The organism is Burkholderia sp. MSMB1835 (assembly GCF_001526365.1).
Taxonomy (GTDB): Bacteria; Pseudomonadota; Gammaproteobacteria; order Burkholderiales; family Burkholderiaceae; genus Burkholderia.
This window is the reverse complement of the sequence record NZ_LOYP01000042.1, coordinates 230,687-288,357: the sequence shown is the minus strand read 5'-3', so window position 1 is coordinate 288,357 and position 57,671 is coordinate 230,687. Positions and strand designations below refer to the sequence as shown.

Sequence of the window (57,671 nt, the reverse complement as noted above, 5' to 3'; positions counted from 1 at the left end):
GCCCGAACAGCCGTCCGCCCTGCCCGAGATCGCCGCCGCGCACGTTGAAGCCGCTTTCGAGCGTGAACACCGCCTGGTAGCCGCCGCCGAGATCCTCGGTGCCGCGCAGCCCCCAGCGCGACGGCAACTCGCCCGTCACGCCCGGCATCCGCACCACGTGGTCGCCGGCCGCGTTCGCGTGCGACACGAATTCGACGCCCGTATCGATGATCCCGTACAGCGTCACGCTCGACTGCGCGTGTGCAGCCGGTGCGACGAGCGCGCAACACGCGCCCGCGGCCAGCAGGCCGTTCCTTGTCTTCGTTTTCATTTCGTTGCGTCTCCAGACCTTGTTGAATCGCGCGCTCTGACGGCGCGCATTGAAAAAACGAAACCTCAGTCGCCGGCTTGCGGGCGGCGAATCAGCACGAAGGCAGCGAAGGCCGCGACGAGCGTGACGGGGATGCTCGCGCCGATCACGACGGGCGCGCTGCGGCCGGCGGCCAGCAGCGTCGCGGCCGCGAGCGGCCCGACGACGGAGCCGAGCCGGCCGACGGCCACCGCCGCGCCGACGCCGGTGCCGCGCATCGCGGTCGGGTAGTAGATCGCCGCGAGCGCATACAGCACCGACTGCCCGCCGACCACGAACATCCCCGCCGCGAACGCGGCCGCCGCGAGCGACGCGAAACCGGGCGCGGCCGCGAGCGCGGCGAGCGACAGCACGATCCCGACATACATGCCGCCGACCACGCGCGACGCGCGCATCCGGTCGAGCGCCGCACCGATACCGAGCGCGCCGAGCCCCGCGCCGACGTTGAACGCGATCTGCACGAGGCCGACGTGCGCACGGTCGAGCCCGCGCGAGGCCATCAGCGACGGCAGCCAGTTCAGCAGGAAGTAGAGGACGATCAGCGTGCAGAAGTAGCTGACCCACAGCGCGACCGTCGACGTCGTGCGGCCGTCGCCGAACAGCGTGCGGGCGACGCTCGTGCGCGCGGCCGGCGTGCCCGCGACGTCGAGATACGCGCGCGATTCCGGCAGGAACCACACCAGCAGCGGCACGAGCAGCAGCGGGCCCACGCCGCCGACGTAGAAGATGTGCCGCCATTCGGTGTCGCCGGCGAGCAGCACGCCGATCAGCGACGCGATCACGCCGCCGAACGGGATCCCGCAGTACATCGTCGCGACCGCGCTGCTGCGCGAACGCGGCTCGACCGCTTCGGACGACAGCGCGATCAGGTTCGGCATCGCGCCGCCGAGGCCGATGCCGGTCAGCACGCGCACGACGACAAGCATCGCGAAGCTCGAGACCTGCGCGGTCGCGATCGACAGCAGCCCGAACAGCACGGTCGACGCGATCAGCACGCGCTTGCGGCCGATCCGGTCGGCGAGCCGCCCGCCGAGCATCGCGCCCGGCAACAGCCCGAAGGTGCCCGCGCTGAACGCGATGCCCATCTGCGACACGGACAGCCCGAATTCGCGCGCCATGCGCGGCGCGGCGACGCCGACCGACTGCAGATCGAGCCCTTCGAGAAGTGCGATCGCGAAACACAGCGCGAGCGTGGTCGCGACCGTGGGTTTTTCGGCAACGTAAGTGTTCATGCTGTCTCCAAATCCGATGTCTTGTAGTCGGTCGGCCTTGCAACGACCTTCGCGCGCCGCCGCCAGCCAATGGCGGTTCGGCGCGCGAGGTGTCGCATGAACGGCCGCCCTTATCAGGCAACCTGATTCACTGGCCGCAAAAATGCCTGCCGGTGTCGTGGCCGGCCGGTCGTTGTGCCTGCTTGTCGATGCTCGTTACTGCTTGCTGCTCGTTACCGCGCGTGCGTACTGCCTACGCGTAAATAACGTCGGGATCGCGCCGCGCCGGATCGTACAGCGAGTCGATCGTCGCCGCGCGATGCTTCTGCACGGCCGCCTGGTTCAGCGAACCCTTGTCGGTCACTTCGCCGAGATCGAGCGACGGCGGCGTGTCGATCAGCCGGATCCGCGCGACGAACGTCGAGCCGCCGCTCGCGTGCCGGTTCAGCTCGGCGAGCCACGCCGCGAACGCCGCCCGCACGGGCGGCGCGCGCAGCACGTCGGCCACCGACGCATCGGCGGCGAGCCCCGCGAGCGCACGGCACGCATCGACGCGCGGGAACACCAGCAAGCCGATGTCGTCGCGATCGATCCCGGTCACGACCACGTCCTGCACGTATGGCGCGCCCGTCGACACGGCATTCGCGCGCAGCGGCCCGACGCTGACGAACGTGCCGCTGCTCAGCTTGAAGTCCTCGGTGAGCCGCCCGTCGAACAGCAGCCCGAGTTCCGGTCGCGCCGGATCGGCAAAGACGCCCGCGTCGCCGCTGCGGTAATAGCCTTCTTCGTCGAACACGTCGCGCGGATCGACGTCCGCATGCCAGTAGCCGCGCATCACGTTCGGCCCCTTGAAACGCAGTTCGTGCTTGCCGCCGCACGGCACGAGCTTCGCGTCGCAGCCGGGCGCGGGCAGCCCGATATAGCCGGCGCGCATCAGCGGCCCCGTCGTGAACAGGCACGACGGCGACGCCTCCGTCATCCCGAGGCCGGCCATGATCCGGATGCGCTCGCCGCAATGCGCTTCGGTCACGCGGTCGAGCCGATCCCACGCGGCTTGCGACAGCCCCGCGCCGCCGAAGAAATACAGTTTCACGCGCGAGAAGAACGTGTCGCGCAACGCGGCATCGCGTTCGAGCGCGGCGGTCAGCTCCTCCCAGCCCTTCGGCACGTTGAAGTAGATCGTCGGCGCGATCTCGCGCAGGTTGCGCACGGTTTCGTCGAAACGGCCGGGCATCGGGCGGCCGTCGTCGATGTACAGCGTGCCGCCGTTGTACAGCGCGATGCCGAGGTTGTGGCTGCCGCCGAACGTGTGGTTCCACGGCAGCCAGTCGACCAGCACCGGCGGCTCGCGCGTGAGTTCGGGCATCGTCTGGCGCAGCATCTGCTGGTTGCTGCACAGCATCCGGTGCGTGGTCGGCACGGCCTTCGGCAGCTTCGTCGAACCGGACGTGAACAGGATCTTCGCGAGATGGTCGGGGCCGACCGCATCGTGGATCGCGTCGATCGTGCGCGGAGCGGTGGCGAGCAGGCGCGACAGCGGCACCGCGCGGCCCGTGCCGCGGGTGTCGGCATCCTCCTGTGCATCGGCATCGCGGGCGACGATCAGCGCCGCATCGGCCGGCAGCGTCGCGTCGAGCGCACGCGCGAACGGTGCGCGCTCCGCGACGAACACCGCACCCGGCCGCAGCACGCCGAGCGTGTGACGCAGCTTGCCGTAGTCGGTCGACACCAGCGAATACGCGGGCGAGATCGGCGAGTACGGCACGCCGGCCAGCATCGCCGCGAACATCAGCTGCAGATGCTCGAGATCGTTGCCGGACAGCACCGCGAGCGGACGTTCGGCCGACAGCCCGAGATCGACGAGGCCCTGGCCGAGCGCGCGCGCGCGTTCGAGCATCTGCGCGTACGTGATCTCGATCCAGCGCCCGTCGGCGCCGCGCCGCGCGGCCAGCACGCGGTCGGGGTGCGCTTGCGCGCCGCGCACGAGGCAGTCGGTGATGCGCGTCGGATAGTCGCCGAGCGGCTCGCGCGAGCGCAGGTACCAGGTGCCGTCGTCATCGCGGCGAATCTCGGCCGCGCCGACCGCGACGGCGGCCGCGCGATAGCGCACGCCGCCCGTGTCGGCCGCCGGCCCACCGGCGGGGTGCGAGACGTTCATCGTGACCTCGCTCATATCGGGTAGTGCCGCGGCGCGGTCTGCACGGTGATCCATCGCAGTTCGGTGAATTCGGCGATCGACGCGCGGCTGCCGAACCGGCCGTAGCCGCTCGCCTTCGTGCCGCCGAACGGCATCTGTGCTTCGTCGTGCACGGTCGGCCCGTTGATGTGGCAAATCCCCGATTCGATCCGCCGTGCGACCGCCATCGCACGTGCGACGTCGCGGCTGAACACGCTCGCCGACAGCCCGAACTCGCTGTCGTTCGCGAGCGCGACCGCGTCGTCGTCGCTATCCGCACGCAGGATGGCGACGACCGGCGCGAACGACTCCTCGCGATAGAGCCGCATATCGCGCGTGACGCCGTCGACGATCGCGGGCTGCATCGTCGCGCCTTCCACACGGCAGCCGAGCGGCAGTTGCGCGCCGTGCGCACGCGCATCCTCGACCAGCGACGCCGCGCGCGCGGCGGCTCGCGCATCGACCATCGTGCCGAGCGGATGGCCGGCCAGCGGATCGCCCGCGACCAGCGTGCGCGCCTTCGCGGCGAGCCGCTCGACGAGCGCATCGGCGATCGGCCGCGCGGCGATCACGCGCTCGGTCGACATGCAGATCTGCCCCTGGTTGAAGAATGCGCCGAATGCGATCGCGTCGACGGCCGCGTCGAGATCCGCGTCGTCGAGCACCAGCACCGGCGCCTTGCCGCCGAGTTCGAGCAGCACGGGCTTCAGGTGCGCGGCCGCATGGCGCGCGACGATGCGGCCGACGTGCGTCGACCCGGTGAAGTTGATCCGCTTCACGTGCGGATGCGCGATCATCCGCTCGACGAGTTCGGGTGCGTCGGCCGCCGCGTGCGTGATCACGTTCACCACGCCCGCACCGAGCCCCGCTTCGTCCAGCACCGCGCCGATCAGCGCATGCACGCCCGGGCACGCCTCGGACGCCTTCAGCACGACCGTGTTGCCGCACGCGAGCGGCATCGCCAGCGCGCGCGTGCCGAGGATCACCGGCGCGTTCCACGGCGCGATGCCGAGCACCACGCCGCACGGCACGCGCATCGCGAGCGCGAGATTGCCCGGTACGTCGGACGGGATCACGTCGCCGGCAATCTGCGTCGTCATCGACGCGGCCTCGCGCAGCATGTTTGCCGCGAGCGTCACGTTGAAGCCGAGCCAGCCGGGCGTCGCGCCCGTCTCGGCGACGCCGGTTTCGACGAACGCGTCGATGCGCGCATCCATCAGGTCGGCCGCCTTCAGCAGCCGGCGGCGCCGCTCGGTCGGCGCGAGCGCCGCCCACGCGGGGAATGCGCGGTGCGCGGCGTCGATCGCCGCGTCGGCGTCGGCGATGCCGGCCGCCGGCGCGCGCGACGCGAGCGCGCCCGTCGCGGGGTTGAGGCGGTCGAAGGTCCGCCCGTCGCGGGCGGCGCACCACTCGCCGCCGATCAGCATCCGTCTGTCGGTCATGTCGTCTCCTGCCTTGCCTGTCTCTTGCGATTACGCCGGCGCTCGCGCCGGCGGCTGCGTCGGCGCTTGTATCAGCGCTTGTATGCCTGCAGGCCCGGCTTGATCGTCTTGTCGTCGAGGAACTGCTTCAGCCCCTGCTCGCGGCCGCGCTCCGGGTCGCGCAGTTGCGCCTGGTCGAGCTTCGCATACAGGTAATCCTCGCACTGCTCCCACGTGAGCTCGCGCGAACGCTTGAAGCCGTGCTTCGCCGCGCGCAGCACGACCGGGTTCTTGTCCATCAGCCGCGCGGCGAGCGCGATCGTCGCGTCACGCAGCCCGGCGAGCGGCACGCTGCTGTTTACGAGGCCCATTTCCGCCGCTTCCGCGCCGGTGAACGTATCGCCGGTCATGATGAAGTGCAGCGCGCGACGATGCCCGACCGTGTCCGCCATCGCCTTGCTGACGAGGTTGCCCGGCGGGATGCCCCAGTTGATTTCCGACAGCCCGAACACCGCGTCGTCCGCTGCGATCGCGAGGTCGCACGCGACGAGCGGCGAGAACCCGCCGCCGAAACACCAGCCGTTCACCATCGCGATGGTCGGCTTGTTGTACATCCGCAGGCGGCGCCACTGCCATTCCGATGCATCGCGGCGCACCTTTTCCTGCAGCGCATCGGGGCCGCCGTCGATCTCGCGGAAATACTCCTTCAGATCCATGCCGGCCGTCCACGCGGCGCCCGCGCCGGTCAGCACCAGCACCTTCGCCTCGTCGTCGAACTCGATCGCGTCGAGGACTTCCAGCATCTCCCGGTTCAGCGTCGGGCTCATTGCGTTGCGCTTCTCGGGACGATTCAGCGTCACCCACGCGATGCCGGCTTCCACTTTCACTTCAACGGTCTGCCAGCGATTGTCGTACTTGCTCATGTCTGTTCCTGTCGTTCGTTCCTGTGCGATTCGGTGCGCAGCATCCCTGCTGCGGACGACTTCATTTAATATCAGGCTACCTGATATTGCAAGCGGCACGAGCGCCGGTGTAAACCCGGAGCGGAAGGCGGGGAAAGCGTCGGGGAAATCGGGGAGCGGTCGGGCGAGCGCCGCGGGCGCGGACGAAGCGAGCGGGCCCGGCGGGCCCGCGTCGCGGCAATCGGGGAAGCGGTCAGCCGCGCAGGTTGCGCGAGAACAGTTCGAGCGCGCGCTGCACGTGCGCGGCGTCGTCGGCCGAGATGTCGCCGAGCATGCGCGCCTCGAGCGGGCGCAGCACGGCTTCGCATTCGCGCAGCATCGCCGCGCCGGCGTCGGTCAGCGTCAGCAGGATGATGCGGCCGTGCGACGGGTCGGCTTCGCGCGTGACGAAACCGCGCGCGGCCATCACGCTCATCACCTCGTTCGCCGATTGCGGCGTGATCCACGAACGCTCGGCCAACTGCGCGTTCGACGATGCGCCGCGCGCCTCGAGCACCGACAGCGCCGTGTATTGCGCGAGCGTGATGCCGAGCGGCGCGAGCGCATCGGTCATGTGACGGCGCAGCAGCCGGTCGAGGCCGCCGATCACGTAGGTCAGGCGTTGTTGCACGCGCGCTTTCGGCTTGTCGCCCGTCGCGCGGGCGTTCTTCGCGGCGTTCTTCGGATGCGCGGGCTTGGTCGGTGCGGAACTCATGGTGCGGGCAGGATGGAATTGCGGGCCATCTTACCAGCAGGCGGGGAGAGGGACGGACGTTCGGAGATGACGGTCGGCCGCCGTGCGCTCGCGCATGTGCGGCGGATCGCAGGCCCGACCGCGCAGCCCGCCGCGTCGGCAGGATCCCGTGGCCGGGAACCCGTATGCGACGACGCGATCAACCGCGCGGCGTGCCCGCGAACCGCGCGGTCGGCAGCCCCGCATGCCGCGTCTGCGCGACGAACACGCCGCCCGCGTGCGCGTCGCCGGCCAGCGCGTCGTCGCTCAGCCCGACGCGCGCACTCGTCACGTACAACCTGCCTTCACCGTCGATCGCCACGCAGCTCGGCTGCGCGGTCGGCACCTCGACGCGATCCGTCTCGATCCCGTCCAGCCCATAACGCACCACCCTTCGGCCGCCCCACTGCGCGTTCCACAGCCCGCCGTCGCGATCGACGATCGAGCCGTCCGGATCGCCGTCCGCATCCGTCAGCCGCGCGAACGGCCGCACGTTCGCGACGTCGCCGCCTGCCCGGTAATCGCACACGAGAATCTCGCGCACCAGCGAATCGCAGAAATACATCTGCGTGCCGTCCGGCGAGAACCCGATGCTGTTCGCGATCGCGGCCGGCGGCAACGCGAGCCGTTCGAGCGTGAGATCGGGATTGAGCCGGTAGAACCCGCCGATCGCGCGCGGCGGCTCGGCGCCCTCGTCCTTCATCCCGAACACGAATGCGCCGAACGGATCGCAGCGCCCGTCGTTCAGCCGCGTGGGCAGATCGGGCTCGACGTCGACGATCCGCGTGAACGCGCCGCGGCGCAGGTCGAAGAACGCGAGATGGGTCGCGAGCCCGACGAGCAGCACGTCCGGGTCGTCGGTCAGCGCGAAGCACGCGAGCCGTTCGGGCATCGGCCATTGCGCGAGGTCCGAACCATCCGCGCGGCAGCGCCACAGCTGCGCGCCCTCGATGTCCACCCAGTACAGCGCGTGCGTCCTGTCGCACCACGTCGCGCCTTCGCCGAGCGTGTTGCGGCTGTCGACCAGCAGCGCCGCCGCCGTGCCCGGTTGAGTCTGTTGCATGCCGTCTCCCGATATTCGTCGTATGTGCAGGCGGCCGCGCGTGAGTCGAAGTCAGATCTTCATCGCGCGCCGCTGGTTGCGACGATACTGGTCGAACAGCACCGCGAGCAACAGAATTCCGCCGCGTATCAGATATTGGTAAAAGGTCGGCACGTTCAGCAGGCTCATCGCGTCCTGCACGGAGCCCATGATCAGCACGCCGACCAGCACGCCGGAGATCGTCGCGACGCCGCCCGTCAGCGACACGCCGCCGAGCACGCACGCGGAAATCACGCCGAGCTCGAGGCCGACCGACGTCTTCGGATCGCCGAGGCTCATCCGCGACGCGAGCATCACGCCGGCAAAGCCCGTCACGAGCCCCTGCAGCACGAACACGGCGATCTTGATGCGCATCACCGGCAGCCCCGCGAGCAGCGCGGCCTCGCCGTTGCCGCCGACGGCCAGCACGTTCTTGCCGAACACCGTCTTGCGCAGCAGGAAGCCGAACACGACGAAGCCGACGATGTTGCTCCAGATCGGATACGAGATGCCGAGGAACGACCCGCCGCCGAGATCGAAGAAGCGCTCCTCGGAGATCATCACCGCGTCGCCGTTCGACGTGATGAACGCGAGCCCGCGCACGACTTCCATCATCGCGAGCGTGACGATCAGCGAGTTGATCCGGTAGCGCGCGATCAGCACGCCGTTCACGAGCCCGACCGCGCCGCCCGCGAGCACGCCGGCCGCGATGCCGAGCACGACGCTGTGCGTCGCGGTGATCAGCGTCGACGCGACGACGCCCGCGAACGCGACGATCGACGCGACCGACAGGTCGACCTCGCCGAGCGCGAGCACGAACATCATCGTCACCGCGATCGAGCCGATCAGCGTGACCGACAGCAGCAGGCCCTGGATGTTGCGCGGCGTGAGGAAGTCCGGCACCGTCAGCGACAGCGTCGCGAACAGCACGAGAAACACCATCACGATGCCGGAGCGGTTGATCAGCTGCCATACGCCGCCGCGCGGGCGTGCGGGCGTGGCCGCGGCGGCGGCCGCATCCGGGGATGGGGAGGTACGTTGAGGTTGCATTGCCTGGCTCATATCAGTTGCTTTCCGGTTGACTGCTCGCCGCTAGCGCGGCAGCGCGAGCTTGATCAGCGCGTCGGGCGTCGCGTGCGCCTTCGCGACCTCGCCCGCGATCCGCCCTTCCTTCATCACGACGATGCGGTCCGACACGCCGATCACCTCGGCCAGATCGCTCGACACGAGGATCACCGTGCGGCCCGCTTCCGCGAGTTCGTAGAACAGGTTGTAGATTTCCGCGCGCGCGCCGACGTCGATGCCGCGCGTCGGCTCGTCCATCAGGAACACGTCGATGCGCTCGGCCAGCCAGCGCGCGAGCACGACCTTCTGCTGGTTGCCGCCCGACAGCGCGCCGATCGGCGTTTCGCCGTCGCGGGTCTTGATCGCGAGCCGCTCGATGTATTGTTGCGCGAGCTCGCGTTCGCGCCGCCCGTCGAGCAGCACGCGCGCCGGGCTGAAATGACGGCGCGCGCTGATGTTCAGGTTGTCGGCCACCGACGCGATCGCGACGATGCCTTCCTGCTTGCGGTCTTCCGGGCACAGCGCGATGCCGGCGCGCACCGCGTCGCGCGGGCTGCCGAACGCCACCCGCTTGCCGTTCAGCTCGACGTACCCGGCGCTCGGCCGCACCGCGCCGTACAGCAGCTTCATCAGCTCCGAGCGGCCCGCGCCGACGAGCCCGAAGAAGCCGACGATCTCGCCGCGCCGCGCGGTGAACGACACGGGCTCGGCCAACCCCGGCCCCGTCAGTCCCTTCGCTTCGATCAGCACGTCGCCGGCCGGGCGCGGCCGATAGCCGTACACGTCCTCGATCGAACGGCCGACCATGCAGCCGATCAGCCGGTCGCGGTCGAGATCGGCGACGGATTCGAACGTGTCGATGCGGCGGCCGTCGCGAAACACCGTGACGCGGTCGCACAGTTCGTAGACTTCCTCCATCCGGTGCGTGACGTAGATGATCGCGCGGCCTTCCGCGCGCAGCGCGCGGATGATCCGGAACAGTTGCGTGGTTTCGCGCGCGGACAGCGAACTCGTCGGTTCGTCGAACGCGATCACGCGCGCGTCGCGCATCAGCGCCTTGCCGATCTCGATCATCTGGCGCTGGCCGATCGACAGATACTTCACCGGGATGCCCGGATCGATGTGCTCGCCGAGCCGCTCCAGCGCATCGAGCGCGCGCGCGGCGAGCGCACGTTCGTCGACCACGCCGAGCCGGCTCGGCAATTGCCCGAGCATCAGGTTTTCCGCGACCGTCAGCTCGGGCACCAGATGCAGCTCCTGGTAGATGATCGCGATGCCGGCCTCGAGCGCCGCTCGCGTCGACGCGAAGCGCTGCACGGTGCCGTTCAGCGTCAGCGTGCCGGCCTGCGGCTGGTTCACGCCGGACAGCACCTTCAGCAGCGTCGATTTCCCGGCACCGTTTTCGCCCATCAGCCCGTGCACTTCGCCCGAGCGCACCGACAGCGACACCGCGTCGAGCGCACGCACGCCCGGAAACGTCACGGTGATGCCGTCGAGCGCGAGCAGCGGGCCATCCGGCGGCGTGGCCGCTTCGGCGTCGTGGCCGGACGCGGCCGTCATCGTCTGCATCGTCATCGCGTTCTCGCCTCGCCCCGCTCAGATACCGAGTTCGGCGCGCACGGCCTGCCAGTTCGCGCGCGTCATCAGCTTGCCGCTCGTCTGCGTGTCGGCCGGCGGCGTCTTGCCGGTGCGGATCCAGTCGACGAGGTTCTGCGTGCTGTCCTTGCCGTGGTTCGTCGAGCTGACCGCGATCGTCCCGTAGAAGCCGGTCGGCTCCTTCTTCTGGAACTCGGCGAACGCCTCGCCCGCGCCGTTGATGCCGACGCCGATCACGTCCGCCGCCGGGATGTGCAACTGCTCGGTCGCGCGTACCGCGCCGAGCACCGTTTCCTCGTTCAGCGCGTAGATCACCCATTTCTTCACGTTCGGATGGCGGGCCAGCACGGGCGCCGCCGCGCTGAAGCCGCCTTCGTCGTCGGTCGTCTTCTGCGGCGCGTCGAAGATGTTCTCCTTGCGGAAGCCGTTCGCGAGCAGCGCCTGCGTCGCGCCGTCGGTGCGCAGCTTCGCGGTCGGCAGCTCGTAGTTGGTGACGCGCAGCGCGCCGACTTCCTCGGGCTTCCAGCCGCGCCGCTTCATCTCGTCGGCGATCGCCTGACCGACCTGGTTGCCGATCTTGGTCGCCGACATCCCGAGGTGCGGCACGTTCGGCAGCGGCTTGCCGGTCGAATCGACGAGCTGGTCGTCGACCGTCACGAACTTCATGTTGTAGCGCTTCGCGCGCGACGCGATCGCCGGCCCGAGGCGCACGTCCGGCGCGCAGATCACGAAGCCCTGCGCGCCCTGCGAGCCGAGGTTGTCGATCGCGGCCAGCACCTTCTCGCCGTCCGGCGTGCCGATCTTCACGACCGAGAAGTTCTCCTTCTGGCCGAGCGCGGACGCCGCGTTCTGCTCGTTGATGAACCACGCCTGCTCCGGCATCTTCACGAGGAAGCCGATCTTCAGCGGCGCATCGGCGCGCGCGGCGCCCTGCATGCCGAGCGGTGCGATGCAGAGCGCGGCCAGCAGCGCGCGCAGGGTATGTCGACGAATCGTGCGGTTCATGGGTGTCTCCTTTGTATCGGCCAATGCCGTGGATGTGTGTCGTGATCGATCACGCGTCGCGCGCTTCGCGCCGAAACGCGCACGCAGGTTCAGCGGCCGAACGCGTCGGTCTGCACGCGCCGGCCGAACAGGAAGGCATCGGCGACGAGCCGCAGCGGCCTCGCGTCGACGTCGCTTTCGCCACGCGCGATCAGCGCATGGAAGTGCGCATACAGCGCCGGATACTCGCGTTCGGGCCCGACCTCGACCGGCTCGCCCGCGATCGACAGTTGCGCGCCGCCTCGGCTGATCGCGAGCACGCCGTCGGCCGTGTCGACCGCGATTTCCCATTGCTCGACCGGCCCGTGCCGCCAGTCGAATTCCGCGTGCACCGGCACGCCGGCGGTATCCGCGCAATCGAGTTCGGCCGCGATCGGCATCTGTGCGTCGCTCGGCACGAACAGCGTCGCCTCGCGCAGCACGAGCTCGCGCGGCAGGATTCGCGTGACGATCGACAGCGCGTTGATGCCCGGATCGAACACGCCGAGGCCGCCCGGTTCCCAGATCCACTGCTGCCCCGGATGCCAGCGCCGCACGTCTTCCTTCCAGCGCACCTGCACCGCCCGGATCGTGCGCTGCGCGAGCCACGCACGCGCCGGCTCGACCGCGCTCGCGCAGCGCGAATGCCAGGTCGCGAACAGCGTGAGGCCGCGCTCGCGCGCCAGCGCTTCCAGCGCGGCCACTTCGCCCAGCGTCGCGCCCGGCGGCTTCTCGAGCATCACGTGCTTGCCGGCTTCGAGCGCGGCGCGCGCCTGCGCGTAGCGCACTTGCGGCGGCGCGCACAGCGAGACCGCGTCGAGCTCGCGCTCGGCGGCCAGCAGCGCGGTCAGATCCGGATAATTGCGCACGCCGTTGACTTCCGCGTGACGGCTCGCACAGGCAGTCAACGCGAAGCCCGGTTCGGCGGCGATCGCCGGCAAATGCTGGTCGCGCGCGATCTTGCCGATCCCGACGACGCCCAACGAAATCACATCGCTCATCGTGCTTTCCTCCTTCGCCACTCGCTCAGTGCGCCCAGCGCAGCACGAGCGGATCGAGCCGGCGCGCGATCGCGAGCAATTCCGCGCGCGTGTCCGGGTGCAGTTCCGGCATCGGATGCCGCGGCCGCTCGCACGCGATCACGCCGCCTTCGCGCATCAGCGCCTTCGCGGTCAAGATCCCGGACTGGCGGTTCTCGTGATTGATCAGCGGCAGCCACGTCTGGTAATGCGCGAACGCATCGTCGTGCCGCCCTTCGCGGAACGCTTCGAGGATCGGCCGGATGCCGTCCGGAAAGCCGCCGCCCGTCATCGCGCCGGTCGCGCCCGCATGAAGATCGGCGAGCAGCGTGATCGCCTCCTCGCCGTCCCACGGCCCCTCGATCGCGTCGCCGCCGAGCCGGATCAGCTCGCGCAGCTTGTTCGCGGCGCCCGGCGTCTCGATCTTGAAGTACGCGACCTGCTCGATCTCGCGCGCCATCCGTGCGAGGAACGGCGCGGACAGCGCGGTGCCGCTCGCGGGCGCATCCTGGATCATGATCGGGATGTGGATCGCATCCGACACGCGCGCGAAGAAATCGAAGATCTGCGCTTCCGGCACGCGGAACGTCGCACCGTGATACGGCGGCATCGCCATCACCATCGCCGCGCCGAGCTGCTGCGCGCGCAGGCTGCGCGCCGCACACACCTGCGTGCTGTAGTGCGACGTCGTGACGATCACCGGCACGCGGCCTGCGACGTGCTCGAGGATCGTGCGCGTGAGCACGTCGCGCTCGTCGTCGGTCACCGCGAATTGCTCGGAGAAGTTCGCGAGGATGCACAGCCCGTCCGAGCCGGCATCGATCATGAAATCGACCGCGCGGTTCTGGCTCGCGAGGTCGAGCTCGCCGGTCTCGGCAAACGTCGTCGGGACGACGGGGAAAATGCCGCGATAGCGCGGCGTGCTGCTCGATGTCATGGTTGGTCCTGCATCAGTCGAATCGGCGTTCAGCCGGAAAACAAGGCGTTCAGGATTCGCCGGCGAACGCGCCGGCAGCCGGTTCGGGCACGCGCAGCGCGGCGCGGACCACGAACGTCATCAGCACCGCGAACAACAGCGTCGCCGCGAGGAAGTACAGGCCGGCCGCGAGGCTGCCGGTCGCTGCCTTGATCAGGCCGATCCCGTACGGCCCCAGGTAACCGCCGAGATTCGCGAGCGAATTGATCGCGGCGATGCCGACCGCGGCGCTCGTGCCGGTCAGGAATTCGCCGGGCAGCGCCCATACGACGGCCTGGATCGAATAGAGCGAAAACGCGGTCAGGCAGATGAACAGGAATTGCAGCGCGGGCTGCCGTACCCATGCGCTCGCGGCCATCGTCACGGCGGCGGCGGCCGACACGACGACGATGTGCCAGTAGCGCTCGCGCTTGCGGTCCGAATGGCGCGGCACGACGAGCAGGCCGACCACCGCGAACAGGTACGGCACGGCGGACAGCAGGCCGGTAGTCGCATCGCCGGTGCCGAACGCGTGAATGATCGTCGGCAGCCACAGCGACAATCCGTAGATGCACAGCGGGAACGGCAGGAACAGCGCGGCGAGCAGCAGCACGCGGCGGTCGCGCAACGCGGCGAGCGGATTGCCGTGCGAATCGGGGCGATAGGTGTCGCGGTCGGCGGCGAGTTGCCGGGCGATCCAGCGACGTTGGCCGTCGTTCAGCCACCGCGCATGCGCGGGCGACTCGGGCAACAGCCGCAGCGTCGGCCACGCGAGCAGCACGGCAGGCAAGCCGCTGACGACGAACAGCGTCTGCCAGTCCGACAGGCCGAACCACCCGTGCGTCGACAGCAGCCAGCCGGCGAGCGGCCCGGTCACGATACCGGCGAGCGGTTGCGCGAGCACGAGCAGGCCGATCACCCGCGCGCGATCGCGCATCGGGAACCATTGCGTGAGGAAGTACAGGATGCCGGGATAGAGGCCGGCTTCGGCCGCGCCGAGCAGGAAGCGCAGCACGTAGAAGCTGGTCGGCCCCTGGACGAGCGCCATGGCCATCGTGATCGCGCCCCAGGTTGCGAGGATGCGCGCGAACCATACGCGTGCGCCGAAGCGGCCGAGTGCGAGGTTGCTCGGCACCTCGCACAGGAAGTAGCCGATGAAGAACAGTCCCGCGCCGAGCCCGTACGCGGCGTCGCCGAGGCCGATCGCCGCGTTCATGTGGAGCTTCGCGAAGCCGACGACGGTACGGTCGACGTAGGCGACCACGTAGATCAGCGCGAGGAACGGCACCAGCTTGCGCGTGAGCAGGCGGGTCAGGTGCCGTTCGTCGACGGCTGCCGTCGAATCGGACTGTTCCGCCGCGTCCTGCGCGCTCGTGTACTGCGTCGTCATCTTGTCTCCTGTCGGCCCACGTTAGCGCTTCAGCGCTTACGTGGATCCCATGCTTCGCGGTCGATCCACGTTGGCGCTTCAGCGCTTACGCGGACCCCATGCTTCGCCGTCGACGCACGTGGGTGCTTGCGCGCTTACGTGCGTCCCATTCTTCGCGGCCGGTATGCATTTGCGCTCGGGTGCTTGCGCGTACCGCATGCTTCGCGGCTGATTCCCGTTGGCGCTTCTGCGCTCATACCCATGCTTCACGGTCGGCCGTCGTTTGTGCGTGAACGCTTACGCAGCGCTTCCTTCGCGCTCGGCCGCATCCGGCGCGTCACCGTGTTTCCCTCGTGCCCCGTCTCGGTCCGTTCCCGGAATGCGTGTTCCCGTCGCTCAATGCGAATGGCTCGGCACGTCCGCGCCGCGCGTGCCGACCAGGAAGTCGAGGTCGCACCCCTCGTCGGCCTGCAGCACGTGATCGATGTACAGCCGTGCATAACCGCCCTTGCCGAGCTGGCCGGCCACGCCCGGCGCCGCGGTCGGATCGACGTCCGACAGGCGGCGCTGCAGCTCTTCGTCCGTGATGTCGAGATGCAGCGTGCCGGCCTCGCAGTCGAGCTCGATCCAGTCGCCGTTGCGCACGGCCGCGAGCGGCCCGCCGGCCGCGGCTTCCGGCGCGACGTGCAGCACGACCGTGCCGTACGCGGTGCCGCTCATCCGCGCGTCGGAAATCCGCACCATGTCCTTCACGCCCTGGCGCAGCAGCTTCGGCGGCAGCCCCATGTTGCCGACCTCGGCCATGCCCGGATAGCCGCGCGGCCCGCAGTTCTTCAGCACCATCACCGAGCTGGCGTCGACGTCGAGCGCTTCGTCGTTGATCGTCGCCTTGTAGTGGTCGAGGTTCTCGAACACCACCGCGCGGCCGCGATGCTTGAGCAGTTCGGGGCTCGCCGCCGACGGTTTCAGCACCGCGCCGCGCGGCGCGAGATTGCCGCGCAGGATGCAGATCCCGCCGTCCGCGATCAGCGGCCGGTCGAGCGGGCGGATCACCTCTTCGTCGTAGTTCGGCGCTTCGCGCACGTTGTCCCACAGCGACTTGCCGTTGACCGTCAGCGCATCCGGATGCGGCAGCAGCCCGCCTTCGCCGAGCCGGCGCAGCACGGCCGGCAGCCCGCCCGCGTAATAGAACTCCTCCATCAGGAAGCGCCCCGACGGCATCAGGTCGACGATCGTCGGCGTGTCGCGGCCGATGCGCATCCAGTCTTCCAGTTCGAGCGGCACGCCGATGCGGCCGGCGATCGCCTTCAGGTGAATCACGGCATTCGTCGAGCCGCCGATCGCCGCGTTCGCGCGGATCGCGTTCTCGAACGCCGCGCGCGTCAGGATCTTCGACAGCACGAGCCCTTCGAGCGCCATCTCGACGATCCGGATGCCCGACATGTGCGCGAGCACGTAGCGGCGCGAATCGACGGCCGGAATCGCCGCGTTGTGCGGCAGCGCGACGCCGAGCGCCTCGGCCATGCACGCCATCGTCGACGCGGTGCCCATCGTGTTGCAGGTGCCGGCCGAGCGCGACATGCCGGCTTCGGCCGACAGGAAGTGATGCACGTCGATCTCGCCGGCCTTCAGCGCTTCGTGCAACTGCCACACGGCCGTGCCCGAACCGATGTTCTTGCCTTCGAGCTTGCCGTTCAGCATCGGGCCGCCCGACACGACGATCGCCGGCACGTCGCAACTGGCCGCACCCATCAGCAGCGCGGGCGTCGTCTTGTCGCAGCCGGCGAGCAGCACGACCGCGTCGATCGGGTTACCGCGGATCGCTTCCTCGACGTCCATCGACGCGAGGTTGCGCGTGAGCATCGCCGACGGCCGCAGGTTCGATTCGCCGTTCGAGAACACCGGGAACTCGACCGGGAAGCCGCCCGCCTCGGAGATCCCGCGCTTCACGTGCTCGGCGAGCTTGCGAAAGTGCGCGTTGCACGGCGTCAGTTCCGACCATGTGTTGCAGATGCCGATGATCGGCCGGCCGTCGAATTCGTGATCGGGAATGCCCTGGTTCTTCATCCAGCTCCGGTACATGAAGCCGTTCTTGTCGTTCGTGCCGAACCATTGAGCGGAGCGCAGCCTGGGTTTTGTTGCCGACATCGTCAGTCCTGTGGTGACGGGATACCGGCGCAGTCTAGGCAGAATTTTGATAACTGGCTAATGACGATTTAGGCGATTACGATATCCATTCCGATATCGATATAAACCCGTACGATGCCCGAAGCCAGCCCGTGGGGAAACCGCGCCCGCCTGAAGACGCGCCAGTTGCTGCTGCTCGTCGCGCTCGCCGACGAAGGCAGCATTCACCGCGCGGCGGCGGCGCTGAACATGACGCAGCCGGCTGCGTCGAAGCTGCTGCGCGAACTCGAGGAATCGATCGGCGCGGTGCTGTTCGAGCGCCTGCCGCGCGGGATGCGGCCGACGCTGTACGGCGACGCGCTGATCCGCCACGCGCGCGCGGCGCTCGGCAGCCTCGACCAGGCGCACGAGGAGCTGGCCGCGCTGAAGGCCGGCCATCTCGGCCACGTGGCGGTCGGTGCGATCACGTCGCCGGGCCTGCGCCTCGTGCCGCCGGCCGTCGCCGCCGTGAAAGGCACGCATGCCGGCCTGCACGTGTCGGTCGAGATCGACACCAGCAACGTGCTGCTCGAACACCTCGCGCAGGAAAAGATCGACATCGTGCTCGGCCGGCTGTCGGCCGAACACGACAAGCTGCGCCTGCGCTACGAGCCGCTGACCGGCGAGTCGGTGGCGGCCGTGGTGCGCCCCGGCCATCCGCTGCTCGCGCACGCGCCGCTGTCGCTCGCGGACGTGCAGCGCGCCGCCTGGGTCGTGCCGCCGGCCGGCAGCGTGCTGCGCCACCGCTTCGATCTCGTGTTCCAGCGCGCGAGCCTCGCGCCGCCGGCGAACGTCGTCGAAACGGCCGCGCTGCTGTTCATCACGCAATTGATCGAGCAGAGCGACATGATCGCGGTGCTCGCCGAGGACGTCGCGCGGTACTACGCGCGGCACGGCATCGTCACGGTGCTGCCGCTCGAGATGGACTGCCGGATGGACGATTTCGGGATCATCACGCGCACCGACCGGCTGCATTCGCCGGCGGTGACGGTGATGGTCGATGCGATTCGGGCGGCGGCGCGGGAGGTGTACGACGTCGCGCTGTGACGCGGGCGCCGGCTTCAGGACAGGCCGGGCACGGGCTTACGCTTTCATCATCAGAACTGTGCGGTGACCTGAAAACCAACCGTGACACGCGCCGTCGGGAACCCGGACGGCTTGTAGATCGGCGTGCCGGCGAACAGGTCGTAGCCATAGCCACCGAATCGTGTCGCGACGCTGCCCTTGACGCCGATCACGGCACCGGCGAGCTGCGTGCCGACCAGGGCGACCGGCTGCGGGCCCCACACGCGGCCGTAGTCGATGCCGGCATAGACGGCCTGTCCGGTTTGGCCGATCGGCGCCTGAAGCTCGTTGCGCCAGTAGAATCCGCGCGCGGCGGCCAGCATCGTCTCGCCGTCGAATCCACGCACCGTATAGCGGCTGCCGATCGTCAGGTCGTCGATGTAGTAGAGCGTGTTGCCCGTGTACTGGCCGTGGAACGTCGTGACGTAGCGGAACGGCTGCTGCGCGATCGCGAACGGCACCGACAGGTTCGCGTCGAGCACGGCCATTTTGAAGCGATAGGTCTGGTCTCCATTCAGCTCGGGGATATCGTCCTGCGCGCCGAACCCGCCGACGCCTTGACGGTACGCGAGCGTGCCGTCGAATTGAGCACCGCCGAAATAGTGTCGATCATTCAGACCGAGTTCGATGAACGTGTTGTTGCGGCGTTGTTGCGGGATTTCCGTATCTTCGATGAAGCTCTGGCCGAAGCGGCGCGACAGGCGCACGTAGCCGCCGAATACGTCGTTCTGGCTGCGCGCGAGCACGCGGGCGAGTTTGAAATCGACTGTCTTCGAATTACCGCTCGCGACGAAGGTTTGGTTGACCCCGGCGATTTGCTGATAGTACGTGTTGGTGTACGCGGACAGCGTCGCAGTCCAGTAGCCCCACGGAATCGAATAAAAGCCGTTCCAGCCGTGCGAGCCGAGACGCTTGTCGCCGAGTTCGAGATCCTGGCTCACGCCGATGTTGAAGAGGTCGTTCAGGCCCAGCGGGTTGTCGATGCCGAGCGACAAGTTGCCCTGCAGGCGGCCGGTCGCGCGCGTGCCGGAGTTGTCGATCGAAGCGACGACGGTCCACGGTTTGCTGCGCTTCACGTCAAGTACCACGTCGCTTTCGCCGGGTAGCTCGCCCGGAACGATTTGCATCGACACGTCCTGGCTCGACACGTGCTTCATCTGCTCGAGACCCTGTTCGAGGTCGCGCAAGTTCAGCAGTTCGCCGTCGCGGGTCGGGAAGGCGGTTTTCCAGGTGCCACGGAGCTTCTCGTCGGCGAAGCGTACATGGCGGATGACACCGGGGATCAGCGAGAGCTTCAGCGTACCGATGGAGAGATCCTGTTCGGGCAGCAGCACGCGCGTCGTCACGTAACCGCGCGCCAGGATGGCTTGCGACAGGCCCTTGACGAGCGCGTCGAGTCCCTGTTTGCCGACACACTGCCCGGTGTAGTGTTCGAGCCATTCGCGCGCGAAGGCGAAACGATCCATCGGCAATGCCGACGCGCCTTGTGATTTCACGGAAGCGGGCAGCGCATCGGGTACGTCGAGGGAGAAACGATCAATGCGAAAGCAGGGTGTTTCAGAAGGCAGCGTTGGATACTCAGTGCTCGCAGTCACGCCCGAACGCACGCCGGGCGCGGAGACTGCCCGTTCGCGCTCGCGCGCTTCTTCCTGCTGTCGGGATTGCTGGTCGTTGCCCGGAATGATTGGGCGGGGAGCTTCTTGCGCCGACACAGCCAGTGGTATAAGCCATGCGGCCGACAGCAATACGACCGGGGTACGGATTGTCATAGATGTCGTGTTGTTAGTTCGATCTTATGGCTTGGGTGCAAGGTGTCCCGGAATCCAAACCCATTCAGTACCGCTCCATTTCCAAAAGCCCATGACCCAGATCGTGCTCGACCAGGAGGGCAACACGGGTTCCATTTCTTGTTTCGGCGGTGGCTGTGGCGGCGCTCCCGGTGGTGCAGTTTCACAAGCGCACAAAGATCCCAACACTGCAAGCGCCATAACGATCAATCGTAGTCTTGCCTTCATCAAGTTGTGCCCCTGTGGTACGAATTCCCTCAACGCTTCTTTCCGCCAAGAATTTATGGTCGATCTTGCGACGTACCTAGTCGGCCTCGTTGCGCTTCCCCATTGCCGGCCACCACGGATTAGATATCAAGATCCATCGAATCTCGGCCTTGCCATTCTCCGATTTCAGAAGATCGATTGGCTTCTTTTTTCCAGCTGCTGGCATTTTATAATCAAGCCACGAAAGAGACCCGTCTTTCATGCAGCCCCAAATCACGGCTGCGATATCTGGATCGGTGACGCGACGAGAAAGTTCTCTCGTTACGTCATTATCGATCACTCCCCCTTCATGAACTTAACAGCGTCGGCCCATCCTTTTGGAAATTCGTCCATGTCAGTGCTTTCCGAGTGACTGGAATGAAACCAAGTTGACGCCGCCCGGATTCTATGCAGAAGGCGCCAAAATAGCCTGGTATCCTTGTTGTCTTGCAAAATTGCTAATGGCTTGTGTCGCATTCAGCTCGACGCCGGAGATGATCACGTCTTGAACCAACTGGAAACGCGGCCGATCAGTCCCTGCGGAGGGGGCACCCACCCCGGCTTCAGAAAATCGTAGACGTCATCGTAGTGGTCAAGAGGCTTGACCGGCATCAGCTCCATCGGCACGAGCGGATGATCGACTTCAATTGGGATGCCACGACGCCAGCAGATCTTTGTCTCAAGCGTCCCAAGGTATGAGATGAAGTCCTCTAAATCGGGCCAAACGCTTTTGATGTTTGCGTGCCGCTTTTCGATCAACGCCCTTAGTCCAGCAGCGTCGCGTGATAGAAGCAATGAGAAAAAGTATTCGCCGTTTAAAATAGCCTGTCGATCAGCCTTGGTTCCTTTCCTCCTCACTTCCTCGATAAGCGCCCCCAACTCCTGGTCCCTGCCCAAGATCGCGAGCTGGAATCTGTATTGGAATGCTGCCGCAGATTTTGGATCATTTCTTCCATTCAACAGCGCCGACGTTTCCACCCGCGCCACCGCCTCGATAACACTTTCGTTATCGGACAAGATTGCACAGAGCATCTCAAGCCCTGTGGTGAAGCCAGAACCTCCATCCATATCACTGCTTTCCAAAGACAGCTTTGACGACAGATAAAAATTCTGCTTACTCGCCACGATATTATTTTTGCCAAAGCATTCGTAAACCGCTTGCGCTCTTGCACGACTGGCCAGCCCTTCGTAAACCGCACCAAGACGAACTTTGGTCCTTCTATACAATATTGTATTTACAAGATCCGGAACCTCCTCTTTCTGGCGATTTACAAAATTGGCAAGCTCATCTATCTCTACCCTATTTATCATTTCAAATTCCCCGGGATCTTAACAATCACCATTCCATTTGAATCAACCCCCGAGACCAATTTCACGAGCTTACCATCCTCAAAAGCTTTCTGAATGATTGATCCCGTTTTTACCAGATTTGGATCTTTCGATTTCTGCAATGTTTGAAATGAATTTTTTATCCAATCATCAGTTTGCTGAGTCGGAAGCCCAGTCGCAGGATTCTCCGGATTCAAGCTAACGGAACCGGATCCATTTAGTGGCTTTACTTCGTTAACGTAAACTGTGTCCCCCTTGACGTAGACGCCATCAAAGCAGTTTGCCCCACACTTTCCGTCAAGCGGAGTGAAGCCATTGCGGACGAAGTAATTGTTCGCCACATACTCCCGCGCCTGCCCCTGCAAATCCTTTGAGGGAAGTTGGTTGAGTTGCGATAGGACGCCTTGCTCCGCTGAATTCAGCTTCACTGGCATGCTCTCCATCGTCACCTTGCCGGTGCTGATAAAACCTTTATCCGTGGGCTTAACCGCCCCCGCCAACCAAACATCAATCGACTCACCCGCGCGCACGGCCGTCGACGCGATCTTGTTAGTAAGGATACCGCCGATGACGGTTTCCTCGATCGTGTAATCGGGCTTAACCGAGCCGTTTTGCGTGGCGAAGGAATTCACTCGACTCTGATCGCGCTCGCTTGCGCCCGGCACGATCGAGCCGGGCAGCGAACCCAGTACGGAATTCAGATACTGGTCCGAACGCTGCGCGGGCGTCGCACTGAAATACGTCTGAGCCGAACCGGCGGAGATGATGGGCGTGCCGCGTACCAGAATGGGCTTGCCCATGTACTGCGACAACATGTCTTGCGCCGTCTGAAGATTCGTCAGGTAGGAGCTAAGCCCGCCCATTGCGCCTTCGCTGGTCGGATTGTTCGCTGTTTGGATCAGCGTCTGAAGATACGCCATGTTTTCCTTGTTGGCGGTATCGTCGACCATTCCCTTTGCTGCACGTTCGAGCATGTCCGTCCAGTAGGTCGTCGCGCTCGCGACGCAACTCGCATCGCCACGGCATACCGCTTGTGCCTTTTCCTTCGCAAGACGTTCGACGACCTTCACCTCTTCTACGTGAAGCTGCCGATTGTAAAGCTCGTTGTTGATAGCCGAACCCGCCCCGGCCAGCGCACCCGATGAACCGCCACCCGCGACAGCGCCAGCCACCGCACCGCCCGCCGTCGCCACGATCTCGTTCAGCGCATTTCGCGCGGCGGTTTGCGCACTCCACGGCAACTGGCTCACCGTCTGATCGATGATCGGCTGCGCCAGGGACTGCAACATATCGCCTGCCAGTGAGCCGGCAACAGCTCCGCCGATGTTGCCGCCCGACAGTGCTGCCCCAATCGCCGCCACTGCGGCGTGCAGCGCGTCGCGACCCGCACCGCCTTCGCCGAACAAGGCCTTCATCTGCGGGCTGCTGTTTTCCAACTGCGTCGCGGCTTCCGCCACCGCGAAGGTCGCCACCTTGCCGAACGCCTGCGCGAAAGCCAGATTGTTCTGAACCTTCTGCAGATTAAACGTATTCTCGACCGTCTGGTTCGCGTTCGCGGTGTCGCGCGACAGACCCGACGTGCTGTCCGTGCCGTTCTGTTCATCCGATTTCACGACGATCTTCGCAGGGCTGACCGCAGCGTGTGTGACACCGCTCGCACTGTCGCCCGTCTGCGCGAAGCTCGGTCCGCTCGACGTCGAAAACCCTTCCGACGATCCCGAATACGACATCTTGTTCTGGATGTCGGTAAATCCGAGACTGCCCGTCGTCAGCGTATTGCTGTCGGCCGGTGCGGCGCTCGCGATCTGCGCGCCGTTGAGTTGCGTATGGCCGGTCACGTTGACATCGAACCCTTCCTTGCCCGCCACGATGCCGGTTTGCTGGTTCGCCGACGCATAGTTCGCGTCGATACTGGTGTGACCGATCGATGCGTCGACGCCGCCACCATAGCCGAACGTAAAGCTGCCACTGACGCCCGTGTTGTGCTGGTTGCTGCTGTAGTTTGACGTATCCTGAAGGCTCGTCATCGTCAGGTCGCCGCCGACATCGACCTTGACCTTGTCACCCGACACCTTGGCGCCCGACAGCGTCGTGTCGCCGCTCGACTTCATCGTCAGCGAGTTGCCGGCAGCCACCGTCGTGTTGGTTTGCGTGACGCTGTCGCCGTTGCCCTGGCCGTGCGCGTTCGAACCATTCGCGAAGACGCTGATGCCGGTGTTCTTGCCCACGCCGATCGCCACGCCAGCATTCCAACCGGTCGAACTGTTCGAGCTCGTGCTCTGCTCGTTGCTCTGCGCGCTTTGCAACGTAATCGCGTTGTTAGCATCGAGCGTGACGTTCTTTCCGAGCACTGACGCCCCGGTCATCGCGATGTTGCCGGTACCTGCCTGCGCGCTTCCGTTCGCATCCGGCGTGCCGGTCGCGATAATTGATACGTTGCCGTTACCGATAATCGACGAGCCCTTCGCCTCCGAGATCGATGTCGTCGCATTGCTACTGCTATGGCTCGACCCGATGCTGAGCTGTACCTGAACGCCCTTGGCGGCCTCGCCCACGTTTCCATTCGACAGGGCATTGGCCGCGTCCTTGATGCCGCCGCGGTTCTGGTAAGCCTGTTCGGCCGCCGCCACAGCCTGTACCGCGGCGAGGCGCGAGTCGCCGGACTGCTGGCCTTGCCGGACGGCGCCTGCCATCGACTGACCGAGTCCGAGCAGACCGCCGCCTAATCCGACGCTCAAACCCGACTGGCTGAACTGCTGCGACTGCGCGTCCTTGTAGGTGTCGTACGCGGCATTCACGGTCACATTCTGAGCAACGATTCCGACATCCTGGCCCGCCACAATCGTGCTACCGGTAATCGTCGCATCCTTCCCGGCCTGGATCGTGACATTGCCTTGCGATGACCCGATCACACTTCCGTTATTCGTCACCGACCTGCTTTGGTCCTGCTGAGCGGCCGAGCGCGAACCCACGGTCACCGACAAACCACCATTCGTCAGCAGACCCGATTCCTTCTTGTCGAAATAGCTGGACGATTGAGTCGTGTCCTGTGAGGTCGTGATGTTGACGTCGCGCTTCGCCTGCAACGTGACGTCGTTCGTGCCAACGACGTTGCTGCCCCTCACGTTGATATCGCGGTTGCTGACGATATTGACGCCGTCGGCCGACACCGTGCTGCCCTGGCTATAGGTCGCCGTCTGGTCTATCCCGCTCGCGACTTGCACACCGCTCACGACATTGCTGTGGCTATGCGTTTCGTGCGAGTTCAGCACGTGCGTTTCGGTCGCCGCGCCGATATTCACATCGCCGCTCGCCATCAGGTTCGCATTGCCTTTACCAAGGCTAACCGTGCTGGCGCTGATCGTGAGATCCTTGCCCGACGCCAATGTGACGGTATCCCCGCCCTTGAGCGTCGTGCCGGTCAGTGCCTGGTCGGACGTGTGCAGCGTATCCGCGTAGCTGCCGTGGCTGTCGCTGCCCGAACTGTTGCTGTTCACCGTCGATGTCGTGCTCGCCGCGCCTAGCGTCACATTGCCCTTGGAGGCGATCGTGCCGCCCTGGCCGAGGTCGATCTGCGCGCCCTTGGCCGTCAGGTCCCCGCCGATGCCGATGCTCGATTGTCCACCGACCGTCACCGAGCTACCCGTGACCTTGTTGACGTCGGTGTTCGACACGCCGTTCGCCCGCTGCACGATCTTGTGCTCGCCGGTCTGGACCGCACCGAGATCCCAGTTGCCGCCAACGTTCATCCCGAGATTGCCGCCAACCGACAGGTTGCCCGCGTTCTGCTGGAAGTTGCCGCCTGTGGCGATCGATGCGTCGCCCGCAACGTCCAGCTTCGCGGTCGGCCCCAGCGTCGTCACCACGCTCGTCGCGCCGTCGCGGCTCACCCGCGTGTTTGTCTTCGTCGCCGTATCGAGAATGAGGTCCTTGCCGGCATCGAGCTGAAGGCTGCCAGCCTTTACATTCGCGGACGTCAGGTCGATATTGTTCTCGGTCTTCAGCGACATCAGCCCGCCGCTTTGCAGCGCGCCGAACGCGTTGTCGATCTGCTTGCCCTGGATCGCCAGCGTATTGGCCGCCTTGATCGTGCCGCTGTTCGTGAACGACTGCGCGTTCTGGAAATCGATGTTCGTAGCGCTAATCAACGGCCCGTTGATGTTCTGCTGGCTGGCCTGCGCGAGATACACGACCGGCACCAACACCGGCTGGCCGTCGACCACCCGTGTTTCCATCATGATCACGTTGCTGGTCAGCTTCGACACCTGCTCGGCCGACAGGCTCGCACCCATGGGCAGATCGAGCGACTTCGACAGATCCGCGCCAGCCGTCATCAACGATTGGTACATCGTTTGCAAGTCGGCATACGGCCCCAGCACCGCCTTGCCGGTCAGCGATGTGATCTCGTTGCGCACGAGCTGCTGTTCGTAGAACCCGTCACCAAGACGCTTCGGAATGTGCGTGAGGTCGACGCCGAGCTGTCCGAAGAAGTAGTCGCTCGAAATGAAGTTCTTCTGGTTCGTGAACGCCGGATTCGTCTCGATCACGTAGTTCGCATTCGGCGCGGTAGTCGGCCGGTACAGCCCGCCCTGCGGAATCGTGAGGTTGTTCAGCACGTTCAGCGCGGTCGCGCTGGCGATGATCGAATCGACCGGCGCCGGTTGACCGCCGTGCACCGACGATGCACCCGATTTAGCGCCGCTTGCGTTACCGCTCAGATTGGTGGGCGTAAGCCCCGGCGCCGACTGCCCCGGCAACAAGCCGAGCGACGGAATCGACGCGTTGGCCGCCGTGTTGCTGACGCTGACACCCGTCCCCGAGATCGTGCCGTTCGAACTCAGCGTCGAAAAGTAACCCGGCAGCGTGTAATCCTTGATCGATGCCGGCGCTGCCTGCGTAAAGCCACCCGGACGCCCGGTCACGAACGGCGCATTGCCGAACGGCAACTGCCAGTCGTGTTCGGAATTGTCGTAGTTGTTGTAGTGGTATTGGCCCGAGTACGAGACCGTCACGCCCGGCAGTTTCTGTCCGGACGCCGCCCAGCCGTCGGCGTCGTAGTGCCCCGGCATCTTGAGGTCGCCGACCGCCGCGATGTTGCTCCAGTAGTTTTGCAGCGTGCCGACGGAAGACGCATCGATCTTGCCGCCCGACACGATCTGGGCGGCCGGGCTGATGTCGGTCACGGTCGTCGCCGTCGCGCTGTCGGCATAGTAGGTCGTGAACTGATAGCTGCTGTTCCATTGACCGCTATGAGGCGGCGAAATGAATAATCCGCCCGGTTGTTTGATCAGTTCTGCCGCTTGGTCCGGTGTAGGGTCCTGGATACCGTAACTCGTCTGACCCGTGCAATTCCCCACGAAATACGCCGCGCATCCGGACATGCTGATGCCGAACTGCGCGAGCAATGCCGGATCGATCCGACTGGTGGACGTCTTCATCACGCGCCGCGTGCTCGTCACCTTGTCCGCGTGTAGTTCCATGTCGCCTTCGGACTGGATCAGCGCCGATACGTTGTTGACCAGCGCGGCGTTCGTGTAATTGCCGCTAGCGTCCTTGCCACCTGCCAGCACGACCTTGCCCATGCCGAAGATCGCCGTCGTCGCCATCGAATCGGTCGTAGTGGTGTCGTCGCGGTTCTCGATGTCGTGCGCGAGAATTTCGAGCGTGCCGCTGCTGTCCGATGCACCGATCAACGCGGTCGGTCCGAGGTTCGAGATCGTGTTCGTCGCATTCAGCGAAACGCGGGCGCCAACGAGCGCGCCGGTATTGAACAGGTTGGTCGAGTGCGTGCGCAGCAGGCCGCCGGCAGTCAGGGCGCCCACGTTGACGATGTTGCCCGCGTTGACGCTCAGGTCGTTGACCGATTGCAGGTTCGCATTGTTCGTGAAAGTGCCGGGCAACGTGAACGCGAGATCGTGACCGACGTTGAACTGCGTGTCGGGCGCCGCCGTGTAGTCGCCTTGCAGGTTCACGTTGGCGTCGTGCGTCGCGCTGTACGTGCCGCCGCCTTGCAGCGTGGCCGCCGCGACCGACAGATCGTGGGTCGAGCTGATTTGGCCGTTCGTGTTCGTGATCGCGCCGGTGGTCGTCACGTTCACGTCGCCGTTCGAGTTCGTGACGTTGCCGATGCTGCCGCCGCTGTTGTCGAGCGTATTCGCGTTGACATGCAAGGATCCACCGCTGAGCTGACCACCCTGCGTGTTGCTGATCGACGCCGCGGCCACCGTCACGTCACCGTTGCCGGTAATGGCGCCCATGCCCGACACGCCGCCTGCATGGCTGTTTGCGATCCGACTGCCGCCCTGCACCGTCATCTTGCCGGCGCCGAGGTTGACGACGGCACCGTCTGCGTTGTCGATCGACGCCCATTGAATGTCGAGCGTGCTGGTGTCGCCTGCAGTCGATTGCCCGGCCTGGACATGGCCGCCCTGGTTCGACAGCGCACCGCCGCTCTTCAACGACAGTGACGCGTCCGATCGCAGCAAACCCTGCGCGTTGTTCACGTCGCCGGCGATGGTCGCATTGAGGCCGCGTTGCGCGGCGAGAATACCGCTCGCGTTGTTCCAGCTAGCCGCGTTGACGATGGCTTGCCCCTTCGTCACGATGGTGCCCGACGCGTTGTTCAGCGCGCTGGCGCCCGCAGTGGTCCCGGTACCCGGAGCGATCGTCAGCGTGCCCGTGCCGGCGTGCGTAATGGTACCGCCCGCGTTGTTCAACTCGGCCGGCTTGAGCGTCAGGTCCGTGGCGTTGGTCTGGATCACGCCGGCGGCCGAGTTGTCGAGCGTGCCGCTGACGTTCATCCCCATCGTTGACGATCCATACTGCGTGATCGTCCCGCCGTGGTTCGTCAGGTTCGCAGCCGTCAGCGCAAGCTGATTCGCCTCCAACTTGCCGCCGCTGTTGTCCAGCGTCGAATCGGCCGTGACCGACAGATTCGGTGCAACGATCGAACCGCGCTGGTTCGTCATCGAGCCCGTGTGGATCGTTGCGTTCGTGCCGGCACCGATCTGACCGCCGTCGTTCGCCAGCGTGCCGCTGGTGACGCTCACATCCGTGTTCGACAGCAGCTTGCCGTTCGCGTTGTTCAACGTGCCGCCGACGGTTGCCGTCAGGCCGGTCTGCGCGTTGAACGCGCCCGATGTGTTGTTCAGCGCGCCGGTTTGCGCGACGACGCGCCCGTTGCTCGCGATCGAACCGCCCACGTTCGACACCGAACCTGTGCCGCTGCCCACTGTCAGCGTGCCAGTGCCGGCATGGGTGATCGTGCCGCCGTCGTTGACGAGCGCGGCAGGCGCGAGCGTCAGGTCAGTACTGTTGGTTTGCAGCGTGCCGCCGCTGGAATTGTTGAGCGTGCGCGATACATTGACGGCCATAGGTCCGGTGCCGGTCTGTGTGATCGTGCCGCCGTGGTTCGCAAGGTCGGTTGCGGTCAACGACACCTGACCGGCCTGCACGGTGCCGGCGCTGTTGTCGAGCGTCGTGGCGCTGACCGTGGCCGTCTTGCCGACGATCGAGCCGCCGTTGTTCGTCAAGTGCGCGCCGGCTTCCACCGCGACGTTCTGCGCGGCCTGCAGCGTGCCACTGCCGTTGTCGACCGACTGGCCCGCGACACGCAAATTCGTGTTGGATGTGATCGCGCCGCGGTTGACAACGTTTGCGCCGCTGACCGAAACATCACCGTTGCCGCCGATGACACCGCCTTGCGCACCGTTCGCTGTCGTACCGGCGGCGTTGGTCAATTGACCGCTGGCCGCCACCGACAAGCCATCGCCATTGAGCGACGTGATCCGACCCGCCGTGTTGTCCAGTGACGCACCGGCCACCGTCATGCCGGCCGCGCTTTGAATCGTGCCCTGGTTGTTCGCGATGGCGCCGCCGTGCAGGTCCGCCGTGCTTTCGGAGATCAGTTCGCCGGACTGGTTGGCGATCTGACCGGCAACATTCACCGACAGCGCGCCTTGCGACGAGACCTTGCCGCTTTGGTTCGACAGGTTGCCGCCGGTCAGTACCATGCCGCCGCCGCTCGACAGGCTGCCGTGGTCGTTGATCACCGTACCCGTCGCGTTCGCCTGAATGGTCCCTTGCGCGCTCGTCGTCGCATTCGACAGGTTCACGTCGCCGGCCATCGCATTCAGCGACAGGTTGCCGCTCACCGCTGTCTGGCTGCCGGCGAGATTCACGCTGCCGCCCGTCAGCGACGCGTTGCCGCCCGCGACATTCTGGCCGGTTGCGCTCAGTTGGCCCGACGCAGTCAGGTTGAGGTCGCCGCTGTGCGCGACGGACCCGTCGCTGTTCACGCCCGCGCCGAGCGTGCCGGTCGAATTGATGGTGCCCGCATTTACCGTCGTGCTCTGCTGTGCCGCGAGCGTCCCGCTGTTCGTGAGGTCGGTGGCGGTGTTCGCCGACAGCGATTGCTGCGCATACGTCGTGCCGCTGTTCTGAATACCGCCTGCGGCCGACAGCGCGAGATTGCCGCTCGCGGTCGTCTTGCCCGTGAGCACGAGCCGGCCGTCCGATTGCAACGTCAGATCGCCCGCCTGCGCCGCGATCGTCCCTGCGTTCGCGACACCGACGCCAGCGGAATTGCCAACCAAAAACACCCTATTGGCATACATACCGCCCAATTGCGCGACGTCGATCGCGACGGCCGGGGCAGGACCGTCACCGGCGATTGGCGTCGCGGCAAGCGTGTCATGATTGACCTGTTGCGCACCGGCGATCACGTTCAGATCTTTTGTGTAGATCGCGGCATTGGCCTGCACGGCGCGGGCAATCAGGTCGACCTGATCGACATTCGACGCATTGAGGCCGGCGCCTTGCACGGTAATGAGCCCGCGCGATACGTTGTAGCCAGTCAACGATCCGTCTGCGCCATAGTACGGCTGGCCGGTCGTTAAGGTCGCGCGACTGGTATTGATGAAGCCGCCGCCGTCTACGACAAGACCGGCTTGATTCGCCAGGACGACCTGTGCGCTCGGCCCCGCGACCTCCACGAATCCGCGGATAAACGAGGGGGTGTTGCTGTTGACCTGATTGACGATGATTCGCGCGGACTGACCCGGACCGTAGTTCGGGTTGCCGTTGATATAGCCCGCTTGCTGCGTATTGACGATCGTCGGCGAGTTGTTCAGGATCGCGCCGGCTTTTTGGACGTCGAACTGGTTGTAGGTGTTGACCGATACGCCCGCGTTCGACGGACGCGCCACGTTGACTTGCGGCAAACCGTTGGGCGTCTGGATCACCTGCGTGCTGGTGCCCGGCGTGGGGATGATCTGCGCATCGGACAGGGTTGGCAGCATGCCGAGCGCGGCGACGCCCGCCATCACAACGCGAACGCCGGACGTCGACGACCGCCGCTGCGCGCGAGCTTCGCCCGTTGCCGATTTCCCCTCGGTCGTCGCTGTCTCCGCGACGGCCACTACCATACCCCGACGCCTGGAATACACCAGACGATGCGTATGCTTGTTCATTCTCGTCGACGCGGCCTGCGTCCATTCGTTTGCTTATTGGACGCGAGCTTACCGAAAGCATTACGAATGACTGTCAAAAATTGCCAAGCCGTTGAAAGGAAACCACAAATTTCAAGTTTCGGACGCGTCCAATTGACGTGCACCCGGAACGTCTCGGGTCGAGCCACTAAGCCATACGGCCAACAAACCAGATCGATTTCTCGCGCAGCTTTCGCTTACCCATTTGCACACACGAGTTCGGTTTCCGATTAAAACGTTTCGGCATGCGAATGAATTGCACAAGAGTCGTTCGAGATTTATGGAAAGTCGCCAATCCACCCTCTCACAACGAACGGACACATTTCGGGACGCACAATCTGAATCGCTATCGCGAGGCTGCATCCAACCGAGTTGATCTGCTCTGGAAATTCTGGACACAAACGAGTGTTGATTTCTCAGAGCTTGAACCGCCTGGATTTCTCCTCGTACTTCGCCATGAAAAGCGCGTCAACGGAACGAGAGCCTTGTGCTGATGTCCATTGCCGGCGCGTCACGCCGCTGCGCACACGATCACCGGTTCGCAACGAATCGGAAAGTTCACCGAATTCGCGATATAGCACTTCGCATGCGCGTCATGATGCAGATGCGCTGCCCGTTCGCGATCGTCGCCGGCCCGGATCGTCACCTGCGGACGCAGCACGATTTCGGTGAAGCGTCCCGCTTCGGCGCCGTCGAGCATCGTGCCTTCCGCGTGGTCGACGTAGGCCAGCACGCGGATGCCGGCCTCGGAACACAGGTGCAGATACCAGAGCTTGTGGCATGCCGACGCCGACGCGAGCAACAGGTCTTCGGGGTTCCAGCGCGCGGCGTCGCCACGGAACGCCGGGTCCGACGAACCGGGGATATCGGGCTTGGAACCGGCCCGGATCACGTGATCGCGGCCGTACTCGCGATACCCCGATGTGCCGGTGCCCCGATTGCCCGTCCACTCCACCGCGACGCGATACGTGTGTTCGCTCGATGCCATCTCGCTCTCCATTGAAGTCGGTGTCTCGACCGGCCCGGACGCCGTTGCGCGAGGCCCGCCGGTGGCCGCTATTCTGGCACCGGATCGTCGTTTGGTATACCATTATTCCAAATCAACGAAACACGCAGGTATGGAAACCAGACTCGACTCCACGGCGGACGCGGTCGCCGCGTCGCTGCGCGACATGATCGTCAACGGCGAGCTGGCGGCCGGCGAGCGGCTCGTCGAGCGCGATCTGGCCGAACGGTTCGGCATCAGCCGGATTCCGATGCGCGAGGCGATCCAGCGGCTGGAACGCGAAGGCCTGCTCGATATCTTCAGGAATCGCGGCGCCGTCGTGCGGATGCTGAGCGCGTCGGACGTGCAGGAAATCTACGACTTGCGCGTGCTGCTCGAAGGCGACGCGATCTACCGCAGCGTGAAGCGGCTCGACGACGAAACGCTCGCGCGCGCCGAACTCGTGCATCGGCTGCTCGGCGACGCAACGGTGCCGCGCCGGCAAGGCGAGCTGAACCGCGAATTCCACGCGTTGCTGTATGCGTGCTGCGTCAACGCGCGGCAGTTGAAGTCGATCGCGGAGCTGCGCGGCCAGGTCGAGCGTTACGAACGCCTGCAGGCGACGCTGCTGGCAGATACGCCGTCATTCCAGGTCGAGCACGACGATATCCTTCAGGCGTGCCGCGAACGCAATGCACGCGGCGCCCGCGCGATGACCGTCGCGCATCTCGAGTCGGCCCGACGCATCGTGCTGAAGCTCGTCGAAGGCGGCTGAGGCGGCCGCGCGACCGCCCGCGCTTCGCTATGCCGCGTGCGGTACCGGCCCGGTCGTGCCGCGCACCGTCAGCGTCGGCGGCGACGCGACCCGCACGCGCGACGCGTCGTCGCCCTGTCCGCCCGCCTCGCGCAACGTATTGAGCAACTCGACCGCGATGCCGGCCGCCTCGGCGGTCGGAATCGCGACGGTCGTCAGCGTGGGCCGCGTGTCGCGGGCGAGATGGATGTCGGTGATGCCCACGATCGACAGGTCCTCCGGCACGCGCCTGCCGCGATCGGCCGCCGCGTGCAGCGCGCCGATCGCCGGCAGGTCGTTGGTCGCGACCAGCGCGGTCAACCGCGGGTGCGCATCGAGCAGCCGGCCCGCCGCGCGCACGCCGCCTTCGATCGAATCGTGCTCGGCCGCGACGATCGACGCGTCGAGCCCCGCGTCGCGCATCACGTCGACGAAGCCGTCATAGCGCGCCGCCTGCACGCCGCTCGCCGCGCCGCCGACGATCACGCCGATTTTCTCGTGACCGAGCTCGAGCAGATGCCGCGTCGCGATCCGTCCCGCCTCGCGGAAATCGATCGCCACGCACGGCAGCCCGTCGGGCGGCGCCTCGGGCCGCTCCCACAGGCACAGCACGACCGGCACGCCGCGCCGCGCGACGTCGAGCAGATCCGGCAGATGCAGGTTCGCATTGGTCACGAGAATGCCTTCGGAGATCGTGCCGGCGATCTGGTCGAGATACGCGCGCCCCTGCAACGGATCTTCGTTCGTATTGCAGACGATCAGGAACTGCCCGTTGCGACGCACCGCCCGCTCGACCGCCAGCGCGAACTCCGGATAGAACGGGTTCGCGATGCTCGACACCATCAGCGCGACCGTCGGCGCACGCCCTTCCGCCAGCGCCCGCGCAGCGAGGTGCGGCCGATATCCGAGCGCGTCGATCGCCTCGAGCACCCGCGCCCGCGTCGCGTCGCCGACCCGGCCGCGGTCGCGCAGCACGTTCGACACCGTCGCGGCCGTCACGCCGGCGCGGCGCGCCACTTCATCCAGAGTTGCCATCGTTTGCCCACTATATGAGACGTCGATCCAATATTTGCTTCGCTTACCGAAGCGGCGCACTATCGCCGCACACCTTGCCGCCCGACCGACGGGCGCGACTCGGCCGCGATCACGTCGCCTCTTTTTTTGATCGCGATGATTAAGCGCTTAATCATGCAGTAAGGCGCATTAAAACATGGAGCGGAGACAATGGCGAGCATCTCGATGCGGCGCGTGCAGAAAGCCTATGGCGAGCATGCGCCGGTCATTCGCGACGTCGATCTGGAGATCGGCGCGCACGAGTTCTGCGTGTTTCTCGGGCCGTCCGGATGCGGGAAATCGACGCTGCTGCGCATGATCGCCGGGCTGGAGGATCTGAGCGCGGGCGAGCTGTCGATCGACGGCCGCCGCGTCGACGACGTGCCGGCCGCCGAGCGCGGCGTCGCGATGGTGTTCCAGAGCTACGCGCTGTTTCCGCACATGACGGTGTACGAGAACATGGCGTTCGGGCTGAAGCTCGCGCGCGTGCCGAAGGCCGAGATCGACCGGAAGGTGCGCGACGCCGCGCGGATCCTGCAGCTCGACACGCTGCTCGAACGCAAGCCGAAGGCGCTGTCGGGCGGCCAGCGGCAGCGCGTCGCAATCGGCCGCGCGATCGTGCGCGAGCCCGGCGTGTTCCTGTTCGACGAACCGCTGTCGAATCTCGACGCGGCGCTGCGCGGCCAGACCCGCATCGAGATCGCGCGGCTGCACCGGCAGTTCGAACGCGCGAGCGTCGTCTACGTGACGCACGACCAGACCGAGGCGATGACGCTCGCCGACAAGATCGTGCTGCTGCACGCCGGCGCGGACACCGCGCGGCACGGCAGCATCGCGCAGGTCGGCGCGCCGCTCGACCTCTACCACCACCCGGCCAGCCGCTTCGTCGCGGGCTTCATCGGCTCGCCGCGCATGAATTTCCTGCCGGCCGTCGTGACCGCGTGCGACGCGCATCGCACGACCGTCTCGCTCGTGCCGTCCGGCGAAATCTTCGTGCTGCCGCGCGACGGCTCGGCGCTCGGCGCCGGCGCCGCCGTGACGCTCGGCATCCGCCCCGAACACCTGACGCTCGGCGCCGCGCCCGATGCGACGACGCTCGCGCGCGACGTCGCGCTCGTCGAACGCCTGGGCGAGCAGACCTACGTGCACCTCGATCCGTGCGGCCAGCCCGGTGCGACGCCGCTGATCGCGAAGGTGCCGGGCGACGCGCAGGTGCGCGCCGGCGAACGCGTGCCCGTGCACGCGCCGGCCGCGGCCTGCCATCTGTTCACCGAAGACGGCCGCGCGGTGCCCGCGTGCGCCGACGTCCACGTTCACCACTACGCATAAGGATCGGCATGCGCCTCGGAGTCTGCTACTACCCGGAACACTGGCCGGAATCGATGTGGGCCGACGACGCCCGTCGGATGAAAGCGCTCGGCATCGCGCAGGTGCGGATCGCCGAATTCGCGTGGAGCCGCATCGAGCCGTCGCCGGGCGAATACGACTGGGGCTGGCTCGACCGTGCGGTCGACGTGCTCGGCGCGGCCGGCCTCGAAATCGTGATGTGCACGCCGACCGCCACGCCGCCGAAATGGCTGGTCGACCGCCACCCCGACATCCTCGCGATCGGCGCCGACGGCCGGCCGCGCGCGTTCGGTTCGCGCCGCCACTACGATTTCTCGTCGCCGACCTATCTCGAAGCGTCGCGCCAGATCTGCACGGCGGTCGCCGAACGCTACGGCCGCCATCCGGCCGTGCGCTACTGGCAGACCGACAACGAGCTGGGCTGCCACCAGACCGTCGTCAGCTACTCGCCGGCCGCGCTCGTGCGCTTCCGCGAATGGCTGCAGGCGCGCTACGGCACGATCGACGCGCTCAACCGTGCGTGGGGCACCGTGTTCTGGAGCATGGAGTATCGCCATTTCGACGAAGTGGACGCGCCCGTGGGCACCGTGACCGAAGCCCATCCGTCGCATCGCCTCGACTACCGGCGCTTCGCGTCCGACGAACTCGCGCGCTATCACCGGATGCAGGTCGACGTGATCCGCGCACACTCGCCGGGCCGGCCGGTCGCGCACAACTTCATGCAGCTGTTCACCGAGTTCGATCACTACGAAGTCGCGCGCGACCTCGACGTTGCGACGTGGGACAGCTACCCGCTCGGCGCGCTCGAGGAGCTGTGGTTCGCGCCCGACGTGAAGGCGCGCTGGCTGCGCACCGGCCATCCCGATTTCGCGTCGTTCAATCACGACCTGTACCGCGGCATGTCGAAGCTGCCGTTCTGGGTGATGGAACAGCAGCCGGGCCCCGTGAACTGGGCGCACTGGAACCCCGCGCCGCTGCCGGGCATGGTGCGGCTGTGGAGCTGGGAAGCGTTCGCGCACGGCGCCGGCTGCGTGTCGTACTTCCGCTGGAGGCAGGCGCCGTTCGCGCAGGAGCAGATGCACGCGGGCCTGAACACCCCTGACAACCGGCTCGACGAAGGCGGCCGCGAAGCGCAGCGCGTCGCGCAGGAGATCGCCGCCGTGCTCGACGCCGGCGCGGATGCCGACGGGAACGGACCGGTGCGCGCACCGGTCGCGCTGGTCTTCGACTACGAGGCGAAGTGGCTGTTCGAAGTGCAGCCGCAGGGGGCCGATTTCCACTACCCGCGTTTCGCGTTCGAGTACTACTCGGCGCTGCGCTCGCTCGGCCTCGACGTCGACATCGTGTCGGCGCACGCGCCGCTCGACGGCTACCGCCTCGTCGTCGTGCCGCCGCTGCCGATCGTACCGGACGATTTCGCGTCGCGGCTCGCCGCGTCGGGCGCGCATGTGGTGTTCGGGCCGCGCACCGGCTCGAAGACCGCCGACTTGCAGATTCCGCCGGCGCTGCCGCCCGGCCCGCTCGCGTCGATCCTGCCCGTGCGGGTATGGCGCGTCGAATCGCTGCGGCCGAACGTGACCGAGCGGATCGACGGCACGTTGCGCGACGGCGCGCCGTTCGCGGGCGACGCGCGTCACTGGCGCGACCTCGTCGAGCTGCACGACGACACGCGCAGCGTCGTGCACGCGCGCTTCGCCGACGGCCATCCGGCGTGTATCTCGCACGGTACGCTGCACTACTGGGCCGCGCCGTTCGACGATGCGACCACCGTGCGACTGTTCGCCGATGTCGCGGCCGAAGCGGGCCTCGCGCCGACGCCGCTCGGCGACGCCGTACGCGTGAGCCGGCGCGGCGGCCTGACTTACGTGTTCAACTACGCGAACACACCGCACACGATCGACGCGGTGCCGCCGTCCGCGTTCGTGGTCGGCGCCGCACAGGTCGAGCCGCAAGACGTGGCCGTGTATCGAAGCCGTTCGTAGCAACCGCCCCCGGCGCCGCCGCGCGCCGGTCATGCACAAACAACGACACACAGGATTGGAGACACTCATGACCCATCGCCCTCTTCGCGTCGCTGCCCGCCTGGCGAGCGCCGCCGCCATCGCGTTCGCCTCGTTCGGCGCGACGACGCCCGCCGATGCCGGCACGCTGACGATCAACATCGCGTTCAAGGGCGCGAGCCAGCGCGCCGTGTGGCAGTCGACGATCGAAGCGTTCCACAAGGCGCATCCCGACATCGACGTGAAGCCGACCTTCGTCGACGAGGAAGCGTACAAGGTGCAACTGCCCGCGTGGCTCACGACCGTCGCGCCGGACGTCGTGAACTGGCACGCGGGCGAGCGGATGGCGTACTACGCGAAGCGCGGGCTGTTCGAGGACCTGAGCGGCGACTGGGCGAAGAACGGCTGGGAGGCGATGTACGCGTCGACGCGCAGCGCATCGTCGTACAACGGCAAGCAGTACGCGGCGCCGACCGTCTACTACTCGTGGGGGCTGTTCTACCGCAAGGACCTGTTCCGCAAGGTCGGCATCGCCGACGAACCAAAGACGTGGGACCAGTTTCTCGATGCGTGCAAGAAGCTGAAGGCCGCGGGCATCACACCGGTCGCGATCGGCGGCCGCGATGCGTGGACGCTCGCCGGCTGGTTCGACTATCTCGACCTGCGGCTAAACGGCAACGCGTTCCACCAGCAACTGATGGCCGGCGACGTGCCGTACACCGACCCGCGCGTGAAGAAGGTCTACACGACGTGGAAATCGCTGATCGATGCCGGTTACTTCATCGACAACGCGCTGTCCTACGATCTCGACGGCGCGCAGCCGTTCCTGTTCCAGGGCAAGGCCGCGATGATGCTGATGGGCACCTTCATCGCGGCGGGTTTCCCGCCGAACGTCAAACAGGAAATGGGCTACTACCGCTTCCCGATCATCGACCCGAAGGTGCCGACCGCCGAAGACGGCCCGGTCGAATCGCTGCACATCCCGACCAAGGCGAAGAACAAGGCCGACGCGCACACGTTCCTCGCGTTCGTCGAAACGCCGGAGATCGGTGCGAAACTGGCCGAAGGGCTCGGTTCGCTGTCGGCCAACAGCAAGTCGCCGGAGCCGGCCGATCCGATCTCGCGCATCGGCTTCCGGATCCTCGCCGACACGAAGGGCGGCGTCGCGCAGTTCTACGATCGCGACATGACCAAGGAAATGGCCGACGAAGGGATGAAGGGCATGCAGCAGTTCCTCGCGAATCCCGCGCAGCTCGATACCGTGCTCGCGCAGCTCGAACAGACCCGCAAGCGGATCTACAAGAAGTGACCGCGTGACCCAACCGGCGGCCGCGCGCCGCCGTGCCGTTTCAGGAGGCTTGCCGTGTCCAGTCCGATCGCGTCCCCCCCGCCCGCCGGCACCGCGCCGCCGCCGCGCGGCCCGTCCACCGCCACGCTGCCCGCGCGCCGCCCGTCGCCCGCCGTGCGGCGGCAACGGCGCGCCGCGTGGCTCTTTCTCGCGCCGGCCTGCGCGATGGTGGCCGTCTATGTGATCTGGCCGATCCTGTCGACGCTGTGGCTGAGCCTGTACAACTGGGACGGGATGACCGAGCGCACCTTCGTCGGTCTCGCGAACTATGCGGAGCTGCTGCACGCGCCAACGTTCTACACGGCGCTGCGCAACAACGTGATCTGGCTCGTGCTATTCATGCTCGCGCCGCCGCTCGGCCTCGCGCTCGCGCTGTACCTGAACCAGGCGGTCGGCGGCATCCGGCTCGTGAAGTCGCTGTTCTTCGCGCCGTTCGTGCTGTCGGGCGTGGTCGTCGGGCTGATCTTCTCGTGGTTCTACGATCCGACCTTCGGGCTGCTCGCGCTGCTCGCCGGGCATGGCATCCCGGTGCTCGGCGACGCGCGCTATGCGACGTTCGGCATCGTGTTCGCCGCGCTGTGGCCGCAAACGGCGTACTGCATGATCCTGTACCTGACCGGGCTCACGTCGGTCAACCCGGAACAGATCGAGGCCGCGCGAATGGAAGGCGCGCGCGGCTTCGCGCTGCTGTGGCACGTCGTGCTGCCGCAACTGCGGCCGACCACCTTCATGGCGATCGTCGTCACGGTGATCGGCGCGCTGCGCAGCTTCGACCTGATCTCGGTGATGACGGGCGGCGGCCCGTTCGAAAGCTCGACCGTGCTCGCGTATTACATGTACGACCAGGCGATCAAGTACTACCGGCTCGGCTATTCCGCGTCGATCGCGGTCGTGCTGTTCGCGATCATGCTCGTCTACATCGTGTTCCAGTTGCGCCGCATGCTGCGCAACGAGCAGTGATTTTCGGGAGTGCGCTCACCATGTTTCCGACACCCGTCGCCCACTGGAAGCCGGTATCGCGCCGGCTGTACAAGCTGTCGCTGCCCGTCGCGCTGCTCATCTGGCTGCTGCCGATGATCGCGGTGTTCGTCACGTCGGTGCGCTCGACCGAGGAGCTCGTCGAAGGTCACTACTGGGGCTGGCCGCGCCGCTTCGCGATGATCGAGAACTATCGCGACGCGCTGACCACGTCGCCGATGCTGCATTACTTCTGGAACAGCGTGCAGATCACCGTGCCGTCGGTCATCGGCTCGATCGCGCTCGCGGCGATGGCCGGCTTCGCGCTCGCCACCTACCGGTTTCGCGGCAATACCGCGCTGTTCGGCACGTTCGTCGCCGGCAATTTCGTGCCGGTGCAGGTGCTGATGATTCCGGTGCGCGACCTGTCGCTGCGGCTCGGCGTGTTCAATACCGTCGAAGCGCTGATCCTGTTTCACGTCGCGTTCCAGACGGGCTTCTGCACGCTGTTCCTGCGCAACTTCATCAAGCAGTTGCCGTTCGAGCTGATCGAGGCGGCGCGCATCGAAGGCGCGGGCGAATGGACGGTGTTCTGGCGAATCGTGCTGCCGCTGATCCGGCCGGCGCTCGCCGCGCTCGCGATTCTCGTGTTCACGTTCGTGTGGAACGATTACTTCTGGGCGCTGTGCCTCACGCAAGGCGACGAGGCGGCGCCGATCACGGCGGGCGTCGCGGCGCTGAAGGGACAATGGACGACGTCGTGGAATCTCGTATCGGCCGGGTCGATTCTCGCCGCGCTGCCGTCGGTCGCGATGTTCTTCGCGATGCAGAAGCATTTCGTCGCCGGGCTCACGTTCGGTGCGACGAAGGGCTGAACGCGCGCCGGCTGCGTTTTCGTATCTCCCCCTCCGCATCGTGAGGTTGCCCGCTTCGGCGGGCTTTTTTCGTTGCGGATTTTGTTGCGGATCCGGGTAGGGTCGCCTGGCGAACCCGGCCCGCCGTCCAGGCTTCGACGTCATCGACCGATCGAACTCGTCGCTCGGCCGGGCTTCGACGCGCGTGGGCGTCAGGGCACGACTTTGCCCGACATCGATTCAACTAGGCATACTTGTCGCCGACCGTGCTGCGAATCGGATGGGTGTCGTACACGATGACCATCCGTTCGATGAGCCCCGCCGTGTCGAACTCGAACACGTCGACGCACTCGAAGCGCGCCACCGAACCGTCTTTCAGGGCCCAGTCGTAGATGAAGTAACCTGTCGCACGTCGAGCCCCGCTCGTGCTGACGCAGATATCGATCGGCGTGATCCTGCTTGCTCCCGATGCGGCAGCGACCTTCGAAAAGAAGGGCCCGGGATGCATCCAGCCGAGAAATGGCGAGAAAATCTGCGCGTCCGGCGTAAACAGCGCGCAAATGGCGCAGACGTCGCCTCGCTCCAGCTCCCGAAGGTAAGCGCGAACCTGTTCCGTGTAGAGTGATACCGACGTTGAGCCCAAAATTATCCTCCGATCATTCGTCGACGACCCCGTTCATTCGCGAGAACAGGGCATCCGGTAGACGCACGATAGCGACGCACCGATGACCGAACAATCGAAAAATTTGCAACCCGGGTATGCGGCGCATGCATATCCGCTGGCCGATCTGACGCGGCCGCTCCCGCCGCTGGCGGCGATTCAGTCGTTCGTCGCCGCGGCGCAGCTGGGCAGCGTCAGCAAGGCCGCGGATCGTCTCTGCCGCACGCAGGGCGCAGTGAGCCGCCAGATACAGCAGTTGGAAACGCATTACCGATGCGCACTGTTCGTGCGCCATGTATCGGGGCTGACGTTGACGCCGGAAGGCAATGCACTGCTGACGGTCGCGGTCGACGTGCTCGCGCAATTGGTCGGGCATGCGGATGCCCATGCACGGGCGACCTCGGTGCTCACGTTGAAGTTGCCGTCCACGTTCGCCGTTCGCTGGTTGCTCCCACGGCTGCCGGACATTCATCGCGCGATGAGCGGGACGGAGCTGCGTATTTCGACATCCGCGGACGACACGCCGGATTTCGCCACGTCCGACGTCGACGCCGTCATCGTGCGGGGCACGGGACAGTGGACCGGCATGGAAGCGATACCGCTGTTTCCCGAGCGGCTCACGCCAATGTGCGCGCCCGCATTGGCGACATCGCTGCGATCCGTTGCCGACCTCGCGCATGTCGATTTGCTCCATCCCGGGCCCAGCCGCGCAGAGTGGCGATGCTGGCTCGATCACGTGGGGGCACGCCAGATCGATGGGGGACGCGGGCTCGTGTTCGATACCCTCGAATTGACGCTCGCGGCATCGACGGAAGGACACGGAATTGCAATCGGCGACCCGCGCATGGCGCGAGACCGACTCCGTGCCGGATCGCTCGTGACACCGTTCGAGGATGTGGCTGAAGACGGCCTTTCCTACTTCCTCGTCTATCCGCCCCAACGGGCGGCACAACCGAAAATTCGAGCCCTCGCCGATATCCTGCTACGACTGGCGCGAGAAGATTGATCGACAGGCAAGCGTCCGATACGCGGTGCGGCGCCGACCTTCGAATGGCGCCCCCCAACCTGCCGACGAATGACGGTCCCGGTCAGAGATCTCCGCGCACTTCACCGGTTCCCAGCGCGCTGCGCTGCCGGTTGACTTCCGCCCAAAGCGCATCGCTGTCGTCTTCGCGCAGCACGGCAATGCAGTCCAGTTGATCGTCGGTCACGCCGAAGTACGCCAGAATTTCCCGCCGAACCCCATCGATGAACTCCGCGTATTCCGGCGTGGCCTGCGCCTGCGCGTGCAGGGCGTCGTATTCCGCATCGTCCACGCCGCCGCCGTGCTCGTCGATATAGCGCGAGATCCACTGGTCTCGTTCGCGGTCGTAATCGGCCTCGGCGCGCATCGCTTGCGCGGCCGTGTAGAAATCCAGCTGCGCAAATGCGGCGATCGCCGCCTTTGTCGCCTCGTCGAATGTCGTCGTCATTGCATCTCTCACTTCAGTCATCGCCCATCATGGGTCACGCAGGGAAGCCGCTATCGCGCGCGGTTTCAGGTCGCGAGCGAGAAAACCGGCAGCACGATTCCGAACCGCGTTCACTGCATCGGACGGTTCGATCGTATCGGGCACGTTGAAAGGGAAGGGTTCAGTCTACCTGGACGGTTTGCCAGGTTTGCCACGCCCGCCGGGAGATTTGCCCGCCGCCTTCCCCGCCGGCGGCTTGGCCGCAGGTTTGCTGCGCGGCTTCTGCACGCTGAACGGGCTACCGATGGTGTAGTCCCGATCCTGACCCGCGGCCGTCGCATGCTGCGCCCCGGACTTGCGCTTGGCTTCGCCACCTTGCGTACGCGGCTGCTTGCCCGGCGCCTGCCTGGCGACCGGCGCAGCGGGCGGCACCTTGGGCTTCTTCGGCTTTTTCGGTTTCTTGATGATCTGGCCCGTCGCGCTGGTTTCCGGCACGCGGTGTTCGGCTTCGAAGCCCGGCTCTTCTTCCCGCCGCAGCGTCTGCCGGATCAGTGCTTCGATCGCGGCCAGTTGCGGCGCTTCGTCCGCGCACACGAGAGACACCGCCACGCCGCTGGCGCCCGCGCGGCCGGTGCGGCCGATACGGTGCACGTAGTCTTGCGCGACGATCGGCAGATCGACGTTGATCACCAGCGGCAGATCGTCGATATCCAGCCCGCGCGCCGCCACGTCGGTGGCGACCAGCATCTGCACCTCACCGGTCTTGAATCGCTCCAGCGCGCGCAAACGCGCGGGTTGCGGCTTGTCGCCGTGGATCGTATCGACCGCGTAGCCCGCTTTCTCCAGCATGAGCGCCAGATAATCGACGCCATTGCGGGTCTTGACGAATACCAGCGCATGCTCCCACTTGTTTTGGGCCACCAGGTGCATGAAGAGATCGGGCTTGTTCCGCTTGTCGACCGGCATCACCCATTGCTTGATCTTGCTCGCCGTGGCGTTGGGCGGGCTGACGCTGATATCGACCGGGCTGCGCAGAATGCCCGCTGCCATCTTCCGGATTTCGTCGGAGAACGTAGCCGAGAACAGCAGCGTCTGGCGCCTGGCGGGCAATGCGGCAAAGACCGCGTCGAGTTCGCGCGCGAAGCCGAGATCCAGCATGCGGTCGGCTTCGTCCAGCACCAGCGCCTGCACCTGATCGAACTGCACGGCGTTCTGGCGATGGAGGTCGAGCAAGCGACCCGGCGTGGCAACGAGCACGTCCACGCCCTTGCGCAGCTTCATCATCTGAGGATTGATGCTCACGCCGCCGTACGCGGCCAGAAATCGCAGATCGAGCCCTTTGCCGTATTCGACGAAGCTTTGCAGCACCTGTTCGGCCAGTTCCCGCGTGGGCACCAGCACCAGCACACGCGCACGGTTGCTGGACACCGCCGGGCCGTGTTGCACCAGCCGTTGCAGCAGCGGCAGCGCAAAGCCGGCCGTCTTGCCGGTGCCGGTCTGCGCCGCGGCCATGACGTCCTTGCCACCGAGCACGGCGGGAATCGCCTTGGCCTGCACCGGCGTGGGTGTCTGGTAATTGAGGCTCTGCACATTGCGCAGCAACGGCTCGATCAGGCCAAGCGAGGCAAAAGACATGGACGTATTCCGGGCGAAAACCGCAATTCTAGCGGTTGCCGCCGAGGTTGCGCCCCATCCGCGCCGCCGCGCAACCGCATAGCCGCCGCCCCGATATGCTTCTCGTGCGCCACCGGCATCGGCGACAACGCGCGCGCGGCGGCGCGCGGCCGTCGCGAGACGAAGGCGTATGAGGATATGATCGACGGTGGCCGCACCGCGCTCCTGAGCGCGCCGTCGGCGGGATCGCTCGAAGGCGGCGTGCCGGTCGCGGTCGGCGGCCGGATAACGGGCGCGATCGGCGTGTCTGGCGTAAAGTCCGAACAGGACGCGCGGATCGCCCGCGCCGGCACACGAAGCGTCGCGGAATAACCAGCCAAGCCGCACGCGTTTTTCATTCCCCGGGAGGATTCACGATGATCGACCAAGCAGGACTGCAAGTCGCGCCAGCGCTGAGCCAGTTCATTGAAAACGAAGCGCTGCCGGGCACCGGCATCGACAAGGCCGCGTTCTGGAGCGGTTTCTCGGCCCTGGTGCACGATCTCGCGCCGCGCAACCGCGAGCTGCTCGCCGAACGCGACCGCCTGCAGCAGGAACTCGACGCGTGGCATCGCGCGCACCCCGGCCCGGTACGCGACCATGCCGCGTATCGCGCATTCCTCGAACAAATCGGCTATCTCGTGCCGGTCCCGTCGAACGTCGCGGCAGCCACCGCGAACGTCGACAGCGAGATCGCCACGCAGGCCGGCCCGCAGCTCGTCGTGCCGCTGTCGAACGCGCGCTATGCGCTGAACGCCGCGAACGCGCGCTGGGGCAGCCTGTACGACGCGCTGTACGGCACCGACGCGTTGCCGGAAGACGGCGGCGCCGAACGCACGTCGGCCTACAACCCGACGCGCGGCCAGCGCGTGATCGACTACGCGCGCGGCGTGCTCGACAACGCCGCGCCGCTCGCGAGCGGCTCGCACCGCGACGCACTGCGCTACCGCGTGCAGGACGGCCAGCTTGCGGTCGAAACCGGCAAGGGCGTCGTGCATCTCGCGCAGCCCGCGCAATTCGTCGGCTACCAGGGCGCGGCCGATGCGCCGTCCGCGATCGTGCTGAAGCACAACGGCCTGCACCTCGAGATCCAGATCGATGCGTCGACGCCGATCGGCCGCGCCGATCTCGCGAACGTGAAGGACGTCGTGCTCGAAGCCGCGGTCAGCACGATCATCGACTGCGAGGATTCGGTCGCGGCGGTCGACGCCGACGACAAGGTCCAGCTCTACCGCAACTGGCTCGGCCTGATGCAGGGCACGCTCGCCGAGGAAGTCGCGAAGGGCGGCAAGGTCTTCACGCGCCGCCTGAACGCCGATCGCGAGTACACGACGCCGGCCGGCGGCACGCTGTCGCTGCACGGCCGCTCGCTGCTGTTCGTGCGCAACGTCGGCCACCTGATGACCAACGGCGCGGTACTCGATCGCGACGGCAACGAGATTCCGGAAGGGATTCTCGATGGCGTCGTCACGACGCTGTGCGCGCTGCACGACCTGAAGGCCAAGCGCAATTCGCGCACGGGCTCGATCTACATCGTGAAGCCGAAGATGCACGGCCCGGCCGAAGTCGCGTTCGCCGACACGCTGTTCGCGCGCATCGAGGATCTGTACGGCCTGCCGCGCAACACGCTGAAGATGGGCATCATGGACGAGGAGCGCCGCACCAGCGTGAACCTCGCCGCGTGTATCGCCGCGGCGGCCGCACGGGTCGCGTTCATCAACACCGGCTTCCTCGACCGCACCGGCGACGAGATGCACACCGCGATGGAAGCAGGCCCGATGATCCGCAAGGGCGACATGAAGTCGTCGGCATGGATCCAGTCGTACGAGCGCAACAACGTGCTCGCGGGCCTGTCGGCCGGCCTGCGCGGCCGCGCGCAGATCGGCAAGGGCATGTGGGCGATGCCGGACCTGATGCACGCGATGCTCGAGCAGAAGATCGCGCATCCGCGCGCCGGCGCGAACACCGCGTGGGTGCCGTCGCCGACCGCCGCGACGCTGCACGCGCTGCACTACCACCTCGTCGACGTGCAGGCCGTCCAGCAGGAACTCGAGAAGACGCCGTACGCGAGCGAGCGCGACGCGCTGCTCGAAGGGCTGCTGACGGTGCCGGTCGTCGAGCGCGCCGCGTGGAGCGAGGCCGAGATCCTGAGCGAGGTCGAGAACAACGCGCAGGGCATCCTCGGCTACGTCGTGCGCTGGGTCGAACAGGGCGTCGGCTGCTCGAAGGTGCCGGACATCCACGACGTCGGTCTGATGGAAGATCGCGCGACGCTGCGCATTTCGAGCCAGCACATCGCGAACTGGCTGCGCCACGGCGTGATCACCGAGGCATTCGTGCTCGACGTGTTCAAGCGGATGGCCCGCGTCGTCGACCAGCAGAACGCCGGCGACCCGAACTATCGCCCGATGGCGCCCGGCTACGACCAGTCGACCGCGTTCCAGGCCGCGTGCGCGCTCGCGCTGCAAGGCACGTCGCAGCCGAGCGGCTATACCGAGCCGCTGCTGCATCGGTTCCGGCTCGCGTTCAAGGCGCAACGGCACGGCGCATGATCCTGCGCATGCGGGCGCGCCCGCATGCCGGGCGCCGGCCGTACGCCGGCCTCGCGAAACGGGCAGCCTCGCAGCTGCCCGTTTTCATATTCGCGCTCACCCGAGCGTTGAAACCGATAATGGGCGCCTGTCGCGCGCTTTCGCGGACGACGCCTGCGGGCCGTTGATTCGCCGGGATCCGCAACGTTTGCCGCGCGACCGGTTCCGCCGCCCCGCAAAGCCTTGCGCCACAATGCTCCGCCCGATATCGGCAAGCGCCGGACCATGCCGTAATTTGACCCTGATCAATGGGTCGCGACATTTTCCGCGCACGCAAACACGCGCGTTATACTCCGTGGCATTCGCGTCGCGCGATTCGTCGGATCGTCGAATTGCGGCAGATGTTAACCGTGAATACAGGATTTATCGGTTTATCTGGCCGCGATTGCCGATAATCGGCGCCGGTTTTCTCCGCTGAACGGCAGGCATGCACGGGAAGGGCCGCGCACCGGGTCGCCACCCGCAGTCATACGAATAATCGCATCGGCCCGCCGCCCGGCGACGATGCCTCTCCGATCCACGGACCATGGCAGAAACCGATTACGCAGTGCCCAGCGAATCCGGCCTGACGAGCCGTGTCGCCGCTCATCTGCGCCGGTTCCTGCTGCCGCACCTGATCTTCTACACGGGGCTGCTGATCGCGCTGATCCTGCTGCTCCTGTGCGGGATCGTGCTGTACGAAGGCCGGATCGATGCGCGCGACCGTTCGCGCAGCATGCAGCAGAATCTCGCGCTGATCGCGTCGTGGGACATCGAACGCAACATCGAGATCTATTCGCTGTCGCTGCAGGCCGTCGTCGAAGGCATGAACGACCCCGCGGTCGTCGCCTTGCCGATGCCGCTGCGCCGCCAGGTGCTGTTCGACCGCGCGACGACGGCCAAGTACCTCGGCGGCATCTACGTGCTCGACGCGAAAGGCGACATCGCGGTCGACGGCAAGAGCGACGTGCCGCGCCAGGCCAACTTCGGCAACGAGCCGTATTTCACCGTGCACCGCGACCGGCCCGACGTCGGCCTGTACGTCAGCGATCCGTATCATTCGCGGCTGCGCGGCGGCTCGCCGAGCATCGCGCTCAGCCGACGCATCACGCGGCCCGACGGCTCGTTCGGCGGCGTCGCGGTGATGTCGATCCGACTCGAATATTTCCAGAACCTGTTCTCGCGCCTGTCGCTCGGCGATCGCGGCTCGGTCGCGCTGATCAACACGGACGGCAGGATGGTCGCGCGCGAGCCGTACGACCCCAAAATCGTCGGCCGCGACATCAGCCGTGCGAGCACGTTCCGGCAATTCATGACCGCCAGCGAAGGCAGCTTCGCCGATACCGCGTCGATCGACGGCGTGCGGCGCCTGTACGTGTTCCGCCACCTCGAACACCTGCCGCTCATCGTCATGGTCGCGCGCTCCGAAGCGGACACCTACGCCGCGTGGTACGACCGTGCGATCCCGATCGGCTCCGCGATGGTCGTGCTCGCGATCGGCTTCGTCGGCCTGTCGCTGCTGCTCGACGTGCAATTGCGCAAGCGCCATCGCGCGGAAACCGAGCTGCAGGCACTCGCGCGCACCGACGGCCTGACGGGGCTCGACAACCGCCGGATGCTCGACGTCACGCTCGCGCGCGAATGGCGGCGTGCCGCGCGCTCGCAACATGCGCTGTCGCTGCTGTTCATCGACGTCGATTACTTCAAGCGCTACAACGACACGCAGGGCCACCAGGCCGGCGACGACGCCCTCGCCGCGGTCGGCCACTGCATCGCCGGCTGCCTGCGCCGCCCGGCCGACTATGCGGCGCGCTACGGCGGCGAGGAATTCGTCGTGGTGCTGCCGGACATCGACACGGACGGCGCGGTGACGATCGCCGAAACGATCCGCACGGGCATTCTCGATCTCGGCATCCGGCACGACGCCGGCACGGCCGGCCGGCTGACGGTGAGCATCGGCGTGACGACCAGCTATCCCGAACGCGACGACAACATCCAGGCCGCGCTGAAGCTGGCCGACGATGCGCTGTACCGCGCGAAGGAAGGCGGGCGCAACCGCATCGTCGTGCAGGCGGCCACGCCGCCGGACGAACTCGCATCGCGGCGCGCCTGAGCATACGGGCAGCAGGGGGCGACCGCCGTCCGCAGGCAAAATCGCCGACAATATCGACTCGATACGCCACCGCGCGCCCGCGGACCCGGCCCGCGCCAAGCCGGCCGCCCCTCGCCGGCCGCGCGGGCTCGCGGCCGCTTCGCACCACCATGAGACTCAAGGCAAAGATCTTCCTTCTGGCCATCGTGCCGTTCCTGCTCGCGATCGCCGGCATCGGCTTCGGCGTGCGCCAGCAGGCGACGTCGCTCGCGCGCACGCAGCACGCGACGATCCAGGCCGCGTACCTGTCGAGCAAGGAAGTCGAGCTGAAACACTACGTCGAGCTCGCGACCAGCGCGATCATGCCGCTCTACGACGCGAGCGGCCGCAACGCGCGCGACGACGCGCTGCTGCGCACGCAGGCGCTCGCGATGCTGCAGAAGATGGATTTCGGCCCCGACGGCTATTTCTTCGTCTACGACCTGCACGGCAATTCGCTGATGCATCCGCGCGAGCCCGAGCGCGTCGGCCACAACTTCTGGTCGATGCGCGATCCGCAAGGCGCGCTGACCATCCAGAAGCTGATCGGCGCGGCTTCGCAGGGCGGCGGCTACGTGCGCTACGCATGGCAGCGGCCGTCGACGGGCCGCGTCGCGCCCAAGCTCGGCTACGTCGTCGCGCTCGAGCGCTGGGGCTGGATGGTCGGCACCGGCATCTATCTCGACGACGTCGACACCGCACTGCAGCGCATCGACGCGCGCGCGTCCGCGAACATCGAGCGCACGATGAGCTGGCTCACCGCGATCGCGCTCACCGGCGCGGCGGCGATCGCCGTGTGCGCGCTGGTGCTGAACGTCAGCGAGTCGCGCAGCGCCGATGCGAAACTCAAGCTGCTCGCGCAGCGCGTCGTCGAATCGCAGGAGCAGGAGCGCGCGCGGCTGTCGCGCGAACTGCACGACGGGATCAGCCAGATGATGGTGTCCGCGAAGCTGATGCTCGAATCCGCGCTCGCGCGCTTCGAGCGCGGCACGTCGCGCGTGCCCGAAGCCGAGCAGGCGCTCGCGTCGGGCGTCGGGCGGCTCGGCGACACGCTGCGCGAAGTCCGGCGCATCTCGCATGCGCTGCGGCCGTCGATGCTCGACGATCTCGGCCTCGCGGCCGCGCTCGAGCAACTCGTGCGCGAGCTGGGCGCCGAAAGCGGCATCGACATCGGCTATACGCAGGTCGCGCACAGCGGCACGCGGCCGTTGCCCGAAGCCGTCAACACCGCGCTGTTCCGGATCGCGCAGGAAGCGCTGAGCAACATCGTGCATCATGCACGGGCGTCGCGCGCGGCCGTCACGCTCGACGTCGGCGCGCAAACCGTCACGCTGACGATCGCCGACAACGGCTGCGGCTTCGACGCCGAACGCTCGCAGGCCGACGCGCGCCGCGGCATCGGCCTGCGCAACATGCGCGAGCGCCTCGACGCGCTCGGCGGCACGCTGTCGGTCACGTCGCAGGTCGGCCATACCGTCGTGGCCGCACGCGTGCCGCTGCAGCGCGCCGCCGCCTGAACACGCGCCCCCTGACCGGAGACCTTTGCCCATGAGCGCCCCCGATACCGCCCGTCCCGCCGCCCGGCTGCTGCTCGTCGACGATCACCCGCTCGTGCGCGACGGCTTGCGGATGCGGCTCGAAGCGGCCGATCTGTCGGTGGTCGGCGAGGCCGGCAACGCGGACGAGGCGCTCGCGCTGGCCGCGTCGCTCGAACCCGATCTCGCGCTGATGGACGTCGGCATGAACGGCATGAACGGCATCACGCTCGCCGGCGTGTTCCACGAGCGTTTTCCGGGCATTCGCGTGCTGATGCTGTCGATGCACGACAACATCGAGTACGTGACGCAGGCGGTGCGCGCCGGCGCGAGCGGCTATCTGCTGAAGGATTCGCCCGCGAGCGAGATCGTCCGTGCGATCGGCGCGGTGCTGGCCGGGCAGACGTTCTTCAGCGAAGGGCTGGCCGCGCGGATGATCCAGGCCAGCGCGACCGCGTCGCCGCTGGATCGATTGACGCCGCGCGAACGCGACATCCTCGACGCGCTGGCCGAAGGACTGTCGAGCAAGCAGATCGCGCAACAGACGGGGCTGTCGGTGCGCACGGTCGAGACGCACCGGCTCAACCTGAAGCGCAAGCTGGAGATCGAAGGGCAGGCCGAGCTGATCAAGTTCGCGGTCGAGCATCGGCGGCGGTAAGCGCACCTGTCGGGCCTATCCGCCGCGAAAGGCGCGACCGATCACATCATCGCGACGCCGGAAACGGATCGCGCCGCGTTCGTCGATGCGGTGGTCGACGATTGCGTGCGGACGCTCGGCGTCGGCGCATGACGCGCGCTCGAAGCGCCGCACATGAAAAAGGGCGCCCGAGGGCGCCCTTCGTCCGTCCGGACCGCGGCGTTGCAGCGGCCGTCAGTTCGTCCGCGAATTGTGCTTCTGCAAATACGCGATCAGCCCGTCGATCCCGCCCGTCGCGATCTGGTTCTTGAACTGGCCCTGGTAGACCTGGATCAGCCACGCACCCGACATGTCGATGTCGTAGATCTTCCAGTCGTTGCCGACCTTGCCGAGACGATAGCCGACCGACTGGCTGTCGCCCGGCGTCGTGACCGTCGACTGCACGAGCGCGTCGGCGCCCGACGCGCCGCCGGCCTTGAACGAGAACTTCGCGTCCTGGTTGCCGAGCTGCGCGAGCGACGCGGCATAGGTGCGCGTCATCAGCAACCGGAACTGCTTGTACAGCTCCTGCTGCTGTTGCGGCGTGGCCTGCTTCCACGCGTCGCCGATCGCGATGCGCGTCGTGCGCTCGAAGTTCGTCACGGGCAGGAAACGCTGCTCGACGACTTGCGTGATTTTCGCCATGTCGCCGCCGCGCGCGGCCGGATCGGCCTTCATCGCATTGACGGTGCCCTCGACCGCGGTGCGGACGACGTCGACCGGCGCGCTCTGCGCGAAAGCGGAAACCGACACGGCGGCCGCCGCGACGAAAGCAAACAAATGACGTTTCATACGAATTTCGCACTCGATGGAAAAAACGGCCGGCGCTTTGCATCGGCCGGTGGAGCAAAGTATACCGGGCCTGACGCCGCGTTGCCGCCCGGTGACCGACTGTTACCTTTCAACGCCGTTTGTCACAGGCCCGCGAACGGGGCGTCGACGCCCCGCCGCGCCGATTATGTCAATATCCTCATACAAATGAACCGGCCGCGCGATCCGTTTGCCGCGCCCGGAGCAAATATCCTTCCCGCCCCGAATCTCCCAACGTCACGACCGTCGCGTCGTCGCGCCGGTATACTTGGCTACTTTGCCCTTGCCAGCCGCTCCCCACCGCCACATGGTGACATCTCTCATCGTCCGACTCGTTGCGTGGTCGGTGCGCCGCCCCGTCTGGGTCGTCGTCCTGTCGCTCGTCATCGCCGCCTTCAGCGGCGTCTACGTCGCGCAGCATTTCAAGATCAACACCGACATCAGCAAGCTCGTCGATGCGGAACCGCAATGGGCCGCGCTCGGCAAGGCCGTCGATAAGGCGTTCCCGCAACGCAACGGCACGATCCTCGCGGTCGTCGAGGCGCCCGCGCCCGAATTCGCGACGGCCGCCGCGCATGCGCTGACTGAAGCGCTGCGCAAGGATGCCGACGCCGGCCGCATCGGCCCGGTCGCCGAACCGGGCGGCGGCCCGTTCTTCGAGCACAACGGGCTGCTGTTCCTGTCGCCGCAGGATGTTTCCGATACGACCGAGCAACTCGCGAGCGCGCGTCCGCTCGTCAATGAACTCGCGAAGAACCCGAGCCTCACCGGGCTCGCCACCACGCTGTCCACCACGCTCGGCCAGCCGCTCCTGACCGGCCAGGTGAAGCTGCCCGCGATGGCGAAGCTGCTCGCGCGCAGCGCGGCGACGGTCGACGACGTGCTGGCCGGCAAGCCGGCCGCGTTCTCGTGGCGCGCGCTGGTCGACAACGATGCCGCGCGGCAGCCCGCGCGCGCGTTCGTCACCGTGCAGCCGGTGGTCAACTACGGCGCGCTGAAGGCCGGCGCGGCAACGAGCGAGGTGATCCGCGACGCGGCCCGTTCGCTCGACCTCGAAAAACGCTATGGCGCGGCCGTGCGCCTGACCGGCGAACAACCGCTCGCCGACGACGAATTCGCGTCGGTCGAAGACGGCGCCGCGCTCAACGGCGCGCTCACGCTGCTCGCCGTGCTCGTCATCCTGTGGCTGGCGCTGCGCTCGAAGCGGATGATCGGCTCGGTGCTCGTCACGCTGTTCGTCGGCCTCGTCGTGACGGCCGCGCTCGGCCTCGCGATGGTCGGCTCGCTGAACATGATCTCGGTCGCGTTCATGGTGCTGTTCGTCGGCCTCGGCGTCGACTTCTCGATCCAGTACGGCGTGAAGTACCGCGAGGAACGCTTCCGCGACGCGCGCATCGATCACGCACTGATCGGCGCCGCGCACTCGATGGGCATGCCGCTCGCGCTGGCCACCGCGGCCGTCGCGGCGAGCTTCTTCTCGTTCATCCCCACCGCCTATCGCGGCGTATCCGAGCTCGGCCTGATCGCGGGCGTCGGGATGTTCGTCGCGCTGCTGACCACGCTCACGCTGCTGCCCGCGTTGCTGCGTCTGTTCGCGCCGCCGGGCGAATCGAAGACGCCGGGCTTTCCGTGGCTCGCGCCGGTCGACGATTACCTCGATCGCCATCGCAAGCCGATCCTGATCGGCACGCTCGCGGTCGTGATCGGCGCGCTGCCGCTGCTCGCGTTCCTGCATTTCGACTTCAACCCGCTGCACCTGAAGGATCCGAACAGCGAATCGATGGCGACGCTGCTCGCGCTGAAGGATTCGCCGCAAGCCGCCGTCAACGACGTCACGCTGCTCGCGCCGTCGCTCGCGCAAGCCGATGCGGCCGCGAAACGCCTCGACGCGCTGCCCGAAGTCGGCCGCACGACCACGCTGTCGACCTTCATCCCCGCCGACCAGCCGGCCAAGCGCGCGGCGATCGCCGCGGCCGCGAGCGAGCTGCTGCCCGCGCTGACGCAGCCGGCCGCGCCGCCCGCGACCGACGCGCAGCGCGTGACCGCGCTCAAACGCGTGTCCGACCTGCTGAGCTATGCGGCCGAAGATCACCCGGGCCCGGGCGCGGCGGCCGCGCAGCACCTGTCCGCGTCGCTCGCGAAGCTCGCCGCCGCCGACAGCGCGACGCGCGATCGCGCCGAACGTGCGTTCTCCGATACGCTGCGCATCGCGCTCGACCAGCTCGCGTCGCTGCTGCAGCCGCAGGACATCACGCGCGAATCGCTGCCGCCGGCGCTCGTGCGCGACTGGGTCGCGCCGGACGGCCACGCGCTCGTGCAGATCTCGCCGAAGGTGCCGAAGGGCGTCGACCCGAACGACGACACGATGCTGCGCCGTTTCGCGAAGGCCGTGAAGGCCGCGGAACCGGGCGCGACCGGCGGGCCGATCTCGATCCTGCATTCGGCCGACACGATCATCAACGCGTTCCTGCACGCGGCGCTGTGGTCGATCATCTCGATCACGATCCTGCTGTGGGTCACGCTGCGCCGCTTCGGCGACGTGCTGCGCACGCTGGTGCCGCTGCTCGTGTCGGGCATCGTGACGCTCGAGATGTGCGTCGTGCTCGGCATGTCGCTGAACTTCGCGAACATCATCGCGCTGCCGCTGATGCTCGGCGTCGGCGTCGCGTTCAAGGTGTATTTCGTGATGGCATGGCGCGCGGGGCAGACGGGGCTGCTGCATTCGAGCCTCACGCACGCCGTGCTGTTCAGCGCCGCGACGACGGCGACCGCGTTCGGCAGTCTGTGGCTGTCGCACCATCCGGGCACGTCGAGCATGGGCAAGCTGCTCGCGCTGGCCCTGACCTGTACGCTGATCGGCGCCGTGGTGTTCCAGCCCGTCCTGATGGGCAAACCGCGCGTCAAACGCGCCAAGAACCAATCGCAAGGAATCAATGAATAAGGTGCGAATCATTGCGGCGACCGTCGCCGCCAGCGCGATGCTGACCGGCTGCGCGACGGGACCGAACCGCAATCCCAACGACCCGCTCGAGCCGATGAACCGCGCGATGTACAAGTTCAACGACACGGTCGATTCGAACATCGCGGTGCCGATCGCGAAGGGTTACCAGAAGATCACGCCGACGCCGGTGCGCACCGCGATCAGCAACTTCTTCTCGAACCTCGGCGATCTCGGCAACATGGCGAACAACCTGCTGCAGTTGCGCATCACCGATGCGACGCAGGATCTGATGCGCGTGGCGATGAACTCGCTGTTCGGCGTCGCCGGCCTGATCGACATCGCGACGCCGGCCGGGCTGCCGAAGCATCATCAGGATTTCGGGCTGACGATGGCGCGCTGGGGCATGCCGTCCGGCCCGTACCTCGTGCTGCCCGTGTTCGGGCCGAGCACGATCCGCGACGGCGTCGGCCGCGCGGTGGACGTGCGCTTCAACCTGCTGAACTACATCGAGCCGGCCGCGCGCAATCCGATGTACATCGCGCAGTTCATCAGCGCGCGCTCGGACCTGCTCGGCGCGACCGACCTGCTGAAGCAGGCCGCGCTCGACCCGTATTCGTTCGTGCGCGACGCGTACCTGCAGCAGCGCAAGTCGTTGACGTACCGGAGCCAGTCGGCGTCGGCCGCGCCGCCGAGCTACAACGAACCGGGCGAATCGGGTGCCGTGCCGGCGGCCGCGCCGGGCGTGCCGGGGCTGCCGAACTACGAGGATCCGGGCGACGCGGGCGGCGCATCGGGTGCCATGCCGAACAACGCACCGGCCGCGCCGGGATTGCCGCAGTACGACGATCCGGGTGCCGACAACGCGATGCCCGCAAGCGCATCGGCGGCCGCGCCGGTCGCTGCGTCGGCGGCTGCACCGGCGGCCGCTTCGGCCGGTGCGACGACGGCGCCGGCCGCCAACGGCGCGCCGATCGCGCCGGCGATGCCGACGCTGCCCGCGAGCAGCCCGGCCGCGCGGTAACGCCGCAACCGCGGCCGCGCAAAAACAAAGAGCGCTGCATGATGCAGCGCTCTTTTTTCGTCCGCGCGAAACGCGAACCGGAAAGCGGGGAGGAGGGCGGCGCCGCGCGCCGCTCAGGCGATCCGCATCGCGCCCGCCCGCTCGAACGCGTGCCGCGCCTGGATCAGGGTCGTGCGCGCCGCGCGCGCGTCACTGGCGACCTGCAGCAGCGGGCCGAGCTGCGACGGCTGCTTCAGCAGTTCGCGCAGGATCGGCAGGATCGCCGTGCTGCCGTCGTCGCGCAGGCCAGCGGTTGCCGCACGCGGCAGCGTGCGCCACGCCGGATCGACGATCGCGCGACACACCGCGAACGGCACGCCGCGCGCGGCCGCGAACGCGGCGGCGATGTGCGACTCCATGTCGACGGCCAGCGCGCCTTTCGCGCGATGCAGCGACGCCTTGTCCTGTTCGCCGACGACCGGCGCACCGACGGCCGCGACCGTGCCGCGCGCGACACGCGCCCACAACGGCGTGTCGTGCAGCGCGGCGACGAGCCGCGTGCTCCAGCCCGCATCGGTCTCCACGCGGCCGAACGGCCCGTCGATCGCGCTCGCGATCACGAGCGCGCCCGGCGCCAGATCCGGCGCGAGGCCGCCCGCCGTGCCGAAGCTGACGATGCCCGCGCAACCGCGCGCGGTCGCGTCGGTCAATGCGCGCTCGAGCCGGTCGGCCCGCGCGGCGAACACGGCCTCGACGCCGTCGCCGCGCGCGATGCGCGCCTCGAACGCCATCCCCGTCACCGCGATGACGGGCAATGCGCCGTTGTGCCTTGACACGCCCACGCGTTACATCCCGACCGTGACGCGCGTCGCGTTCGCGCGCTTCAGGTTGCGGTAGCGCGCGAGCGCCCACAGCGGGAAGAACTTGCGATAGCCGTGGTAGCGCAGGTAGAACACGCGCGGGAAGCCGGTCGCGGTGAAGCGCGTCTCGTCCCACAGGCCTTCTTCGTTCTGCCGGGCGACCAGGTAATCGACCCCGCGCGCCACGGCCGGGTTGTTCACTTCGCCGGCCGCCATCAGGCCGAGCAGCGCCCACGCCGTCTGCGACGCCGTGCTCGGCGCCTGCTCGAAGCCGCGATAGTTCAGCTTGTAGCTGTCGCCGTCCTCGCCCCAGCCGCCGTCCTTGTTCTGGATCGACAGCAGCCACTGCGCCGCGCGCTTCATGCGCGGATCGTCCGGCGTCAGGCCGGCCGCGTTCAGCGAGCACAGCGCGGTCCACGTGCCGTACACGTAGTTCATCCCCCAGCGGCCGTACCAGCTGCCGTCCGGCTCCTGTTCCTTCAGCATGTAATCGAGCGCGCGGCGAGCCGGCTCGCTGTTCAGCGGCGTCTCGCCGAGCTGCGACAGCATCGACAGGCAGCGGCCCGATACGTCGGCCGTCGGCGGATCGAGCAGCGCGCCATGATCGGAGAACGGGATGTTGTTCAGGTAGTACTGCGTGTTTTCCGGTTCGAACGCGCCCCAGCCGCCGTCGCTACTCTGCATGCCGACGACCCATTCGCGCGCACGCGCCATCGATTCACGATACGTGTCCGACTGCGTGAGCTTCTGCGCGCGATCCATCGCCATCACCACCACGGCCGTATCGTCGACGTCCGGGTAATACGCGTTCGCGTACTGGAACGCCCAGCCGCCGGGCCGAACGTGCGGGCGGCGCGAGATCCAGTCGCCGCGCACGTCGAGGATCTGCAGCGGACGCAGCCATTCGAGGCCGCGCAGCACGGCTTCCTGCGCACGCGCATCGCCGGTTTCGAGCAGCGCATGCGCGGCGAGCGACGTGTCCCATACCGGCGACAGGCACGGCTGGCAATACGCTTCGTCGTCGTG

Annotated in this window: 41 protein-coding genes and 1 pseudogene (2 of these 42 running past the window's edge); 15 read left to right on the top strand and 27 right to left on the bottom strand. The window is 66.8% G+C overall.

Translation table 11 applies throughout. The features are described 5' to 3' along the window. The 14 genes from WS96_RS17525 to WS96_RS17460 all read right to left on the bottom strand — a co-directional run. Positions 1-310 carry the start of a porin gene (locus tag WS96_RS17525; RefSeq protein WP_059834117.1) on the bottom strand. Its footprint begins 839 nt before the window's first position, so 310 of the gene's 1,149 nt are visible here — the first part of the coding sequence; its start codon is at positions 308-310; its stop codon lies off the left edge, out of view. Between the two features lie 65 nt (positions 311-375). Further along, positions 376-1,581: a 3-(3-hydroxy-phenyl)propionate transporter MhpT gene (gene mhpT, locus WS96_RS17520; RefSeq protein ID WP_059826146.1), complete on the bottom strand. Its 1,206-nt coding sequence runs from the start codon at positions 1,579-1,581 to the stop codon at positions 376-378. Positions 1,582-1,813: 232 nt separating this feature from the next. Then, positions 1,814-3,733: a feruloyl-CoA synthase gene (locus tag WS96_RS17515; RefSeq protein ID WP_059834114.1), complete on the bottom strand. Its 1,920-nt coding sequence runs from the start codon at positions 3,731-3,733 to the stop codon at positions 1,814-1,816. Beyond that, entirely contained in the window at positions 3,730-5,178 is a 1,449-nt protein-coding gene (locus WS96_RS17510) for an aldehyde dehydrogenase (RefSeq protein ID WP_059834112.1), read from the bottom strand. The genes WS96_RS17515 and WS96_RS17510 overlap by 4 nt, the downstream gene beginning before the upstream one ends. A 71-nt stretch (positions 5,179-5,249) precedes the next feature. After that, on the bottom strand, positions 5,250-6,080 hold the full coding sequence (locus WS96_RS17505) for a p-hydroxycinnamoyl CoA hydratase/lyase (RefSeq protein WP_059499568.1): 831 nt from the start codon (positions 6,078-6,080) through the stop codon (positions 5,250-5,252). 232 nt (positions 6,081-6,312) lie between these two features. Next, positions 6,313-6,813 carry a MarR family winged helix-turn-helix transcriptional regulator gene (locus tag WS96_RS17500; RefSeq protein WP_059834110.1) on the bottom strand — a complete coding sequence of 167 codons (501 nt, stop codon included), beginning with the start codon at positions 6,811-6,813 and terminating at the stop codon, positions 6,313-6,315. Positions 6,814-6,991: 178 nt separating this feature from the next. After that, positions 6,992-7,894, bottom strand: a complete 903-nt coding sequence (locus WS96_RS17495) for an SMP-30/gluconolactonase/LRE family protein (RefSeq protein WP_059834108.1) — start codon at positions 7,892-7,894, stop codon at positions 6,992-6,994. Between the two features lie 51 nt (positions 7,895-7,945). Continuing rightward, positions 7,946-8,974, bottom strand: coding sequence for an L-arabinose ABC transporter permease AraH (gene araH, locus WS96_RS17490; RefSeq protein ID WP_059499571.1), 1,029 nt, complete (start codon positions 8,972-8,974; stop codon positions 7,946-7,948). 30 nt (positions 8,975-9,004) lie between these two features. Further along, positions 9,005-10,552 (bottom strand): L-arabinose ABC transporter ATP-binding protein AraG, encoded by a 1,548-nt coding sequence (araG, locus tag WS96_RS17485; RefSeq protein WP_059834106.1) that lies wholly within the window; start codon positions 10,550-10,552, stop codon positions 9,005-9,007. 21 nt (positions 10,553-10,573) lie between these two features. Next, the gene (locus tag WS96_RS17480; protein ID WP_059826125.1) at positions 10,574-11,578 is read right to left on the bottom strand and encodes an arabinose ABC transporter substrate-binding protein; all 1,005 of its coding nucleotides are present in this window, start codon (positions 11,576-11,578) and stop codon (positions 10,574-10,576) included. 89 nt (positions 11,579-11,667) lie between these two features. Next, the gene (locus WS96_RS17475; RefSeq protein WP_059834524.1) at positions 11,668-12,597 is read right to left on the bottom strand and encodes a Gfo/Idh/MocA family protein; all 930 of its coding nucleotides are present in this window, start codon (positions 12,595-12,597) and stop codon (positions 11,668-11,670) included. Positions 12,598-12,622: 25 nt separating this feature from the next. Continuing rightward, positions 12,623-13,552, bottom strand: coding sequence for a dihydrodipicolinate synthase family protein (locus tag WS96_RS17470; protein ID WP_059834104.1), 930 nt, complete (start codon positions 13,550-13,552; stop codon positions 12,623-12,625). Positions 13,553-13,601: 49 nt separating this feature from the next. Continuing rightward, on the bottom strand, positions 13,602-14,960 hold the full coding sequence (locus WS96_RS17465; RefSeq protein WP_059834102.1) for an MFS transporter: 1,359 nt from the start codon (positions 14,958-14,960) through the stop codon (positions 13,602-13,604). 375 nt (positions 14,961-15,335) lie between these two features. Continuing rightward, positions 15,336-17,087: an IlvD/Edd family dehydratase gene (locus WS96_RS17460; RefSeq protein ID WP_034205852.1), complete on the bottom strand. Its 1,752-nt coding sequence runs from the start codon at positions 17,085-17,087 to the stop codon at positions 15,336-15,338. Between the two features lie 114 nt (positions 17,088-17,201). Between WS96_RS17460 and WS96_RS17455 the strand changes: the two genes are divergently transcribed. Beyond that, positions 17,202-18,152, top strand: a complete 951-nt coding sequence (locus WS96_RS17455; RefSeq protein WP_059499577.1) for a LysR family transcriptional regulator — start codon at positions 17,202-17,204, stop codon at positions 18,150-18,152. A gap of 50 nt (positions 18,153-18,202) precedes the next feature. On the opposite strand, the gene WS96_RS17450 is transcribed toward WS96_RS17455, so the two are convergent. The 6 genes from WS96_RS17450 to WS96_RS17435 all read right to left on the bottom strand — a co-directional run bounded on the left by WS96_RS17450 (position 18,203) and on the right by WS96_RS17435 (position 32,008). Then, a complete protein-coding gene (locus WS96_RS17450; RefSeq protein WP_059834099.1) occupies positions 18,203-19,939 on the bottom strand; it encodes a ShlB/FhaC/HecB family hemolysin secretion/activation protein in 1,737 nt (578 codons plus the stop codon). A 24-nt stretch (positions 19,940-19,963) separates the two neighbouring features. Then, positions 19,964-20,158: a CDI system lipoprotein BcpO gene (bcpO, locus tag WS96_RS32555; RefSeq protein WP_257128020.1), complete on the bottom strand. Its 195-nt coding sequence runs from the start codon at positions 20,156-20,158 to the stop codon at positions 19,964-19,966. Positions 20,159-20,261: 103 nt separating this feature from the next. Beyond that, complete coding sequence (locus tag WS96_RS33730; RefSeq protein ID WP_156443657.1) at positions 20,262-20,504, bottom strand: hypothetical protein; 243 nt, start codon at positions 20,502-20,504, stop codon at positions 20,262-20,264. A 197-nt stretch (positions 20,505-20,701) separates the two neighbouring features. Then, positions 20,702-21,514, bottom strand: coding sequence for a contact-dependent inhibition immunity protein BcpI (gene bcpI / locus WS96_RS17445; RefSeq protein WP_156443656.1), 813 nt, complete (start codon positions 21,512-21,514; stop codon positions 20,702-20,704). Then, a complete protein-coding gene (gene bcpA / locus WS96_RS17440) occupies positions 21,511-31,002 on the bottom strand; it encodes a contact-dependent inhibition toxin BcpA (protein ID WP_059834095.1) in 9,492 nt (3,163 codons plus the stop codon). Before bcpA ends, bcpI begins: the two co-directional genes overlap by 4 nt. A gap of 529 nt (positions 31,003-31,531) precedes the next feature. Then, positions 31,532-32,008, bottom strand: coding sequence for an OsmC family protein (locus tag WS96_RS17435; protein ID WP_059834093.1), 477 nt, complete (start codon positions 32,006-32,008; stop codon positions 31,532-31,534). Positions 32,009-32,138: 130 nt separating this feature from the next. Here WS96_RS17435 and WS96_RS17430 point away from each other — a divergent pair, with 130 nt between their 5' ends. Then, a complete protein-coding gene (locus WS96_RS17430; RefSeq protein WP_059834091.1) occupies positions 32,139-32,780 on the top strand; it encodes a GntR family transcriptional regulator in 642 nt (213 codons plus the stop codon). A 27-nt stretch (positions 32,781-32,807) separates the two neighbouring features. On the opposite strand, the gene WS96_RS17425 is transcribed toward WS96_RS17430, so the two are convergent. Next, entirely contained in the window at positions 32,808-33,833 is a 1,026-nt protein-coding gene (locus WS96_RS17425) for a LacI family DNA-binding transcriptional regulator (RefSeq protein ID WP_059834089.1), read from the bottom strand. A 189-nt stretch (positions 33,834-34,022) separates the two neighbouring features. On the opposite strand from WS96_RS17425, the gene WS96_RS17420 reads away from it, so the two are divergent. From WS96_RS17420 to WS96_RS17400, 5 genes are all read left to right on the top strand, one after another. Continuing rightward, on the top strand, positions 34,023-35,180 hold the full coding sequence (locus WS96_RS17420) for an ABC transporter ATP-binding protein (RefSeq protein ID WP_059834087.1): 1,158 nt from the start codon (positions 34,023-34,025) through the stop codon (positions 35,178-35,180). Positions 35,181-35,188: 8 nt separating this feature from the next. Next, positions 35,189-37,180, top strand: coding sequence for a beta-galactosidase (locus tag WS96_RS17415; RefSeq protein WP_059834085.1), 1,992 nt, complete (start codon positions 35,189-35,191; stop codon positions 37,178-37,180). A 67-nt stretch (positions 37,181-37,247) separates the two neighbouring features. Further along, positions 37,248-38,507: an ABC transporter substrate-binding protein gene (locus tag WS96_RS17410; RefSeq protein WP_059834083.1), complete on the top strand. Its 1,260-nt coding sequence runs from the start codon at positions 37,248-37,250 to the stop codon at positions 38,505-38,507. Positions 38,508-38,561: 54 nt separating this feature from the next. Beyond that, positions 38,562-39,506, top strand: coding sequence for a carbohydrate ABC transporter permease (locus WS96_RS17405; RefSeq protein WP_059834081.1), 945 nt, complete (start codon positions 38,562-38,564; stop codon positions 39,504-39,506). Positions 39,507-39,526: 20 nt separating this feature from the next. Continuing rightward, positions 39,527-40,378, top strand: a complete 852-nt coding sequence (locus WS96_RS17400) for a carbohydrate ABC transporter permease (RefSeq protein ID WP_059780222.1) — start codon at positions 39,527-39,529, stop codon at positions 40,376-40,378. Positions 40,379-40,601: 223 nt separating this feature from the next. Here the strand turns inward: WS96_RS17400 and WS96_RS17395 are convergent, their stop codons facing one another. Then, complete coding sequence (locus WS96_RS17395) at positions 40,602-41,000, bottom strand: nuclear transport factor 2 family protein (protein ID WP_179949952.1); 399 nt, start codon at positions 40,998-41,000, stop codon at positions 40,602-40,604. Positions 41,001-41,082: 82 nt separating this feature from the next. On the opposite strand from WS96_RS17395, the gene WS96_RS17390 reads away from it, so the two are divergent. Further along, positions 41,083-42,024: a LysR substrate-binding domain-containing protein gene (locus WS96_RS17390; RefSeq protein WP_059834077.1), complete on the top strand. Its 942-nt coding sequence runs from the start codon at positions 41,083-41,085 to the stop codon at positions 42,022-42,024. An 82-nt stretch (positions 42,025-42,106) separates the two neighbouring features. Here the strand turns inward: WS96_RS17390 and WS96_RS17385 are convergent, their stop codons facing one another. Next, the gene (locus WS96_RS17385; protein ID WP_059834075.1) at positions 42,107-42,490 is read right to left on the bottom strand and encodes a hypothetical protein; all 384 of its coding nucleotides are present in this window, start codon (positions 42,488-42,490) and stop codon (positions 42,107-42,109) included. Between the two features lie 165 nt (positions 42,491-42,655). Continuing rightward, on the bottom strand, positions 42,656-44,104 hold the full coding sequence (locus WS96_RS17380; protein WP_059834073.1) for a DEAD/DEAH box helicase: 1,449 nt from the start codon (positions 44,102-44,104) through the stop codon (positions 42,656-42,658). Positions 44,105-44,227: 123 nt separating this feature from the next. Between WS96_RS17380 and WS96_RS34535 the strand changes: the two are divergent. From WS96_RS34535 to WS96_RS17355, 5 genes and pseudogenes are all read left to right on the top strand, one after another. Beyond that, positions 44,228-44,455 (top strand): annotated as a pseudogene (locus WS96_RS34535) (heme-binding protein); the annotation flags it as partial. Positions 44,456-44,499: 44 nt separating this feature from the next. Then, positions 44,500-46,674, top strand: coding sequence for a malate synthase G (locus tag WS96_RS17370; RefSeq protein ID WP_059834071.1), 2,175 nt, complete (start codon positions 44,500-44,502; stop codon positions 46,672-46,674). A 565-nt stretch (positions 46,675-47,239) separates the two neighbouring features. Beyond that, positions 47,240-48,805 carry a sensor domain-containing diguanylate cyclase gene (locus WS96_RS17365; RefSeq protein ID WP_059780207.1) on the top strand — a complete coding sequence of 522 codons (1,566 nt, stop codon included), beginning with the start codon at positions 47,240-47,242 and terminating at the stop codon, positions 48,803-48,805. A gap of 149 nt (positions 48,806-48,954) precedes the next feature. Beyond that, positions 48,955-50,340, top strand: coding sequence for a cache domain-containing protein (locus WS96_RS17360; RefSeq protein ID WP_034205832.1), 1,386 nt, complete (start codon positions 48,955-48,957; stop codon positions 50,338-50,340). A 31-nt stretch (positions 50,341-50,371) separates the two neighbouring features. Then, entirely contained in the window at positions 50,372-51,016 is a 645-nt protein-coding gene (locus tag WS96_RS17355; protein WP_006485936.1) for a response regulator, read from the top strand. A gap of 213 nt (positions 51,017-51,229) precedes the next feature. On the opposite strand, the gene WS96_RS17350 is transcribed toward WS96_RS17355, so the two are convergent. Next, complete coding sequence (locus tag WS96_RS17350) at positions 51,230-51,826, bottom strand: MlaC/ttg2D family ABC transporter substrate-binding protein (RefSeq protein ID WP_059780211.1); 597 nt, start codon at positions 51,824-51,826, stop codon at positions 51,230-51,232. Between the two features lie 325 nt (positions 51,827-52,151). On the opposite strand from WS96_RS17350, the gene WS96_RS17345 reads away from it, so the two are divergent. Beyond that, entirely contained in the window at positions 52,152-54,785 is a 2,634-nt protein-coding gene (locus WS96_RS17345) for an MMPL family transporter (protein WP_059834068.1), read from the top strand. Continuing rightward, positions 54,778-55,806 carry an MlaA family lipoprotein gene (locus tag WS96_RS17340; RefSeq protein ID WP_059834067.1) on the top strand — a complete coding sequence of 343 codons (1,029 nt, stop codon included), beginning with the start codon at positions 54,778-54,780 and terminating at the stop codon, positions 55,804-55,806. The genes WS96_RS17345 and WS96_RS17340 overlap by 8 nt, the downstream gene beginning before the upstream one ends. 113 nt (positions 55,807-55,919) lie before the next feature. On the opposite strand, the gene WS96_RS17335 is transcribed toward WS96_RS17340, so the two are convergent. Together WS96_RS17335 and shc are read right to left on the bottom strand one after the other, a co-directional pair. After that, complete coding sequence (locus tag WS96_RS17335; RefSeq protein WP_059834065.1) at positions 55,920-56,576, bottom strand: phosphorylase; 657 nt, start codon at positions 56,574-56,576, stop codon at positions 55,920-55,922. Between the two features lie 54 nt (positions 56,577-56,630). Further along, on the bottom strand, positions 56,631-57,671 hold the 3' portion of the coding sequence (shc, locus tag WS96_RS17330) for a squalene--hopene cyclase (protein ID WP_059834063.1). The gene runs 933 nt beyond the window's last position; 1,041 of the gene's 1,974 nt are visible here — the last part of the coding sequence; its start codon lies beyond the right edge, outside the window — the gene reads right to left on this strand; it ends in the stop codon at positions 56,631-56,633.

Excerpts from the sequence above, each read along its gene's own strand:
- mhpT (WP_059826146.1), bottom strand. The coding sequence starts at position 1,581 with ATGAACACTTACGTTGCCGAAAAACCCACGGTCGCGACCACGCTCGCG.
- WS96_RS17515 (WP_059834114.1), bottom strand. The coding sequence starts at position 3,733 with ATGAGCGAGGTCACGATGAACGTCTCGCACCCCGCCGGTGGGCCGGCG.
- WS96_RS17510 (WP_059834112.1), bottom strand. The coding sequence starts at position 5,178 with ATGACCGACAGACGGATGCTGATCGGCGGCGAGTGGTGCGCCGCCCGC.
- WS96_RS17505 (WP_059499568.1), bottom strand. The coding sequence starts at position 6,080 with ATGAGCAAGTACGACAATCGCTGGCAGACCGTTGAAGTGAAAGTGGAA.
- WS96_RS17500 (WP_059834110.1), bottom strand. The coding sequence starts at position 6,813 with ATGAGTTCCGCACCGACCAAGCCCGCGCATCCGAAGAACGCCGCGAAG.
- WS96_RS17495 (WP_059834108.1), bottom strand. The coding sequence starts at position 7,894 with ATGCAACAGACTCAACCGGGCACGGCGGCGGCGCTGCTGGTCGACAGC.
- araH (WP_059499571.1), bottom strand. The coding sequence starts at position 8,974 with ATGAGCCAGGCAATGCAACCTCAACGTACCTCCCCATCCCCGGATGCG.
- araG (WP_059834106.1), bottom strand. The coding sequence starts at position 10,552 with ATGACGATGCAGACGATGACGGCCGCGTCCGGCCACGACGCCGAAGCG.
- WS96_RS17480 (WP_059826125.1), bottom strand. The coding sequence starts at position 11,578 with ATGAACCGCACGATTCGTCGACATACCCTGCGCGCGCTGCTGGCCGCG.
- WS96_RS17475 (WP_059834524.1), bottom strand. The coding sequence starts at position 12,597 with ATGAGCGATGTGATTTCGTTGGGCGTCGTCGGGATCGGCAAGATCGCG.
- WS96_RS17470 (WP_059834104.1), bottom strand. The coding sequence starts at position 13,552 with ATGACATCGAGCAGCACGCCGCGCTATCGCGGCATTTTCCCCGTCGTC.
- WS96_RS17465 (WP_059834102.1), bottom strand. The coding sequence starts at position 14,960 with ATGACGACGCAGTACACGAGCGCGCAGGACGCGGCGGAACAGTCCGAT.
- WS96_RS17460 (WP_034205852.1), bottom strand. The coding sequence starts at position 17,087 with ATGTCGGCAACAAAACCCAGGCTGCGCTCCGCTCAATGGTTCGGCACG.
- WS96_RS17455 (WP_059499577.1), top strand. The coding sequence starts at position 17,202 with ATGCCCGAAGCCAGCCCGTGGGGAAACCGCGCCCGCCTGAAGACGCGC.
- WS96_RS17450 (WP_059834099.1), bottom strand. The coding sequence starts at position 19,939 with ATGACAATCCGTACCCCGGTCGTATTGCTGTCGGCCGCATGGCTTATA.
- bcpO (WP_257128020.1), bottom strand. The coding sequence starts at position 20,158 with ATGGCGCTTGCAGTGTTGGGATCTTTGTGCGCTTGTGAAACTGCACCA.
- bcpI (WP_156443656.1), bottom strand. The coding sequence starts at position 21,514 with ATGATAAATAGGGTAGAGATAGATGAGCTTGCCAATTTTGTAAATCGC.
- bcpA (WP_059834095.1), bottom strand. The coding sequence starts at position 31,002 with ATGAACAAGCATACGCATCGTCTGGTGTATTCCAGGCGTCGGGGTATG.
- WS96_RS17435 (WP_059834093.1), bottom strand. The coding sequence starts at position 32,008 with ATGGCATCGAGCGAACACACGTATCGCGTCGCGGTGGAGTGGACGGGC.
- WS96_RS17430 (WP_059834091.1), top strand. The coding sequence starts at position 32,139 with ATGGAAACCAGACTCGACTCCACGGCGGACGCGGTCGCCGCGTCGCTG.
- WS96_RS17425 (WP_059834089.1), bottom strand. The coding sequence starts at position 33,833 with ATGGCAACTCTGGATGAAGTGGCGCGCCGCGCCGGCGTGACGGCCGCG.
- WS96_RS17420 (WP_059834087.1), top strand. The coding sequence starts at position 34,023 with ATGGCGAGCATCTCGATGCGGCGCGTGCAGAAAGCCTATGGCGAGCAT.
- WS96_RS17415 (WP_059834085.1), top strand. The coding sequence starts at position 35,189 with ATGCGCCTCGGAGTCTGCTACTACCCGGAACACTGGCCGGAATCGATG.
- WS96_RS17410 (WP_059834083.1), top strand. The coding sequence starts at position 37,248 with ATGACCCATCGCCCTCTTCGCGTCGCTGCCCGCCTGGCGAGCGCCGCC.
- WS96_RS17400 (WP_059780222.1), top strand. The coding sequence starts at position 39,527 with ATGTTTCCGACACCCGTCGCCCACTGGAAGCCGGTATCGCGCCGGCTG.
- WS96_RS17390 (WP_059834077.1), top strand. The coding sequence starts at position 41,083 with ATGACCGAACAATCGAAAAATTTGCAACCCGGGTATGCGGCGCATGCA.
- WS96_RS17385 (WP_059834075.1), bottom strand. The coding sequence starts at position 42,490 with ATGACGACGACATTCGACGAGGCGACAAAGGCGGCGATCGCCGCATTT.
- WS96_RS17380 (WP_059834073.1), bottom strand. The coding sequence starts at position 44,104 with ATGTCTTTTGCCTCGCTTGGCCTGATCGAGCCGTTGCTGCGCAATGTG.
- WS96_RS17370 (WP_059834071.1), top strand. The coding sequence starts at position 44,500 with ATGATCGACCAAGCAGGACTGCAAGTCGCGCCAGCGCTGAGCCAGTTC.
- WS96_RS17365 (WP_059780207.1), top strand. The coding sequence starts at position 47,240 with ATGGCAGAAACCGATTACGCAGTGCCCAGCGAATCCGGCCTGACGAGC.
- WS96_RS17360 (WP_034205832.1), top strand. The coding sequence starts at position 48,955 with ATGAGACTCAAGGCAAAGATCTTCCTTCTGGCCATCGTGCCGTTCCTG.
- WS96_RS17355 (WP_006485936.1), top strand. The coding sequence starts at position 50,372 with ATGAGCGCCCCCGATACCGCCCGTCCCGCCGCCCGGCTGCTGCTCGTC.
- WS96_RS17350 (WP_059780211.1), bottom strand. The coding sequence starts at position 51,826 with ATGAAACGTCATTTGTTTGCTTTCGTCGCGGCGGCCGCCGTGTCGGTT.
- WS96_RS17345 (WP_059834068.1), top strand. The coding sequence starts at position 52,152 with ATGGTGACATCTCTCATCGTCCGACTCGTTGCGTGGTCGGTGCGCCGC.
- WS96_RS17340 (WP_059834067.1), top strand. The coding sequence starts at position 54,778 with ATGAATAAGGTGCGAATCATTGCGGCGACCGTCGCCGCCAGCGCGATG.
- WS96_RS17335 (WP_059834065.1), bottom strand. The coding sequence starts at position 56,576 with ATGGCGTTCGAGGCGCGCATCGCGCGCGGCGACGGCGTCGAGGCCGTG.